Below are 57,671 nucleotides of genomic sequence, written 5' to 3' on the forward strand. Positions count from 1 at the left end.
GAACACGGAAGTTAAGCTCTTTAGCGCCGATGGTAGTTGGGGGCTTCCCCCTGTGAGAGTAGGACGTCGCTAGGCACAAAGTAGCCACTGAGAAATCAGTGGTTTTTTTATTTTTAAAAAATCAGTAATAACACCCAATAAATGTTAGAATTTAATTGATTTAAATAAATAAACATAGGGGTGTATTTAAATGGCAACAGGGGTATATAGAGAAAATATTCAAATTGAAAAAGCTAAGCTACAGGAGTTTATTCAAAATAAAGCAGAATGGGCTATACTAATACCTGGTTATTTACATCATGAATTCCCAAGTGAACGAAGTATGATTTGGGTATTTCAAGGGGATTTTGGAATTATCCAAAAAGCTGTAAAGGTTGAACTTAAGTGTAAGGAGTCAAATCCTAATCAGGTTATATTTGATTTGGTAGGCTTATCAGATCCTTTAAATGGTGATGGATACTTTGAAGTTACACAAAACCAAGATGGTACATGTCAGTTAGAAGGTAATTTAACATTAAAGGCAAGTGGTTTCCTTGCAGGAATGATGAATCCAATTTTAGAAAAGTTTGTACCACCATTAGTAGAACAGCTAGTACAAGAGATGGCAATAAAGGCTAGTATCTAGTATTTCCGATACAATTAGCCTCGGCATAATTGTTACTAATAAAAGAAGAGTGTCATGTCATAGAAAAAGATCATTGCTTTTAGAGTTGCAATGATCTTTTTCTGACTTATCACCAAAAATTTGAAATGGCATTTTATTAAAACGTTAATGAGTAGAAACCAAATAACTTGGAATAACTTGACAGAAATCTTTTTTAACCTTTATATTTGAGTAAACACTCAAATATAAAATCGGTGGTGAAAAGGTTTGGTGTCAAAGAAGGATAAAATTTTGGAAGCGTCATTAGAGCTTTTTACTAAAAAGGGCTTTAACGCAACGACTACTAAAGAAATAGCAGTAAAGAGCGGAGTGGCAGAGGGGCTTATATTTTATTATTTTAAAGATAAAAATGAACTTCTAAACTATCTTATTCGTGAGTTTTCATTTATTGGCTCTCTACAAAATGAGATAAAAGAGCTTTCGAAGGTGGAGCCATATACGGCTTTAATTAAATTTGGCCAATTATATGCCAATTTTTTATCATGTAATAAAAGCTTTTTAACTTTTATTTGGTCCCCAGAAATAGTGCAGAACACAAATGTTAGTAAGGATATTGTGGATTTTATAAATACAATGGGTGAACAGGCTCGTTCATTTTTAATAAGAGCTTCTTCATGTACTGTAGAAAAAAAGACAGTAGAAACGGCAGCTTCTATGTTTCTTTCAACAATATTAACGCATGTTTTAGTTGAAGAAAGAAAAGCAGAAAAAAAACCAATTAGAAATGACGATTACATTGAGGAGATAGCGACGTTTATTTTAAAAGGAATGCAAATCTCCCATTAAGTATTTCAGAAGTCGTGGATGGGATGTGTAAAACTTGTGCAATTTGTATAGTCGATTTAAGTGAAGGTCGAACGCACTAGGAAAGCCATGTTATTGAGAGAGGAGCTATTTTTTTGAGAAACATTTGAGTGATTACTCAATATAATTTAAAAAGGAGGAATCATTATGGAGCAATGGATAGGTATTCAAACACTTATTTGGCTATTTCCTATTATGTTTATTTTTCATGATTTTGAAGAAATCATTATGGTTGAAAAGTGGTTGAATAAGAATTCTACGATTTTGTATGAAAGATTACCGAAAAATATTGCTAATCGAGTTATTAAACAGTTCTCGATGTCGACAGCACAGTTTGCCGTAGCAGTAGTCGTAGTATTTATGTTTGTAAGTAGTTCCACTATTGTAGCAAATCAATATGTGAATCAAGGGCCGTTCGGAGATATTTACTTCTTCACTGTTGTTACGTTAACCTACTTTCTACATGCGTTCACTCACCTTGCACAGTCTATTTTTCTTCGTTCCATTACACCAGGTGTACTCACATCTTTGATAATCGTCATTCCATATAGTTTAATGTTGTATCGTTCGTTATTAATTAATAACGTCATAACATGGAACATTATTTTTGTTTGCTTGCCATTTTGTCTTTTATTGATTCCTATTGCATTACTAGCACATTGGATCGGGAAAAAGGTTATATGAATTTCACCTTATTTATATCCATTCAATAAATTTTTTTCTAACGTAAGTGTTATAATTAAATAAGAATATAACGGAAATGGGTGTTTTGTTTTGCAAAAGAAAAAGCCGATTGTAGAAGGATTAGAGCGCTTTCAACAACAACAAAATATTTCCTTTCATGTACCAGGACATAAGCACGGAGAACTATCCCATCTTCCTCAGCCCTTTAAAGATGTAATGCGATATGATGTGACTGAATTATCAGGTCTTGATGACTTACATCATCCAGAGGAAATGATATTAGAAGCAGAAAACTTATTGGCAGATACATATGGGGCGATGAAAAGTTTCTTTTTAGTAGGTGGATCTACAGTTGGGAATTTAGCAATGATTTATGCCACATGTAAAAAAGGTGATACGATTATTGTTCAACGTAATGCACATAAGTCTATATTTCACGCGATTGAGCTTGTTGGGGCGAAGCCTGTATTTGTATCTCCGCTATGGGATGAACGAACATTAACGGCAACCCATGTTTCTTATAAAGATTTAAAAGAAGCAGTTGATTATTATCCAGAGGCACGTGCAGTAGTATTAACGTATCCTACTTACTATGGTATGACATCGAAAGAAATACAGCAGCAGATTGCGTATTGTCATGAGAAAGGTATTCCTGTTTTAGTGGATGAAGCACATGGAGCTCATTTTAGTGCATGTACTTTATTTCAGCCATCTGCATTGACATTTGGTGCAGATATAGTAGTACAGTCTGCGCATAAAACATTACCAGCGATGACAATGGCATCCTTTATGCATGTTAATTCTAACTTAGTCGAAGTCGACAAAATAAATCACTATTTACGTATGCTACAATCTAGCAGCCCATCCTACCTTTTATTGGCTTCTTTAGATGATGCACGCTATTATGTACAGACATATATGGAGAGTGACGGTGCATATATAATAGAAAAAAGGAATCAATGGATAGAGGCATTACGAGCTATTGGTTCTTTGGAAGTTATTGAGGTAGACGACCCTATCAAATTATTGTTACGTGTTAAGGGCTATACGGGTTTTCAATTACAGGAAGTATTAGAAGCAAAGCATGTATATGCAGAACTGGCAGATGCAAATCAAGTATTGCTTGTGCTGCCTTTGTTGAAACAGGGGCATAACTATCCATTTGCAGAAATACGTGTCCGTATTAAAGAGGCTATAACATTGTTATTAAGTACACCAAAGGCGGAAATCGTAATTGCTTCACAAACGGCCTATAATTTTGTGGCCATTACGGAACCGGCCTATACATTTGATGAAATGAATAAGGCGGAAACAGAATGGTTACCGTATATGCGAACGATGGGACGGATTTCTTCAAGTATGATTATTCCGTATCCACCCGGTATTCCACTGCTTGTTCCAGGAGAAAAAATAACCGTGGCAAAGTTGAGTCAGTTAGAGGAGTTACTAGCTACTGGTGCAACGTTCCAAGGAAATCACCGTTTAGAAGAAAAGATGATTGAGATCATTAAATAGTTGGAGGCTATAACAGCATGAATTGCAATTTATTTATTACATTTGAAGGTCCAGAAGGTGCTGGAAAAACAACAGTCATTCAAAAAATAGCCGAGCGACTTGCAGAGGAAAAGATTGATGTATTAGCAACGAGAGAACCTGGTGGTATTGAGATTGCTGAGAAAATTAGGAGCGTAATTTTAAACCCCGAACATACAGCCATGGATGAGCGTACAGAAGCGTTATTATACGCGGCGGCGAGAAGTCAGCATTATTTTGAAAAAGTTCGACCTGCGTTGAATGCTGGAAAAATGGTTATTTGCGATCGCTTTATCGATTCCTCATTAGCATACCAAGGATATGCACGTGGTATCGGCGTGGATGAAGTATTATCTATTAATGAGTTTGCAATCGGTAAGAAGTTACCTGATATGACAATCTTATTTGACCTTGCACCTGAGGTTGGCTTAGCACGGATTCATGCTCATGGAGAGCGAGAGGTCAATCGTTTAGATGTTGAAAGCTTAGCTTTTCATAACAAGGTTCGGGAAGGATATTTACAGCTAGTGGAGCGTTATCCAGAGCGTATATATGTCGTCAATGCGGACCAAAATATTGATCGTGTTGTTGAAGATGTATGGTCATTAATATATGAAGCAATACAGTAAATGCATGAAGTTGTCTACCACAATGTGATATAATGGTAACAACTATAATCTTATTTTCATTCAGAAAATGTTTTCTGCGCGACAGTAGCGAATGTTTTGAGATGAATGAAGAAGTAGTTTTGTTTTAGTAGTTGTTCCGAACACCTACTGAAACAGAGGAACTCTAACGTAAGTCACGGAAAAGGTAACTAAAATCTATTCAGATGAATTTTATCGAAGGGGTGAGTGCGAATGAAGTTAGTCGTAGCTGTAGTGCAAGATCAGGATAGCAGCCGCTTATCGAATGCTTTAACGAAAAATCAGTTTCGCGCAACTAAATTAGCGAGCACTGGAGGATTTTTACGCTCTGGAAATACGACGTTTCTTATTGGAACGGAAGACTCTCTCATACCCAAAGTTTTAGATATTATTCGTGATAATTGTCGTGCACGAGAACAAATGGTTGCACCTGTTTCGCCATTAGGCGGGAATACAGATTCCTATATACCTTATCCTGTGGAGGTAGAGGTAGGTGGAGCGACAGTTTTTGTATTACCAATTGAACAGTTCCATCATTTTTAAATCATTGCCAACGTTAAATGAGAAAAAACACATTATAATTTAGCTTTTGTGTATTTGGTAAAGAAAGCAAGTGGGGGCGAAACAGCTTGAAGATCAATCAAGATATACGTGTCGGGTTAAATACTAATCGTAAAGAACCACTGCATAACAATAATCAAAATAACCGATTTGGAGATATGGTCGTCAAGCAAGGCACCAAATTGCAAACTGAACAGCTTACGCGATTGCTAGGGGATATTTCTACAGCAGGTGATCGTGTTGCAAGATCGCGTAATTTACGAGAGCTTGCTCGTTTTAAAATGCTTGTTAAACGATTCCTACAAGAAACAGTAGAACATGGTATGGATTTAAAACAATCGCATTCATGGAATCGTTTTGGTGAAGGAAGACGCTTAAAAATTATTGAAACTATTGATACGCGTCTTGTGGAGCTTGCTCAAGATATTTTAGATGAAGAAAAGGAAGCAATTGATCTTCTCGATAAAATCGGTGAGATAAAAGGCTTATTAATTAATTTGTATATGTAAAACCCGTGTCTCGTTCTCTTGTAGGCGCGGGCTTTTTTCGAACTGAATGGTATGAACTCAATTCACGATGAAACTAATCTATCTGCTCTAAAACTGTAGATATTTCTGTACTGAAAAAGGCAATAGGAAACAATTATGCTATGAGTGTAATTGATATAGGAAGGAATTTAAATATATGGCCAAGAATGTTGAAGAGCTATTCGCACTGCAACCAGTCGTAATGAAGCAGCTTCAAACGATTTTTGACAAACATAGATTAGCACATGCATACATTTTTGACGGTGAAAAAGGGACAGGCAAAGTAGATATTATGCAGTTTTTTGTCAAATTAATGCTTTGTGAGCAACCAATGCAAAATGTTCCATGTGAAACATGTCGAAATTGCAGACGTGTTGATTCGGGTAATCATCCGAATATTCATCAAATTTATCCAGAGGGTCAATTTATAAAAATTGATCAAATACGTGAATTAATTGCAGAAATGAAGATGATGGGTGTTGAAGAGGGACGGAAGATTTATGTACTTCATCATGCAGACCGTCTCAATATTGCATCTGCAAACATGATTCTTAAATTTTTAGAGGAACCTGATGGTGAGGTAACTGCAATTTTATTAACGGAGCAAATGCAGTCAATTTTACCAACGATTCGCTCTCGCTGTCAGCATATTAAATTCCAAAAAATGCCTCGACATTTATTGTTAAAGCATTTACAAGATAATAATATTTCTTACTCGATGGCTTCTACAGTGAGCATGATGACGAACGAGCTCGAAACAGCTATGATTTTAGCAAATGATGAGCAGTTTGCACATGCTCGAAAAACAGTGTTAAAATTAGTAGAGGCAATTCGCCAGAACGTACATGAAGCAATGCTTGTTGTACATGAAGAATGGTTGCCACTATTTAAAGAAAAAGGCGAGATGGAGCAGGCATTAGATTTACTACTATTTGCTTACCGTGATATAGTGTCAATAAAAGCTAATCCCGAATCAGCTTGTACTTACCCAGACATGTTACAGACATTTAAAGAAGTGGCGTTACATTCGACATATGAACGTCTATCTAGTCAAATGGAGTCTATTTTACAGGCACGTTCATCTTTACAGCGTAACATGAATAGGACGTTAATGATGGAGCAGTTAATGCTAAATCTGCAGGAGGGGTATACATTTGTATAATGTAGTTGGAGTCCGCTTTAAAAAAGCGGGTAAAATATATTATTTTGATCCAGCATCATATCTACTAGAGGAAAGTCAATATGTTATTGTAGAGACAGCTCGCGGTGTAGAATATGGTAAAGTAGTTGTCCCTCAAAAGGTTGTTGAGGATAATGATGTTGTTTTACCACTTAAACAAGTTCTACGACCAGCGGATGAACGTGATCGTATTCAAGTAGAGGAAAATGCTGCCGAATCAAAGCGCGCATTTGAACTAGCAAGTACAAAAATCATTGAGCATAATTTAGAAATGAAGCTCGTTGATGTTGAATATACATTTGATCGTAATAAGATCATCTTTTATTTTACGGCTGAAGGACGCGTTGATTTTCGAGATCTTGTAAAAGATCTAGCTTCCGTTTTTAGAACACGTATCGAACTTCGTCAAATTGGTGTACGTGATGAGGCGAAGTTGTTAGGTGGTATTGGTCCATGTGGCCGGATGCTTTGCTGCTCAACATTTTTAGGAGATTTTGAGCCGGTTTCTATTAAAATGGCTAAAGATCAAAACCTATCTTTAAATCCATCTAAAATTTCAGGTCTTTGCGGTCGTTTAATGTGCTGCTTGAAATATGAAAATGATGAATATGAGGAAGCGAAAGAGGGCATGCCAGACATCGGTGAATTGACGATGACACCAGATGGACGAGGTAAAGTTATAGGTTTAAATGTACTGGAAAGACTCATTCAAGTATATTTACATGAGCAGGAGCGTACAGTCGAGTATACATTAGAAGAACTGCTAGCATGCGAAAAAAATCTTATATAAGATAGAGAACTGAACGAGGTGGCTTGGGTGAAGGACCGTAATTTCTTAGATACCGTTATGGAGTTCGAACAACAGCTCGAAGCAATGCAGGAGCAATTTGGTGCATTGAAACAATTTGTAGCGTTAATGATGGAGGAGCATAAGACACTCGAAACAGAAAATCATCACCTTCGTACACGTCTAGAAGAATTACTTTCTAATGAAAACTCTGAACAGACTATTGATGAGAAGAAAGAGAATCCGTTAGATATAGGCGAGGGTTATGATAACCTAGCACGTTTGTACCATGAAGGCTTCCATGTTTGTCATGTTCATTTCGGAAGTTCACGTAAAGGTGAAGACTGTCTGTTTTGTCTATCATTTTTAAATAAACAAAATGTGTAATAGAAGGCTGATTCCCACTATGGTGGTGTCAGTCTTTTGTTTTGTATAGTAGGAGGAAGAAACATGGAAGAATGGTTGAAAGATGATGAACGGTTAGATTATTTATTAGCTGAGGATTTACGTATTATTCAAAGCCCCTCTGTATTTTCGTTTTCATTGGACGCAGTGCTACTTTCGAAATTTGTCAATGTCCCACACCATAAAGGAAAAATTGTTGATTTATGCTCAGGTAATGGTGTAATCCCACTTTTTCTAAGTGCTAGAACAAAGGGACATATTACAGGAGTAGAAATTCAACCACGCTTATTTGATATGGCTGATCGAAGTATCCGTTATAATAAGTTAGAAGAGCAAATTCAAATGGTCCTTGGTGATGTGAAGGAAATTCCTAAGGAGCTTGGTATTGAAAAGTATGACGTTGTAACATGTAATCCACCATATTTTTTAGCACATGAAGCTAGTGATAAAAATTTAAGTGAGCATTACGCTATTGCCCGTCATGAACTATATTTAACGTTAGAGGAATCAATACAATCAGCAAGTAAATTATTAAAACAGGGCGGAAAGGCCGCTTTTGTTCATCGTCCTGGTCGGTTATTAGATATTGTTACGGCAATGCGAGCGAATCGTATAGAGCCTAAACGTATGCAACTTATTTACCCGAAAGAGGGTAAGGAGGCCAACACACTATTAATAGAAGGAATTAAGGACGGTAAACCGGATCTGAAAATATTACCACCCCTGTATGTGTATAATGCGGATAATGAATATACAGCAGAAGTGAGAGAAATTCTTTATGGAAAAGAACAGTAACCATTATTTTTATGTGTTAGAATGTGCCGACCAATCCTTTTACGCTGGTTACACGAATAATGTAGATAGACGTGTCGCTGTACATAATGCTGGTAAGGGAGCAAAATATACGAGAGCACGAGGACCAGTGGAATGTATTTATGTAGAGGAATTCGGTACGAAACAAGAGGCGATGCGTGCAGAATATGCTTTTAAACAGCTAACACGAGTGCAAAAAATGAAATATATAGGGAGGGATGCGTTATGAAATCTCAAAAAAGTACAATGCACGATCACACAGGTTGTTTATATTTAGTTGGAACACCTATTGGTAATCTAGAGGATATGAGTGTGCGTGCGCTACGTATTTTAAAGGAAGCAGATATTATTGCTGCTGAGGATACACGTAATACCAAAAAGCTTTGCAACTACTTTGATATAGCAACACCCCTGATCAGCTATCATGAACATAATATAGAGGTGGGGGGAGAGAAGCTATTAGCATTCTTACGTGAAGGAAAAACAGTTGCATTAGTTAGTGATGCTGGTCTACCGTGTATTTCCGATCCTGGTGCAGATATAGTCGAAAAAGCAATTGAGCAAGACTTTCCAGTTGTGCCAGTGCCAGGTCCCAATGCTGCAATATCAGCATTAATCGCCTCTGGATTAACACCGCAGCCATTTTTCTTTTATGGATTTTTAAATCGAGGAAAAAAGGAACGTCGACAGCAATTAGAGCAACTAAAAAAACGTCAAGAAACCATTTTGTTTTACGAGGCTCCTCACCGTTTAAAGGAAACCTTGAAAGATATGGAATTTATTCTTGGTAATCGTCGAATTGTATTAGCTCGCGAGTTAACTAAGAAATTCGAAGAGTTTTTACGTGGTACGTTGGCTGAAGCAGTGGAATGGTCACAAACAGAGGAGATTCGAGGAGAATTTTGTATTGTCCTTGAAGGAAACGAAAATACTGAGGAAGAAAATGATGAACAAGCCTATTGGATGACAATGTCTATTGTTGAACATGTTGATTATATTATTGATCAATCTGGTGTTACATCAAAAGAAGCTATAAAAGAAGTAGCCAAACTACGTCAAGTAGCTAAGCGAGAAATCTATAATGAATACCATAGTTAATGTAAAGAAAGAGGTCGCCTTAATATAGGCACCTCTTTTTTGTATATCTATTCAAATAGGTGCTTAATCACCAACAGTTCGGGATGACATTTGTTAAGGCCATGCCATGTATTTAAGCTGATTGGAGTGGAGGCTGGGCGACTCCTTGGGGATCAGCGTCACAGATGAGACCCTGGAGCGAGTATTGGGAGTGAAGCGGCTCATCGGACGCCCCCAGGAAAGCGCCCAGCCAAAACGGAAATCAACCATACGTTTTGAAGACTAGCATATAAACTATTTAATTGATAATAATTGTAAAAAATAGTACCCTTAACTATGAAAGGTCTGACATGGACATTATAAGGGACTTAAAAGTTGGTTATATTATAGTTATCTTCTTTGAATAATAACGCCTCTGGACGATAATTACGCTAAGGAGAAATTGATAAAAAATAAAACACCCAAATCACTGTGCTTGATTTAGGTGTGTATCAAATTATTTTTTTAAGTTAGATTGGATTTCATTCACTAACATTTCTGCGCCTTCTGGGCTTAAAATTAATTTGCCGCCAACTAGACGGAAGTTATCATCAGAAACTTCACCAGTTACTGCACATGTCATGTTAGGCATATATTTTTTTAAGATGATTTTGTCGTCATCCACATAGATTTCTAAAGCGTCTTTTTCTGCAATACCTAATGTACGGCGTAATTCGATTGGAATTACTACACGACCTAATTCATCGACTTTACGAACGATTCCTGTTGATTTCATAATTATATTTCCTCCTAATGTTAAAAGTTATATTGGTATTTCGTCAAATTTCGACATAATTCCTTGTCTGATAGTTATCATACCAAGTAATGCCATAAACGTCAATTAATTAATACACTAATATTATTGTTTCGAAAAAATTTTTTGAGAAGAAAACAGATATTTTGGTTTTTTTAAAAGGTTTTTATTATATATTTTTATTTATAGTAAAAAAGCTTCTCATTTAAGACATTAAATGGATTAATTATATTATTCGACATTTTTCGCGCATAAGTAACTTTCAACCAATTATGCCTCGGCATAATTGCGTCCGGAATTGGCTAATATCCTATATTTTGCTCCTTTCTGATTACGTGACACTCGCTGAAAGAAGTTGAAACGAATTTAGTACTTAGTTAGAATAGATAGTATACTGTGAAACAATGGAGGCAGTTCTAGTGAGCGAACAAAATAAAACATTCTATATAACAACCCCTATTTATTACCCAAGTGGGAAATTCCATATTGGTACAGCGTATACAACTGTAGCATCAGATACAATTGCACGTTATAAACGTTTACTCGGATATGATGTACGTTTTTTAACTGGAATGGATGAGCATGGGCAAAAAATTCAAGAAAAAGCTGCTGAAGCGGGCAAGCATCCTCAAGAATACGTAAATGAAATTGCAGATGCTGCGAAAAAGCTTTGGGCATTAATGGACATTTCATATGATGACTTTATTCAAACAACGCAAGAGCGTCATACGAAAACTGTCGAAAAGATTTTCCAAAAGTTTTTAGATAATGGTGATATTTATAAAGGTGAGTATGAAGGTTGGTACTGTACACCATGTGAATCATTTTTTACTGAGACACAATTAGTAGACGGTAACTGTCCAGACTGTGGTCGTTCGGTACACAAAGTTAAAGAGGAATCTTACTTCTTTAATATGAAGAAATACGCTGATCGTCTTTTAGCTTATTATGAAGAAAACCTTGATTTCATTGAGCCTGAATCTCGAAAAAATGAAATGATTAATAACTTTATTAAACCAGGGCTAGAAGATTTATCGGTTTCAAGAACATCATTTGATTGGGGCATTAAAGTTCCAGGAGATCCTAAACATGTAATTTATGTATGGGTAGATGCTTTAACTAACTATATAACATCATTAGGTTATCTATCAGAGGATGAAACATTATTCAATAAATATTGGCCGGCAGATGTACATGTAGTTGGTAAAGATATCGTTCGATTCCATACTATTTATTGGCCAATTTTCTTAATGGCACTAGATTTACCACTTCCTAAAAAAGTGTTTGCTCATGGATTTATCATGATGAAAGACGGTAAAATGTCTAAATCAAAAGGCAATGTTATTTATCCTGAAATGTTAATAGAGCGTTATGGTTTAGATGCAACACGATATTTCCTATTACGTGAGTTACCATTCGGCTCTGATGGTGTATTTTCGCCAGAATCTTTTGTTGAACGTACAAACTTCGACTTAGCAAACGATTTAGGTAATTTATTGAATCGTACTATTTCAATGATTAATAAATATTTCGATGGCATTATTCCAACTGAAAATCTTCAATCGACAGAGTTTGACGCAGCTTTAAAAGAACAGGCTGAATCAGTTCGTATTAAATATGAAGAAAGTATGGAAAAAATGCAATTTAGTGTCGTATTAGCCGACTTATGGACGCTAGTTTCAAGAACAAATAAATATATAGATGAAACTCAACCATGGGTGCTAGCTAAAGAGGAAACTGATAAGCCAAAATTAGGAGCTGTTATGCGAAATTTGGCGGAAAGTTTACACCAAATTGCTGTCATGTTACAACCATTTATGACATCTACTCCTAAGCGAATTATTGAACAATTAGGGTTAGATGACAAATTCTTAGCATGGGAAACAATTGAAACATTCGGCAATACTATTCCAGCAAACATTAAAGTGGTAGAAAAAGGGATTCCGATTTTCCCTCGTCTAGAAAATGAAGTTGAAATTACGTATATTCGTGAGGAAATGCGTGGTTCAGTGAAAACTCCACAAGAAGAAGAATCAAAAGGTGAGCAAAAAGCTACGGATATTCCAGAAATTCCTGAAATTACAATTGATGATTTTATGAAAGTGGATTTACGTGTAGCCACTGTAACAGCGTGTGAAACGATTCCGAAAGCAGACAAATTATTAAAGCTTCAAGTGGATCTTGGATATGAGCAACGACAAGTAGTTTCAGGTATTGCAAAGTTCTATTCTCCAGATGAATTAATTGGTCAAAAAGTGATTGTAGTCGCTAACTTAAAGCCAGTTAAATTACGAGGTGAATTATCGCAAGGAATGATTCTAGCTGGTGAAAAAGATGGAATTTTAAAATTAGCATCGGTGGATTCAAAACTAGAGAATGGCGCAAAAGTAAAGTAAACAATTTTAGGAAAGCCTGCTGAATAAAAAAAGTTCAGCAGGCTTTTAAAATCCATTTGAAAATGAGTGATTTATTATCTTGAAATAATTTATTTGCGGTAAAAATTAGATGTTTTTAGGTAAATAGTAACAAATGAAGGGTCTTTGGTTATGCGTATTGTTATAATACAAAATTGTTTGTAATAAATTTGTAACAGTTATGTAAAATACGAAATAATAATTTTTAATAAAATCTATGTTAGGAGAATGACGATGTTTATTGATACACATGTACACTTAAACGCAGATCAGTATGAAGAGGACTTACAAGAGGTTATAGATAGAGCTCTTGAGGCCAAGGTAGAAACGATGGTTGTTGTTGGTTTCGATCGCAAAACCATTGAAAAAACAATGCAACTAGTTGAGCAATATGATTTTGTTTATGGTGTTATAGGCTGGCACCCGGTTGACGCCATCGATTGTAGACAAGAGGATTTAGATTGGATTGAGGAATTAGCAGCACATCCAAAGATAGTGGGTATTGGTGAAACTGGGTTGGACTACTATTGGGATAAATCACCAAAAGATGTTCAACAAGCACTTTTCCGCAAGCAGATTCATTTAGCACAAAAGTTGAATTTACCAATCATTATTCATAACAGAGATGCAACTAGGGATGTTGTTCAAATTTTACGAGAAGAAAATGCAGCTTCCGTGGGAGGCGTTATGCATTGCTTTAGTGGCAGCGTGGAAACCGCACATGAATGTATTGCTATGAATTTTATGATTAGTCTTGGTGGACCGGTGACATTTAAAAACGCGCGAATGCCGAAAGAAGTGGCAACAGAAATACCAGTAGAGCATTTGATGATCGAAACAGATGCACCGTATTTAGCGCCCCATCCATATCGAGGAAAACGTAATGAACCAGCTTTCGTACCGTTAGTTGCAGAAGAAATTGCACGTTTAAAAGGTTTAACGATTGAGGAAATTGCACAGGTAACGACAACCAATGCGAAAAAATTTTTTAAGATTGACAATTAACTAGCTGAGACGCCTCCAATACTAGGTTTGTGGTTGGCTAAAAAGGCGATGTTAATTTTCTTAGAAATACATTCGGGTTGACAGTGCCAAATCTAGTACGTATAATCCAACCTTGTATATTAAGGAGGCGTTTTTTCATGTCAAATAATTCCATGAAAAACTTGTTCTTAGGATCATTGAGGAGTAAGCAAACAGTAATAAGCGTTATTTCACTTATTCTGTTTGTATCTGTAATTTCATTCGTACTTTATCAAGGTACTAAAAAAACCGTAACGCTTGATGCGAACGGTGAAGCAATCGAAGTAACAACACATGCCAAAACTGTAGAACAATTATTACAAGGTCAAAATATAGACGTAGCAGAGCATGACAAAATATCACCCTCTCTGAACACCAAAATTGTTAATGGTTTAGCAATTTCATGGGAACAGGCAAAAGAAGTAACTATTTCAGTTGATGGAAATCAGTCAAAAGTTTGGACAACTGAAACACAAGTGAAAGACATTTTGAAAGAAGCGAATATTGAAGTATCAGAGCATGATTCTTTAAAACAAGGCATAGATACAGAAATAGGAGCAGACAACAAGATCGATATTCAAAAAGCGTTTCAAGTATCGCTTGTCGATGGAGTAAACAAAAGACAAGTATGGTCCACTTCGACTACGGTCGCTAACTTTTTAAAACAACAAGGAATTCAGCTAAATGAATTCGATCGTGTCGAGAATAACCTGAAGGACGTAATCACTCCACAGAGTAAAATCACAGTAGTTCGCGTAGAAAAGGTTATCGATGTAGTGGAAGACTCTTTAGATTTCGCAATTGAAAAGAAGCAAGATGCTTCATTGCAAAAGGGAAAACAAAAAATTGTAACAGCAGGCCAAAAAGGTTTAATGACTAAAACGTATGAAATCGTAAAAGAGAACGGCCAAGTTGTAGCTAAAAATCTACAATCTAAAAATATTGTAAAAGAACCGCAGAAGCAAGTAGTTGCAGTAGGCACTAAAACTGTAGTAGCTACTGTTGCTAGTGCACCGACGGTTTCACGTGGGTCAACAGAGCCAGCTAGCGGTAGAGAATTTTATGTAACGGCGACTGCCTATACACCGTATTGTAATGGCTGCTCGGGGACATCTGCCACTGGCATTGATTTACGATCAAACTCTGGTTTGAAAGTAATTGCAGTAGACCCTTCTGTTATTAAGCTTGGCTCAAAAGTTTGGGTCGAAGGCTATGGAACAGCTATAGCAGGGGATACTGGTGGTGCAATTAAGGGTAATAAGATCGACATACTTGTACAAACGGAATCTCAAGCAAGTTCTTGGGGAGTTAGGAAAGTTCGTATAAAAGTATTAAATTAAAAAAATTGTAAAATTAATCAAAAATGTTTTTTCACTTACTGGCTTTCCCGTTTTGACTGGCGGGGGAGCTTTTTTTATCTTTTTTCAGTATTTGTACTGGAGGATAAATATAGTCCTATCTACAGAAATTAAGCTGTAACATCAACTGCCTGGTTTACTTGAAAGACAAAGTACAAGCAATAGCATAAGGTAAGTAGCCGTGTATTTCTGTACAATCATACAGTGCAGTTGTAAAATGGTCTGAAGATAAGGTAGAAAAGAGGGGCCTTTTTGCAAATAAAAGAAATCATCGTTGTTGAAGGGAAAGATGATACAACGGCTATTAAGCGAGCTGTGCAAGCAGATACAATAGAAACTAATGGGTCGGCTATTTCAGAGGAAACACTAAAGAGAATTCAGCATGCACAGGATAAAAGAGGTGTTATTGTTTTTACTGACCCAGACTATCCAGGACGTCGAATTCGTGCCATTATCGAGGAGCGTGTAAAAGGTGTAAAACACGCTTTTTTACCAAAAGCTAAAACAATTGCGAAAAACGGTAAAGGATTAGGCATAGAGCATGCAGCAGATGAAAATATACGCGAGGCACTACGGCATGTCTATACCCCTAATGATGTTGAGCCAACCAATGATGACATTACGCTCGAAGATTTAATGACTGCACGTTTAATTGGCCACCCACAGGCGAAAGCTCGTCGTGATCGCCTTGGAGAAATTTTGAATATTGGTACAACAAACGGTAAACAACTTCATAAAAGATTAAAAATGTTTCAAATCACAGAAAAGCAATTTGGTGCGGCAATCGCACAGGTAGATCAGGAGGAAAATGATGCATAAGGATATTGCAACACCAATTAGAACACAAGAAATCTTAAAAAAATATGGGTTTTCATTCAAAAAAAGCTTAGGTCAAAATTTTTTAGTAGATCCGAACATTTTACGAAATATTGTTAGTCACGCAAATTTAACTGAAAATAGTGGTGCAATCGAAGTTGGTCCTGGTATTGGAGCATTAACAGAGCATTTAGCAAGAAATGCAAAAAAGGTTGTATCTTTTGAAATTGATCAGCGGCTATTACCTGTACTAGAAGACACACTTAGTCCATATAATAATGTTGCAATTGTACATTCAGACATTTTAAAGGCGGATGTTGCTAAAGTAATTCAGGAAGAGATGCCGGGTATTGAGGATATTATGGTTGTAGCAAATTTACCTTATTATGTGACGACTCCGATTTTAATGAAATTACTTAATGATCGTTTGCCAATTCGCGGATTTGTTGTCATGATGCAAAAAGAGGTAGCAGACCGTATTACGGCTAAACCTGGAACGAAAGAGTACGGCTCTTTATCAATTGCGATTCAATATTATGTGAAGGCTGATATTGCCATGACAGTGCCGAAAACTGTTTTTATGCCCCAGCCAAATGTTGATTCTGCAGTGATTCGTCTTATTAAACATGATGAACCGCCAGTAAAAGTAATTGATGAGGACTTTTTATTTGTTGTTACTCGTGCGTCGTTTGTACAAAGACGAAAAACAATCTTCAATAATTTACAATCGGGTTTACCAAATGGTAAGGCACACAAAGAAAAAATAATGGATGCTTTACAAACGGTAAATATTGAACCAACACGTCGAGGAGAGACGTTAACTATTCAAGAGTTTGGAAAATTAGCCGATGTACTATATCCTACGTTTGCAAAGTAAAAAATTTTTGTTAACTTTTTTGAGTATATGTAAAAAAACATGATGTTTTTATGAAAAATAAGTTGACAATATTTATAATCTGCTGATAAAATATTATATTTTGTTGACATTTTTGGGCGAATCGCTTATACTAATAAATAGTGAGGTGTAAGCGAAAATGCCAAAAACTTTAGCGGACATTAAAAAGTCGTTGGATTGTCATTTGGGTAAACGTTTGCAGTTAAGAGCAAACGGAGGTCGCAAGAAAACGGTCGAGTGTGCAGGGGTATTGCGTGAGACATATCGCGCTATCTTTGTGGTTGAGCTTGATCAAGAAGACAATACGTGCAAGCGCGTATCGTATAGTTACACAGATATTTTAACTGAAGCAGTAGAGATTACATTTTTAGACGAAGCAAAGGCTGCTATCGCAAAATAGTTTCTAGTACTTATTTCTATATTTTGAAACACTCATGTATGTTAAAAACTACATGAGTGTTTTACGTTTACTGGGACATACTAAATTCGTCAGTTGTAAAAGGAGGAGTTTATTATGCCTAGAAAGGGTATCATGTCACCTCGTTTAAAAGAAGAGATCGCTAAAGAGCTTGGATTTTATGATGTTGTGCAACGAGAAGGCTGGGGCGGCATTAAAGCTCGAGACGCCGGTAATATGGTCAAACGTGCCATCGAAATGGCTGAAAGGGCAAGTAATGAGCAAGAAAATAATAAGTAGCCTGAACTAGACTGCTTATTAGAAGTCTCTCATCTCTATAGTGGTGAGAGGAGTCGTTTTTCAGCGGGTGTCCAGGCATATTTGAAAGTGCTTGAGGTCCAACACCGTGTTTGCCTAATGCCTCCGGCAGACGCAATTATGCCGAGGCTTAATTGATCTTCAGCAGGGACGAAAGCTTCCTGTAGACACAACAACACAACTGACGAGAGAGAACCGTTACACCATTTAGGGGTATACGGTTCTTTTTTTCCATTTTCGCTTTCCCATTATGGTAAAATAAAATGAATTAAAAGATGAACAACAGATTTATCTTCATTCAGAAAATCTTTAATATAGCGAAAGTGAACGCCAGCTGCTGATGTTTTGCAGAAGAATCCTACATTTAAGGTAGTGGGAGGTTCAAGTATCGACTGAATGACCTGGCGGTAATTGATAAGTGTAGCTATAAGGAGGAAGAAAGATGCTTTATGTAAAGGCGCCTGCAAAAATAAATTTAACATTAGATGTGCTTTATAAAAGACCAGATAATTATCATGAAGTAGAGATGGTCATGACGACTGTGGATTTAGCGGATCGTATTTGTTTAGAATCTCGAGAAGATGGTGTAATAGAAATAATTTCGACTGATAATTTCGTACCGAACGATCATCGGAATTTTGCTTATCAGGCAGCGCGTCTAGTTAAAGATACATACGGCATTGGACAAGGTGTATCCATTACTATAGAAAAAGAAATACCAATCGCAGCGGGATTAGCGGGTGGCAGTAGCGACGCGGCTGCTACACTGAAGGGTTTAAATGAGCTGTGGAATTTAGGGTTATCTATAGATGAGTTAGCTGAATTAGGTGCGAAAATTGGTTCAGATGTTTCGTTTTGTGTCTATGGTGGCACAGCATTAGCCACGGGGCGTGGAGAAAAAATTCAGGAATTGCCAGCACCACCAAACTGTTGGGTAGTTTTAGCTAAGCCTAAAATAGGTGTCTCTACTGCAGAAGTGTATGGAGGGCTAAAGGTTGAGGGGTTAGAACATCCAAATACGAAGCAAATGATTCGTTCTATTGAAACGGAAGATTATGATCTACTATGTGCATCATTAGGAAATGTTTTGGAAACTGTAACATTTAAACTGCATCCAGAGGTAGTAATGTTAAAGGAACAGATGAAGCGCTTTGGAGCAGATGCAACATTAATGAGTGGAAGCGGTCCGACGGTGTTCGGTTTAGTAGATAGTGAAGCTCGAGTAAGTCGCATTTATAATGGTTTACGTGGTTTTTGCGAAGAAGTATATGCAGTTCGGATTTTAGGCGAGCGAAATACGCTTGCTTAAAACCGCAAATTTGTGTTAATTTTACCTATAAATATTCGTGTTTAGGAGAGGGTCGCATGAAATGGAAGCGTAGTGAACGACTAGTTGATATGACGTACTATTTACTAGAACATCCACATCAGCTGATCCCGCTAACTTATTTTTCTGAATTATATCAATCTGCAAAGTCCTCCATTAGTGAAGATTTGACGATTGTAAAAGAAACTTTCGAAGAAAAAGGAATCGGGTTATTGATGACAGTACCGGGCGCTGCAGGAGGAGTAAAGTATATTCCTAAAATGTCCGAAGCCGAGGTCCGTTTAGTTATTCATGATTTAAAAGCGGAGCTTGAGCATTCAGATCGTTTATTACCAGGCGGTTATTTATTTATGACGGATTTACTTGGCAATCCAGATTTAATTAATCGAGTAGGTAAGGTATTTGCATCCGCATTTGCTGATCAACAAATTGATGTCATAATGACTGTCGCTACAAAGGGTATTTCTATTGCCCATGCGATAGCAAGACATTTAAATGTACCGGTTGTTGTTGTCAGAAGAGATAGTAAGGTAACTGAAGGCTCTACAGTTAGCATCAACTATGTATCTGGTTCTTCCAGAAGAATTCAGACAATGGTATTATCAAAAAGAAGCATGAAGAGTGGACAACGAGTGCTTATTACTGACGATTTTATGAAGGTCGGCGGTACAATGAATGGCATGAAAAATCTATTAGAGGAGTTTGACTGTCAATTAGCTGGTATTGCAGTGCTTGTAGAGGCTGAGCATGCAGACGAAACTTTAGTAGATGATTATTATTCACTAGTGAAGCTTCATGAGGTCAATGAAAAAGACCGTACAATTGCATTAAGTGAAGGTAACTATTTTTCTAAAAGGGGAAATGACAAATGAAAGTAGTAGCAACAACAAATGCACCAGCAGCAATTGGACCATATTCACAAGGAATTATTGTAAATGGCATGTTTTATAGCTCAGGTCAGATTCCACTAACAGCAACAGGTGAATTAGTGGAAGGTGATATCACTGTTCAAACAAATCAAGTATTTGCTAATTTGAAAGCCGTTTTAGAAGCTGCCGGAGCATCTTTAGACAGCGTTGTTAAAACGACCGTTTTTATGAAGGATATGAACGACTTTGTTGCGATGAATGAAGTATATGCTAGCCATTTTGGGGATCATAAACCGGCACGTTCAGCAGTGGAAGTTGCGCGTCTTCCAAAAGATGTAAGTGTAGAAATTGAAGTTATTGCTATCGTTAAATAAGAAATGTATTAAGCTCACTGAAAGAGAAATGAATAACTCTTTTAGTGGGCCTTTTTTATTCTCCGTTCTAAAATATTTTTGTAGACGAAAGCAAAGAAATAGCAACAAATGCTTTCTGTGCGAAAGTGGAACTTTAGGGAGACTGACAAACAATTGTCAAAAATTACGTAAATTAGTGAAAATTATACTAATAAGTATTCAAATTTTTTAGAAAATTTGATAGACTATAAAAAGGAAAATATTCGGTAATAAAGAATATTATATTTATATTTAGGCATCTAAGAAGAGAGGTGGTGAGAAAATGGAAGTTACTGATGTAAGGTTACGTCGTGTACAGACGGATGGTCGCATGCGTGCGATTGCTTCCATTACACTCGACAATGAGTTCGTAGTGCACGATATTCGTGTGATTGATGGCAATACAGGATTATTCGTTGCTATGCCAAGTAAACGGACGCCAGACGGTGAATTTAGAGATATTGCGCATCCTATTAATTCTACTACTCGTAATAAAATTCAAGAGATTATTTTAAACGAGTACCATAATTCAAGCGAGGAAGACGCGACTGAAAAGGCAGAAGAATTAGAAGGAATTGGCGTATAGTAAAAGGGGATAAGTGTAAATTAAACTACGGCAATTTATACTTATGATAAAAGTGAATAAAAAGAACTCTTCATATTTGGAGAGTTCTTTTTATTTTGAGAATAAGAGAAAACGAGCAGTTTTTAAGACATACATATTAACATTCGAGCATAAGGTGCATTTGATTTGGAAATTCATCTTTTTGTCAAGTCAACATGCCTTGAAAATAGATGGATTTTGCTATATAGTCATAAGAGAAAATGAGCGTATTGGAGGACTTACAGATGAGCAACATTTTTGCTGTCATTTTGGCTGCAGGTCAAGGTACACGTATGAAGTCCAAATTATATAAAGTGCTACATCCAGTATGTGGAAAACCTATGGTGCAACATGTGGTGGATCACATTCAAACGTTAGATGTGAAGCGCATTGTAACGGTTGTAGGACACGGTGCAGAAATGGTGAAACAACAACTTGGCGATAAAAGCGAGTATGTTTTACAAGCTGAACAGTTAGGGACAGCTCATGCTGTACAACAGGCTGAGGCAATTTTAAGTAGCGAAGAAGGGACAACATTAGTTGTTTGTGGTGATACACCACTTATCCGCCCTGAAACGATGCAAGCTTTGTTCGAGCATCATCAAGCAAAGAAAGCCAAGGCAACAATTTTAACAGCTATTGCTGAAAATCCAACAGGCTACGGTCGCATTTTACGTGGCGACAATGGACAAGTGGAGCAAATTGTTGAACAAAAGGACGCTTCGGCTGAGCAACAACTAGTGAAAGAAATTAATACGGGCACATATTGCTTCGATAATAAGGCCTTATTTGAGACATTAAAACTTGTGAAAAACGACAATGCACAGGGTGAATATTATTTACCTGATGTCATTGAAATTTTACAAAAACAAGGCGAAGTCGTTGAAGCATATGTAACGGGAGATTTCGAAGAAACACTTGGTGTTAATGATCGTGTTGCCCTGTCTCAAGCAGAGGCGCTAATGCGTACAAGAATTAATGAAAAGCATATGCGTAATGGTGTCACAATTATTAATCCAGAAGCAACATACATCAGCGCTGAGGCAATGATTGGTCGTGATACTGTCATCCAACCAGGTTCTATGATTGAAGGTACAACTGTTATTGGTGAAGATTGTATAATCGGGCCAAACACACAAATCATTAATAGCCGTATCGGTGACCGAACAACTGTACATTCTTCTGTTGTACGTGAAAGCGCTGTAGCAGAAGACACAGCTATAGGACCGTTTGCAAATATTCGACCACTTTCTGATATAGGTAGCCATGTGAAAATTGGTAACTTTGTAGAAGTGAAGAAAAGTAAACTAGGTAATGACACGAAAGTATCCCACTTAAGCTATATTGGCGATGCTGAAATAGGAAGCAATGTCAATGTTGGCTGTGGTTCCATTACAGTAAACTATGATGGAAAAAACAAGTTCCAAACAATTATTGAAGATGATGTATTTGTAGGATGTAATACTAACTTAGTAGCGCCAGTGAAAGTTGGAAAAGGTTCATTTATTGCAGCAGGATCTACAATTACAAAAGAAGTTCCTGAGGATGCACTTGCAATTGCTCGTGCAAGACAAGAAAACAAACCGAATTATGTAAGCAAATTAAATTCAAAATAATTATCAACTAAACAGGAGGCCATCATGCCGTATCATTATGCAAACTCACAATTAAAAATATTTTCACTTAACTCTAACAATCCACTTGCTCAAGAAATTGCGCAAGAAATGGGTGTTGAATTAGGTAAATCTTCTGTTAAACACTTCAGCGATGGAGAAGTTCAAATTAGCATTGAAGAAAGTATTCGTGGTTGTGATGTGTTTATCGTGCAGTCTACTTCTGCACCTGTAAACGAACATTTAATGGAGCTTTTAATTATGGTAGATGCTGTGAAACGCGCATCTGCACGTACAGTAAACGTTGTAATGCCTTACTATGGATATGCTCGTCAGGACCGTAAAGCAAAAGCACGCGAGCCAATTACAGCTAAATTAGTAGCAAACTTACTTGAAACAGCTGGTGCAACACGTGTTATCGTTTTAGATTTACACGCACCGCAAATCCAAGGTTTCTTCGATATTTTAATCGACCACTTGATGGCAGTACCTTTACTATCTGATTACTTCAAATCAAAAGGTATTCCAGAAGATGAAATCGTTGTTGTTTCACCAGACCATGGTGGTGTAACACGTGCTCGTAAAATGGCAGAACGTTTAAAAGCACCTATTGCAATTATTGACAAACGCCGTCCAAAACCAAACGTTGCAGAAGTAATGAACATTGTTGGTAATGTTGATGGTAAAGTGGCAATCTTGATTGATGATATTATTGACACTGCTGGTACAATTACAATCGGCGCAGACGCATTACGTGCTGCTGGCGCGAAAGAAGTTTATGCTTGTTGCTCTCACCCAGTACTATCAGGCCCAGCAATCGAGCGTATTGAAAACTCTTCGATTAAAGAATTAGTTGTAACAAATACAATCCAGCTTCCAGACGAGAAAAAATCTCCAAAAATTACAGAGCTTTCAGTAGCTAAATTAATGGCAGATGCAATCTCTCGTGTTTATGAAAACAAATCTGTAAGTACTCTATTTGATTAATATATAAATAAACAAGAGCCGATATGTGGCTTATTAAGGACAAATCTACGTTTGCAAGTAGATTTGTCCTTTTTTCTAGGTTTACTTTGTTTGAATTTTCTTGTAAAAGGGTATATGGTAGTTGTGACTTAATAATATTTACACTACTTTATGAAAAATAGTAAATATTATTATAGCCTTAATAAATGTCATTGAAAGTAGTGACATTTTAATAAGGTGTAAATAATTTTTCTTGGAAGGGGAAGTATAGATATGAGTACAGTATTAAGTGTTAAAAAGCGCGAAGCTGGGCACCGTTCGACATTAACCCAACTTAGAAAAGGGGGAGCCATTCCTGCAGTTATTTACGGCTATAAATTAAATTCTACCCCAATTTCTATTTCAGCGAAGGAATTCAGAAAATCCATTCAAAAGAATGGACAAAACGGTGTGTTTTCGGTGGATTTAGATGGAGAAAAAGTGAATGTTGTTGTATCAGAAATTCAACAATGCTCTATGAAAGATGAAGTAAATCATATTGACTTTTTAGCAATTAATATGTCCGAAGCGATAGAAGCTGAAGTGCCTATTAAACTTGTAGGGGAGTCAGTTGGTGTTAGTGTGGGTGGCATATTAATGCAGCCTAACTTAGATGTGAAGATTAATGTAAAACCAGCAGATATACCAGAAGCTATTGAAGTGGATATTACTGAACTTAAAATTGGTGAAACAATTACAGTAGCAGATATTCGAGATATGATTGATTTTAATATTCTTAGTGAAGATGGTCATACATTGGTATCAATTATGGCTCCAGCAGTCGTTGAAGAATCGACAGTAGATAGTGAACAGGTACAAGAGTAAAAATATTTGTTAAGGAAAGGCTACTGAGGAAGCTAAGCTTCTTCAGTAGCTTTTTTACTTTATTTGGCAAGAATGTTGGCATCTTATTCGACGTTGCTTCCTTATTAAGTTATAACCATTTCGCAATATGTATGGTTGAATTGAAGATTTTAAATAATATCAAGCCGTTATTGAACTTTTACTTTCAAAAATTGTCGAAACTGCTTTCTGAGTGCATGATATGGTAAAATAATGACTATTAGATTTGAAAGAAGAGGGGTACTTATGAAAATTATCGTTGGTTTAGGAAATCCAGGTAAACCTTATGAGCATACAAGACATAATATTGGCTTCGATGTTATAGATGCATTAGCTGAAAAATGGGGTGCACCTTTAACTAATTCAAAGTTTAATGGTATGTATGCAACAGTACATCGTCCTGAAGGAAAGGTTCTACTTGTTAAACCTTTAACATATATGAATTTATCAGGGGAATGTGTTGGTCCCCTAATGAACTATTTTGATATTGATGTGGAAGATTTGATTGTTATTTATGACGATTTAGATTTAGAGACAGGTAAATTACGCCTGCGTCAAAAAGGTAGTGCAGGTGGACATAATGGTATTAAATCATTAATTCAGCATTTAGGTACACAAGAATTTAATCGCATACGAGTTGGGGTTAATCGCCCACCAGCAGGCATGAAGGTAGCAGATTACGTGTTATCAAAATTTTCAAAAGAAGATCAAGCTGTCGTTGGCGAAGCTATTGAAAAATGTGTAAATGCTGTAGAAGCATCTCTTTCAAATCCATTTCTTGATGTGATGAATCGCTTTAACGGATAACAATTATGGATATTACAGTTGTTTAGGATGACGATTTAATTTATTTCAGCAGATGTTTTTGGTAGCGAAAGCGAAGCGTCAGCTACAGATGTTTTTTGTAGCGAAAGCAAAGCGTCAGCTACAGATGTTTTTTGTAGCGAAAGCAAAGCGTCAGCTACAGATGTTTTTCGTAGCGAAAGCGAAGCGTCAGCTACAGGCCTAAGCACAAAGCCGACTCCCGACGCATTTATGCCGAGGTATAATTGTTGTTTTTTTTTTCTGCGACAACAGCTAACTAAATATATAGTATTAATTACAGTGCAAAACTATTCTCTATTTCTAAAATGACCTCTAAGACAAAATTGGAAGTGCATAATCTTTTTTCGAAATGTCTATACTTTAAGTAGTAAGTTGCTTAAAGGAGGATGATTTGGAGATGTCAGTTCGATATCGATGTCGGCATTGTGAAGTAGAAATAGGTACGCTACCATTTGATGCAGATGATACAATTCGAAAACTACATATTTTCGAATTGGGTGAAGCGGATGATTATGTTGAGAAAGATCAACATGGACTAACGACGGTGCACTGCATTTGTGAGCAATGTGAGGATTCGCTGAAACAATATCCAGATTATCACGCACTCAATAAATGGATTCAATAATTGGAAGGACGCTTTGGCGCACATTACGTGCGTCCAAAGCTTTTTCCGTTTAACTTCGCTCAGGCTTAGGCTTAAAGCCAATTCTGGACGAAATTATGTCAAGGTATAATGGATAAAATAAACAATAAAAATACGTATTTTAGTACTAGATTACTAGTAATGGTGACGAGAATTATGCGTTGAAAGGAGCTTTTGACATTGGAAGTTTTACGACAGCTTGTGATGCAGGACAAACATATCACATCATTTTTACAAGAGATTCAGAGCGGTCATTCTGCAACACAGCTTATTACAGGATTAACTGGAAGCGCACGCCCGGTAATGGTCGATGCATTATTTGAATATGTAAAAAAACCAATTTATATTATATCTCCTAATCTATTGCAGGCTCAGAAAATGGCCGACGAGCTGGCGGGACTTTTAGGTGAGGAGCATGTTCATTATTATCCTGCCGATGAGTTTATTGCTGCTGATTTATCTGTTGCTTCCCCGGAGCTACGTGCTGAACGTATCGCAACACTTGATCGTCTTGCTAGAGGTGAAAAAGCTGTTTATGTAATACCGGTTGCGGGCTTACGTAAAATGATGCAGCCTAAAGAGCATTGGCTACAGTATTTTTTACAAATAGCAGTAGGTGAGGATATTCAGATTGATGAATGGCTTCAAACGTTAGTAGAGATGGGGTACGTGCGTAATTCGATGGTGACGACACCTGGAGAATTTGCGTTACGTGGTGGCATATTAGATATTTATCCTCCGTATTTAGAGTCACCGATTCGTATAGAATTATTTGATACGGAAGTGGACTCGATTCGAACATTTTCTGCGGACGATCAACGTTCCATTGATAAATTACAGAAGATTCGTATCCTCCCTGCGTCAGAAGTTATTTTGACAAAGGAAGAAAGAAAAGCATTGGCAGGTCGTTTAGAAGCTGCATTAGCGACAAGCTTAAAGAAAGTCAAGAAGCAGGAGACGAAGGAGTTACTGTATCAACATATTCAATATGATATTGAATTGTTACAGCAAGGGAATTTACCGGACTATGTAAATAAATATGGTTCGTTATTGTATGAGATAACAGCCTATTTAGGCGATTATTTTGTACACGACGGCATTGTGCTGTTTGATGAGCTCGGGCGCATTCAGGAGGTTATGGATGCATGGGAGCGTGAAGAAGATGAGTGGTTTTTATCTCTAATTGAAGAAGGAAAAATGGTGCATGATGTAAAGCCAGCATTCTCTTTAAAAGAGATTCTAGCAATGTTATCTCAGCAAAAACTATATTTCTCATTATTTTCGCGAACTTTTGCAGGTGTATCCTTTAATAAGACGACGAACTTTTCTTGCAAACCAATGCAACAATTTCATGGCCAAATGTCATTATTACAAAGCGAGGTTGAACGCTGGCTACTCGGTAAATTTACTGTACTAATTGTGGCGAGAGATAAAGACCGTGTTAAACGTGTACAGCAAATGCTTGAAGAATATGATATTCATACGACAATTGGTCATCCGACAGAAGCGGGTATTTATATTGTGGATGGCTCGCTATCTAGTGGCTTTGAATTACCGTTACAGCGCTTAGTGGTAGTTACAGAGGATGAGCTGTTTAAACAGCAGGCGAAGAAAAAAGCACGTCCTCAAAAAATGACGAACGCAGAGCGTATTAAAAGCTATACAGAAATTAAACCTGGCGACTATGTTGTACATGTACATCACGGTATTGGGAAATATATTGGCTTAGAAACACTGGAGGTAAATGGCACACATAAAGATTACCTACACATTCGATATCGCGCAGATGATAAGTTGTATGTTCCAGTAGAGCAAATAGATTTAATCCAAAAATATGTAGCATCTGAAGACCGTGAACCGAAGCTACATAAATTAGGTGGAGCAGAGTGGAAAAAAGCTAAAGCTAAAGTATCCTCTGCTGTGCAAGATATTGCTGATGATTTAATTAAGCTGTATGCGAAACGTGAAGCAGAAAAGGGTCATGCATTTGCGATTGACAATGACGATCAGCGCAATTTTGAGGCTTCATTCGCTTATGAGGAAACGGAGGATCAGTTACGTTCAATTATCGAAGTGAAACGTGATATGGAACGTGAACGTCCTATGGATCGCCTTGTATGTGGAGATGTGGGATACGGTAAAACCGAGGTAGCAATTCGTGCTGCATTTAAAGCAATTCAAGACGGCAAGCAGGTAGCGTTCCTTGTGCCGACAACGATTTTAGCGCAGCAACATTACGAAACGATTCGTGAGAGATTCCAAGACTTTGCTATTAATGTAGGTCTCCTGTCTCGTTTCCGCACAAAAAAAGAGCAAACGGCGACGTTAAAGGGCTTAAAAGAAGGGCAAGTTGATATTGTTATTGGAACGCATCGAATTTTATCTAAAGACTTAATATTCCAAGACCTCGGATTGCTTATTGTTGATGAGGAGCAACGTTTTGGTGTAACGCATAAGGAAAAAATTAAACAACTTAAGACGAATGTTGATGTATTAACACTAACGGCAACTCCGATTCCAAGAACACTTCATATGTCGATGGTAGGTGTTCGTGATTTATCGGTAATTGAAACGCCACCAGCGAACCGTTTCCCTGTACAAACCTATGTAATGGAGCATAGCGGTGCATTAGTGCGGGAAGCTATTGAGAGAGAAATGGCGCGTGGTGGGCAAGTATTCTACTTATACAATCGTGTAGAGGATATGGCTCGTAAAGTTGATGAAATTCAAACGCTTGTCCCCGAAGCACGTATCGGGCATGCACATGGGAAAATGACGGAGTCAGAATTAGAATCTGTCATATTAGCCTTTTTAGAAGGTGCCTATGATGTGCTTGTAACAACAACGATTATTGAGACAGGTGTAGATATACCGAACGTTAATACATTGATTGTTCACGATGCTGATCGAATGGGCTTAGCGCAGCTTTATCAATTGCGTGGGCGTGTTGGGCGTTCTAATAGGGTAGCATATGCGTACTTTATGTATCAACGTGATAAAGTTCTTACAGATGTAGCTGAGCAACGATTACAGGCGATTAAAGAATTTACAGAGTTAGGTTCAGGATTTAAAATTGCTATGCGTGACTTATCTATTCGCGGTGCTGGGAATCTGCTAGGAGCGCAGCAACATGGCTTTATTGATTCTGTCGGTTTTGACTTGTATTCACAAATGCTACAAGAGGCGATTGCTGAGCGCCAAACTGGTGTGAAAAAAGAAGAGAAGCCTGACATTGAAATTATATTGAGTATTGATGCGTATATTCCGGATGTATACATTCCTGATGGCTATCAAAAAATTCAAATGTATAAACGTATTAAAGCGATGGATCAAGTGGAGGAGTATGGCGAAATCACGGAGGAATTAGAGGATCGCTTCGGAGATCTTCCGATTGAAACTGAGCGCTTACTGCGAATTGCGCGTATGAAGGTATGGGGCTTAGATGCAGGCGTATTGTCGGTAAAAGAAAAGCAAAAAATTATCACAATATTGTTATCAGAAGAGGGGACAGTACAAGTTGATGGCAGTAAAGTTGTTGAAGAATCCATGAAATTTGAACGAGCTGTCGGTTTTGGTATGGATGGTATGCAACTAAAATTAACGATTGATGAACGAAAATGTGGGAAATATCAACCCTTTGATATTTTAGAAGATATGATGCATATTATTGCTAACGCAAAAAAACAAAAATAATAAAAAGCTGACCTTATCTAACTAGGATAATGGTCAGCTTTTTATTATAGAAAAACAAAACGGTCTAGGAGATCTTAATGAATGTTGACGCTGTTGCTGTGCTTACGTATAGAAAACTGTTGTTGTAGACGCTACGTTGGCACTACGCTTACAGACAGAAAACCTTTGTTGCAGATGCAATGTTAGCGCTGGCTCATACGCGGGAAACCCTTATTAGTTGCGATGTTAACGCTACACTTACGCACTGAAAATATCCGATGCTGTCGCTTCGCTTTCGCGCAATAAAAAATTTCTGTAAACCTACGTTAGCACTACACTTGTGTACAGAAAATATATGTTGCAGACGCAACGTTAGCACTACACGTACGCGCAAAAAATATTTGATATGCTCCCTCGCTTTCGTACAGATCCATTGCAGAAGTTTCGTTTTACCATTATTAACTTTGGGTGATATGCCAAAAGGTGCATGCAAATTGAAATTTTGACTGGACTGTAGATGGAGCGACTTCTTAAGTATCGTTTTTACAAATAGAACTGTAGATCTAGCTGATAGGAGCGAGGAGGTGAAAAGGATTAGATTGCGTGAAAATGCCTTTATAATAAAAATCCTTTTGGCTCATTGACGCAATAATATAGGTTGGATTATTATTATTTCTTGTTAAAAATTTTTTATAAAATATTTATAAAAATTTGTTTTTGTGGTTAATCTAAGATAAGTTGATTGAAGTTAAAAATTCTACATGCTAAATGTATTTGAAGTACAATAATTTAGGTTTTAAGGCCTTTTTGAAAAATATTGTTGGGTGTGAAATCCTTTTTCTTCAGTTTTTGCATAGATTGCTTCATAAAAAACCATACTAGAGTTGAAAAAAATTTTTATTGTAGCGAAAGCGAGGATTATGAATGAAGGCAACAGGAATTGTTCGTCGTATTGATGATTTAGGGCGTGTGGTTATTCCAAAAGAAATTCGTAGGACGCTACGTATTCGCGAGGGTGACCCGTTAGAAATTTATACAGACCGTGAAGGCGAAGTTATTTTAAAGAAATATTCTCCAATTAACGATTTAGGGGAATTTGCAAGGGAATATGTAGAAACATTATATGAAACATTAGGTACTCCAGCGTTTGTAACCGACCGTGATGAAGTAATTGCTGTCGCAGGAATCGGTAAGAAAGAGTATATTAATCGTCGTATTACATCTTTTGCGGAAAGTTTTATGGAAGAGCGTTCAACAAAAATAGAAAAAATGGAAACAACTATCGAGATTGTTCCTGGACAATATGAGCAAGTGAAGTCTTATTGTGCAACACCTATTATGGTGAATGGTGATCCAATCGGTTGTATTATCGTTTTATCTAAGGTACATTTTGTTGGTGAAGTTGAAGTGAAAGTTGCAGAAACAGCTGCTAACTTCTTAGCTAAACAAATGAATAGTTGATGAGAATTGAAAGTTATTGCGCTGACCTTTTTTAGGCTGAACAATAACTTTTTTTCGTACATAGTTTTATGGTAATCGTATCCGCGCGTCAAACTTTTGAGATATGCTATACTATTGGCATTGTTAAAGAAGGAAAGAGGGCAATTTATGTCGGAACGTTTTGGCATGAAAAGCTACATGAAGGGAGCGGCCTTACTTACAATTGCTGCCCTTATTGTGAAGGTTCTTAGTGCAATTTATCGTGTGCCTTTTCAAAACCTTGTTGGTGATGAAGGATTTTATATTTATCAGCAAGTGTATCCAGTTATATCTATTTTTGTCGTATGGACATCTAGTGGATTTGCAGTAGCTATTTCTAAGATGCTTGCAGATAATGATTTTATTTTAGACCCGCTAGAGCGAAATCAAAAACGAAGCGGTATTATGCGTATTGTTTTTCGTTATTTAACAGTACTATCGTTGTTGTTTTTTGTTGTTCTATTTAGTGGAGCTGAAATAATTGCACGGCTCATGGGCGATACGCAGCTTGCTCCTTTAATACGGACGGGTTCATTTATAGTACTTGTCATGCCGGCTCTTGCTATTTTAAAGGGCGGCTTCCAATCAAGAGGTATTATGGAGCCGGTTGCTTATGCACAAGTCCTTGAACAAGCTGTGAGGGTATCCGTCATTATAGCGGGCACATTTATCATTATGAAGACGACAGAATCACTATATAGTGCTGGACAAATGGCTATAATAGGTACAGTTATTGGTGAAATTGTAGGTTTTATATTACTTGCGTTTATCTTTAAAAAACGTTTCGGTTTATTGAACGATAAGAAACAGCGACGACGTATCGAAAGTTTTCCTATTATTAAAGAAGTCACATTGCTAAGTTTAAGTGTAAGCATGAGTGGCCTATTGTTACTTGGCTATCAGCTAGTTGATTCCTTTACAATTTATTCATTATTAGTAGAGGGTGGAATGGATCAGAAGGTAGCTAAGATAACAAAAGGAGTTTATGATCGTGGGCAGCCGCTAGTGCAGCTCGGAGTTGTCATTGCTTCTTCTCTTTCGCTAGCTATTGTACCGCTTGTCGCACATATGTCCAAAAAACAGGAAGGCCGTAGTGCAATTCCGTTTATACAATTAACGTATAGAGCGTCTGTATTATTTGGGTGGGCAGCATCTTTAGGTTTAATACTCGTTATGCCTTATATTAACGCAATGCTCTTTAAAACAGATGCGCTGTCGGAAGTGCTTATGGTGTATGTGTTACAAATCGTGCCTTTGTCGATTATTTTGACATTTACAGCTATTCTGCAAGGTTATGGTAAATTAAAAAAGCCAGCTTTATTTTTAATTGTAGGTTTTATATTTAAAATAATATTGAATGTGCTGACAATTAATTTATTTGGTGTATTAGGTGCTGCTATTGCTAATAATGTGGGTCTATTATTTACTGCCCTCATCCTTGTTTTTTATTTAAAGAAAATAATTGCAATTCAATTAGCACCAGCTAGTTTTTATAAAAAAGTTGGAATTGCATCACTAAGCATGGCAGCTGTAGTGCTAGTTTGGTTACAGTTTATACCATCGTTGTTAAGCCAATTTTTATCACCTCGATTTGTTGCGGTGGTAGCAGGTTTTACAGCTGTTAGTTTAGGGGCATTTGTAATGGTCACAATAATTGCTAAGTTACGAGTGCTTGGCGAAAAAGAGTGGTACTTACTACCGTTTGGGCGCAAGATGGCAGTTTATCAATTATGGTTAAATCGGAAGAAGTAGGTGGATTTGTTGAATACTTTAACAGTTATTGGTCTAGGTGCGGGTGATTTTAATCAGCTGCAAATGGGTGTCTATAAAAAATTAAAAGCGGCTAGAAAATTATATGTTCGTACAGTGGATCATCCGGTATTAGGAGAATTATCAGCTGAGGGCTTACAATTTGAAAGCTTTGACACGGTCTATGAAAAACATGGCTCGTTTCAGCCTGTGTATGAAGAAATTGCAGAAACGCTTGTGGCTGCTGCGGCGATTGAAGATGTAATGTACGCTGTACCAGGACATCCACTTGTTGCGGAGCAGACTGTGCAATTGCTGATTGCTGCTGCGGATGCGGGAAAAGTAAAATTAGTCATTGAAGGTGGACAAAGCTTCTTAGACCCAATATTCGGTGCGTTAAAGATCGACCCGATTGAGGGCTTTCAGCTGCTGGATGGCACTAGCTTTTCTATGCATGACATTAACATGCGTCAGCATATTTTAATTGCCCAAGTGTATGATACATTCAGTGCGTCAGAAGTAAAGCTTACGTTAATGGAGAAATATGATGACGAATACCCTGTTACAGTAGTTACTGCAGCAGGATCGGCACAGGAAAAATTAGTGACGGTACCACTTTATGAGCTCGACCAAAGCGTTGAGGTGAACAATTTAACAACGGTATATGTACCACCTGTGAAATCGCAAGAGGAGGCTTTACGAGATTGGGCAACCTTCCGCCAAATTATTGCTGTTTTACGAGGACCAAATGGTTGTCCGTGGGATCAAAAGCAAACGCATGAATCACTGAAAAAATATTTACTAGAAGAAGCGCACGAATATTTGGCAGCGGTAGATGCAGAGGATGACTTTGCGATGATCGAGGAGCTCGGAGATGTACTGTTACAAGTATTCCTTCATGCACAAATCGGAGAAGATCAAGGTTACTTTACATTGGAAGATGTATTAGCTTCAATAAGCGAAAAAATGATTCGTCGACACCCGCACGTATTTGGAGATTTATCGGTAGAAGATGCAGAGGGTGTTGTAGCGAATTGGGAAGTTATAAAAGCAGAAGAAAAGGGTATAAGTGATAAGCCATTATTGGAAGAGGAATATCGGGCGTCCTCTGCTCTACAAACTGCCTATAATTATCAAAAAAGAGCTGCAAAGGTTGGATTTGATTGGCCTGATGTAGATGGAGCATGGGACAAGTTTGCGGAGGAATGGCAGGAATTTCGTAATGAGGTGACGAAAGGTACAAGTGCGTCACGTCTAGATGAATTTGGAGATGTCTTGTTCACGCTTGTGAATTTAGCACGTTTCTACAAGTTAAATCCAGAAGAGGCTATGTTACATGCCAATGAGAAGTTTGCGAGACGCTTTGGTTATGTGGAGGCAAAGGTAAAGGAAAGTGGAAAGCCATTTTCTGATTATACATTAGAACAATTAGATGCTTTTTGGAATGAAGCGAAGCAACTGGAAAAGGAGTAAAAGTATGCGATTAGATAAATTTTTAAAGGTATCACGTTTAATTAAACGTCGTACATTAGCGAAAGAAGTAGCAGATCAAGGCCGTATTACGATCAATGATAAGATCGCAAAGGCTAGTAGTGCTGTTAAAGCTGGAGACGAGCTAGCCATTCGTTTTGGACAAAAAATTGTGACAGCGCGTGTAGAAGAATTACGTGATACTGTGAAAAAAGAAGATGCCGCAAAAATGTTTACGATTTTGAAGGAAGAGCGTCTTGAAAAAATTGAGCCTGAATTTATTGATGACGAAGATTAAATCAAATATTCCTCTGATAAAAGTGTAGCAACTTTAATAAAGTTGTCATGCTTTTAAGGTTGTCCGCATAAAGTGAACAGAAGCTAGGACGACTAAAGGAGGAAGAAAATGACGCTACATCAAGAAAGTAACCGTTACACAATTCCATCTGGAGAACATATTTTAACGATTCGTAATCGTAAAAGAATGGACATGACTTCTGTAAAATCAATTGAACGCTTTGATCAGGAAGAGTTTTTCATTAAGACGTCCCAAGGGCATTTGTTAATCCGTGGAGAAGAACTGCATATCGTTCATTTAGATGTTGACAAAGGGTTATTAACGCTTGAAGGAACTGTAAAAACCTTACAGTATGACGAGGAGGAAAGTGGCTTCTCGAAAGGTTTCCTTCATAAATTATTTGGATGATTGTTAGTGAACAATTTGTTCAACTATTAGTCATGGTTTTGAGCGGTATAGCAGTTGGATTCATTATTGATAGTGTAAGGCTCATTGTTTTTTCAACTCCAAAAAGGTCAAGCCTTCGAAGATGGATGATGGTATTTGAACTACTTACCTGGATTCTACTTGGGGGCATGACATACTATTTATTATTTTGGCTAAAAGATGGCGCTTGGCGGGCTTATGACCCGCTAGCGCAAATAGCCGGAATTTTTTTGTATCAAACATTTTTTCAGACTTTTTTACGTTTCATCGCGAGGGTTTTGGTGAATATAACATGGAGACCTTTGTGGTTCATCATACGATTAATATTTGCTACCATTCGACAAATTTTTAATATATTAATAAATATTGGAGCATTTGTTTTAAGACCTTTTGTCAAAATTTATTCGTATTTGTCCAACACTTTTTTTAAAAAATTTCGATTTATCAAGTATAATAAAAGACAACAATAACTTTCGGAGGTGCGGGCATGACTAAGCGTCGTTCATCAAATGATCGCCAACAAAACTATACTAAGCTTGATAATGACTATGTCCGTAACACGGATAAAGCTATAAATCGTAAAATTGAAGGGCGGAAACGGAAAATGCGCCGCATTGCCTTTTTTGCGATTGTACCAGTCGTTATTATTGCCGTTCTCGGAAATATACTTTTGAATCAAAATGAAACGCTAGCTGCAAAAGAGCAGGAAAAGGTTGAAGCGAAGGAGCATCTTTCTGATTTGAAAGAAGAGCGAGATTCGCTAAACCTTAAAATTAAACAGTTAGAGGATCCTGAGTATATCGCAAAGTTACTACGCAAAGAGTATTTCCTATCCAAAGAAGGTGAAATAAATTTCATTTTACCGGATGAAAAAGAAAAAAAGGCTGATATACCAGATAAAAAAGACGCCGTATCAGAAAAGAAAGGTAAAAAAGACGACTGAAAAGCTATGTATTGTTGACACTCTTTTTTTGTTATATATAATGAAGAGAGAAACTTATTGTAGTAAAAAGTTTGATAAATTGATTACATGACTCAAAAGAGTCGCTTAATTTTTAAGGAGGAGCATTTTTTTTATGTCAATTGAAGTAGGCAGCAAGGTACAAGGTAAAGTAACAGGAATCACAAATTTTGGAGCATTCGTTGAGCTGCCAGATGGCAAAACAGGCTTAGTACACATCAGTGAAGTTGCTGACAATTATGTAAAAGATATCAATGAGCATCTAAAAGTTGGAGATGAAGTTGAAGTAAAAGTGATGAATGTTGAAGCGGACGGAAAGATCGGTCTTTCGATCCGTAAAGCAAAGCCTCAAGCAGAGAGACCAGAGAGACCAGAGCGTCCGGAGCGTCCAGCACGTCCACGTCGCGATAATCGTTCTAATGATCGTAACGAGCGCCATCAACCAAAAGAGAATTTTGAACAAAAAATGGCCCGTTTCTTAAAAGATAGTGATGAACGTCTAGCAACACTAAAACGTGCTACAGAGTCAAAACGCGGTGGTCGCGGAGCTAGAAGAGGGTAGTTTGCTGACTGTTTTAATCGTAGAAAAAGTGTATAAATAGAGTTGGGATTAGCTTATATTAAGCTAATCCTCTTTTTTTAATAATTTCTGTATACATTTCGTCTAGCCATAAGTCGTGGATTACTTTTTAAATTCTTTCAGCAAGTATTTTCGTAGCGAAAGAAAGAGATTTGTTGGCTAAAGCCTCCGGCGGATGTAAGGATAAACCATTCTTACAACGTTGATGTCGGTCTCTTTTTCTTTTTAGGAGCGGGTGCGGGTGCTTGTTCAGTAGGTGTTTCTGAAGACTTTTCGGTTGGACGAACAACCATTTTAACAAGTAAAAACACACCGTATACACTAACGGCTAGTCCAGTAAGAAGTAAAAGTATTTGTACAGCGAATGGTAAATTAATAAGAATGGATACGAGAATGATCATAGAGCCGCTTCCACAAATTAAAGCAGCTTTCGTTAATGAATTCAAAGGAAATAAACCTCCTAGATAACACGCTCTTTTCATTATTAGTATGCCATATTTTAGAGCGCATCACCATAACGTGGGGCTGATTCTATTCCTACTAGGCGCTTTCCTATGAGCGACAGCAACAACAAAGGTTTTGTCTGTGCGAAAGCGAAGCGACAACAACAACAAAGGTTTTGTCTGTGCGAAAGCGAAGCGACAACAACAGCAACAGAAATGTGATATTGCTAATATGTTACTTTATAGTTTCAAAGGCTATTGTACTGTTAACCGACAAAAAAACAGGCGTCTCAGAAATAATTCTGAGACGCCTGTTTGAGATGACCCCTACGGGATTCGAACCCGTGTTACCGCCGTGAAAGGGCGGTGTCTTAACCACTTGACCAAGGGGCCTACTATGGTGGCGGCCGAGGGGATCGAACCCCCGACCTTACGGGTATGAACCGTACGCTCTAGCCAGCTGAGCTAGGCCGCCAATAAGATTATGGAGCGGAAGACGAGGTTCGAACTCGCGACCCCCACCTTGGCAAGGTGGTGTTCTACCACTGAACTACTTCCGCGTTTTAAACAATTTGTTTTAGCAACAAGTTATATAATACAAGCCTTTGTTACTAACGTCAAGTAGTTTTTTTGAAAAAAATAATAAAAATATATGGTTTTTATTCATTAATTAAAGATTTGCTAATAAAAGGGGGGAGTACGATGGCTCATCACCATGATATGTGGTTGATTTCCGTTCCCCTGTGCACTGCAAGGGCTCATCTGTGACGCTAATCCCCAAAGAGTTACCTAGTCCCTACTTCAATCAACTTTAAAATGAATGCCGCCCCTAACTTTTGGTGGTTGGCCCTTTTTATGGGAAATTTATCAAACTTTTTGTTCTTGAGTAGAAAAGTATCATCGACACTGCTGACTATAGTAATTATGACGAATAATGGAACGTCAATCGGTGAAAAAGAAAGGGTGAGAGGGCATTAGCCCGCTTGTGGCATAGATTTTGTAAAGTATCGTATACAACGACAACGAGAAAAAATCACCTAAATTTTCTGTTATTTAAACCAACCTCATAGTAAGCGATGTTTCTAATCTTGTACAGCTTCTATTTTATGTAGAAATTGTTGCCATTTCTCGTATTTATGCATATGTATTCGTCGAAATGTTTATATTTTTTTCTGCCACCGTCAGACAATCTTTCCATACATAATTTTTTATAATAGCTCCAAAAGTGCAGAAAGGGGATAGTGAAATGACAAGTATCGAATGGTATAACACGGCAAATGTAGACGAACAAAAATTAGGAGTGAAAAAAAGGCAATTGTTAATAGGCTCTTTATTTTTTTTAACATCCTTCTTTTTAGCTCAGTCCGTTGTATTTGAAGCGGCCGTGCCTTTCTCGGTTCCTTTTTGGGCAATTATTCGAACGAAGTATAAGGAATACGCCAAGTATGTTTTGTTTGGTGGTCTGATAGGATGTTTTTTTCTTGGATTTGGACAAGTCTTTATTTTAGCATTGCAAATCGTTATGTATGAATGTATCATGCGCTTCCGTTATTGGCAGTTACCACAAAGTATAGCGGTCTCTTTGGCGGTACTGCTTGTGCAAATAATGTGGCAGGGAGTTATGCATCAAGGTTTACCACCGGTGCTTGTGCAATTTTATGTAGGTTGTGAAGCGGCTTTGGCTCTTATTATGACGTTGTTTATGCAAGTGTTGTTTGTGAATTCTTATGAATGGTTTACGAGCCATTGGACTTATGAGAAGTTGGGTTCTGGATTAGTTGTATTTGCTGCTATGCTTACAGGGATGCAAGCAGTTGTCATTAGCTATTTTTCACTCCCCATTTTTTTATTACAACTATTAATTTGCTTCGGTGCATTAGTGGGAAGTGTGCCATTAGCGACAGTTATCGGAGCAGTGCTCGGAACGCTTATTGGCATTGCAAAGCTTTCGTTTACGGGTATGCTTTCTGTGGCCACGTTAACTGGATTGTGTGCAGGGATGGGGGCCCGCGTTGGAAGATTTGGCGTAGCAATTGGCAGTATTTTGCCGAGTGTGTTTTTTTTATTTTACGATGCAACATTGCCGTTAGATAGCGTTTATTTTACATCGATTGCAATTGGGAGTATTGCTTTTCTATCCATTCCGAAAAAATATTCTGATAAGGTGCGGGACAAGCTGTTTCCGCAGCGTGAGGAGGTCTTACTCGCCCGTCAAAGTTGGTTAACGGAGCATGTTACGTTTAAATTAGAGCATTTTCAGCACTTTGTACAATTTATGAAGGAGCTTGTATTTGAACGCTTTATGACGGCCCCGATAGAAGAAGCGAAGGAAGTGTCGCCGATGAATACATGCCTAAGCTGTTTCCGCTATGATCACTGTTGGGGAGCGCAAAATAACGGAATGGACAAGCTAATGACAGACTGGTTTCATATGAAAGGCGTTGGAAAGGATTCTGGTATGCATCGTGTCGAAGAACAAATACGTTATAAATGTGTGAAATCAACAAAAATTTTCGAAGAATTGGAAACAGAGCTGTACAGAGAACGTATTAATGGTCAATATTTTCATGGTAAGAAAATGATTGCCCTTCAGTTACGTGATATGAGCAATCATCTTAATCAGTTAATAGCGGAGATGAAAGAAGAGACTATTTCATTCGCTAGTGTGGAAAAGGACATTACTCAACGGTTAAAGGATGCGCACATTGAATGTTTTCAACTAGATGTGTTAAGTAATAAGCCGGGAGCACGAAAAATTGTCTGCGCTTTAGCACCAGCACGCGTCGATTGGGAGGAAGATACAACGTTAGCTGAACGGATGATATTGCCGATTTTATATGATATTTTTGAAGAACCATTTGAAATTGAAAAGGTAGTAGCAAGTGATATACCATTTCGCCATATTCAAGTAAGCTTTAGATCAGCTATTAGCTTTGAAGTAGAGTATGATATATATAGCATGTCTAAAGATGCGACGTTATATTCCGGTGATTCCCATGCATTATTTCAATTACATCCAGGACTATTTGCAATTTTATTGTCAGATGGTATGGGGCAGAGTAAAGAAGCACAGCATGAGAGTAGAAAGTTAATACATTTAATGCGAGAATGTTTAAATTACAACATGAACCCAGAGACTGCGATGCACACGTTGCATTATGTCATGTCCTTAAAGCAGCAAAATGATATGTATGCAACGCTTGATTTTGCACTTGTCGATTTACAACACGGTGATTTATGGTCGTGGAAGGCTGGGGGAATGTCTACGTATATTTTACGTGGGAAAGAGGTGCTGAAGGTTGAAAGCAATGCAGCTCCTGTAGGGTTTTTATCCATTTCAGCAGTAGAGGCGGAAAAAAGAAAGCTTAAGGCGGGCGATGTTATTTTGATGCACTCTGATGGATTGTTTTCAAGTGTTGATGATTGGGACGAGCAGGAAGAGACATTTTTAGCGTATGCTCAGCAGGTAGCAAGCACTACTAAAACTATACAGGAAAAATTAACGACGATTATGGAATCTTTCCAGTCTTACTATGACATTGAAGACGATTGTACTGTATTGATGCTAGAGGTTACACATGTTGTCCCTACGTGGGCCGTGTTTAGACCAGTTCAGCATTCTATGAGCAATTCATGATAATAGAGAACGAAAAGGGGAGGAGAAGCGTTTGTCACTCGAATTAAAGGTCAAAAAAACTATTGAAAAAGAGCAATTATTACAGCAAGACGACCATCTTCTCATCGCCGTTTCAGGTGGAGTGGATTCAATGGCTTTACTCCATTATTTTGTAAAAACAAAAGATCAATGGGGGATTACGGTAGAAGCCGTACATGTTGATCATATGCTAAGAGGTGAAGCATCGGCTGAGGACAGAGCTTTTGTCCAAAAATATTGTGATGAGTATGGTATATACTTATATGCAAAGGCTATTCCAATACCAGAGATTATGGCTTTAGAAAATGGCAATACACAGCTTATTTGCCGTAGAGAACGTTATCAATATTTTAAAGAGATCATGGAAAAAACGAATGCTAGCAAGCTTGTAACTGCACATCATGCGGACGACCAACTGGAGTCAGTATTAATGGCCCTGACAAAAAATGCAACGATCAATGGTATGCAAGGTATACGTTCACAACGTATTTTTGAAGGAAAAACATTAATTCGTCCGTTTTTAACGGTTACAAAGTCCGAAATAAGGGAATATTTACTTAAGCAGGGGTTAGATCATCGTGAAGACGCTAGCAATTATAAGGACACCTATGTACGAAATCGTTTTAGACATCATGTGGTGCCATTGTTGGAGGCAGAAAATCCTCGAGTAACAGAGCAGGTAACCCATTTTACTAAACAATTGCAAGAAGACGATGCCTATTTAATGAATTTAGCGGAGGATGTATTTTCTAGAATAGTAAAAAGAATTGACGAAAATACATATAGCATGGAAATTAAGGCTCATCAATTGGAACCACTTGCTTTACAAAGGAGGCTCATTTTAATACTATTAAACTATCTTTACAAAGATTCAAATACGATACAAAGTTATGCTTTATTGACTTCTATTACAAAGCTTTTTGATACGACAGCGGGGTATGCTGAAGTTCACTTGCCAGAAAATTTTATAGCAGTTCGCCGTTATGGAAAATTTACGATTCAGAAGAAAGAGACAATAGAAGGTCAAGCTTCTCCTGAGAAAAAGATTATTTCGACTGCTAATGGGTGGACAACACTGACGAATGGTGAACGTTTATGCGTAGTCGAGTTGCCTGATTTATCGTCTATAATGCTGACGGATACTGCACAACTTTTTTATTTTAACGCTAGCAAACTCAAACTTCCACTCTATGTTAGAGCGCGTAAGGAAGGGGATAGAATGCTGTTAAAAGGAATGGATCGGCCAAAACGCTTATCTCGCCTTTTTATAGATGAAAAGATTCCTTTGAATGAGCGGAATAGCTGGCCGTTACTGATTTCTCAATCTGAAGAGGTCGTAGCGGTAATTGGTGTGCGAATGGGAATGTTGTTTTCAACCTCTCCGCAACCAAACGATGATACAGTGCTCATCGTAGACTAAGGTCTTTGTAAAATTTCACCGCACATGGTTGAACATTTTTTATACACACGAGGAGGAATCAAAATGTTACAAAATGACATCGAAAAAGTTATGATTACAGAAGAACAATTGCAAGAAAGAATCGCTGAATTAGGAGCACAATTGACAGAGGAATATAAAGATTCATTCCCGTTAGCTGTTGGTGTTTTAAAAGGGGCTATGCCTTTTATGACAGACTTAATGAAACGTTTCGATTCTTTCATTGAGCTAGATTTTATGGATGTTTCTAGCTATGGTAATGCAACTGTTTCATCTGGGGAAGTAAAGATTCTAAAGGATTTAAATACAAGCGTCGAGGGACGTGACGTAGTAATTATCGAGGATATCATTGATAGCGGCTTAACGTTGAGCTATTTAGTCGACTTATTTAAATACCGCAAAGCAAAATCCATCAAAATCGTTACATTGTTAGATAAACCATCAGGTCGTAAAGTAAACTTAGCTGCTGATTATGTTGGTTTTGAAGTGCCAGACGGCTTTGTTGTAGGGTATGGTTTAGACTACGCAGAAAAATACCGTAATTTACCGTATATCGGCATTTTAAAGCCGGAAGTTTATTCTTTCTAAAATTAAAAAGTTAACAAAAGAACACCAGCTATGAAAGGTAAGAGCCTCCAGCGAAGGTCATAGATTTTTAGTTTTTTTACTTCCTTCAGCAGTGTTTACGTAGCGAAAGTGAAACGTCAGCTACAAGGTTTTATCTGTGCGACAACAGTAGACAGCACGCGACTGAGTAACCAACACCACGTTGACCTAAAGCTGATTCTGGACGCAATTATGCCGAGGCATAATTGATCGTAAATCTAAAAATCTAGGCACATTGTACTGAATGAAGTATCGGATACAAACGCTGGAACATAGTAAATAAATGCATAAATATGTTTTGATTTCGACAAAAATCGCACGAAACTTTTTTTATGTAGGGCTTTTCGTTGTATGATGAAATCATGATATGTTAAGATTTTACTTATAATTTTTCTGTTGTAATGAGGAGGCTGGAGATGAATCGAATATTTCGATATACCATATTCTATTTACTGATTTTCTTAGTGATTATCGGTATTTTTGGTACTTTCAATGGTGGAACTTCACCAACGAAAGAGTTAACTTATCATGAGTTTATAGAAGCTCTAGATAAGAAAGAAATAACAAGTGCTACAATTCAACCTGATAAATCAGTATACATCGTTGAAGGTACATTGAAGGGATATGAAAAAGGAGAAAGCTTTACTGCAAACCTCCCTACCAATAACCAATCATTAATGGACCGCATCGATGTGGCTGCTAAGGATAAGAATAGTAATATTACATTTTTAACAGCGCCAGAAACAAGTGGATGGATTCAATTCTTTACAGGAATTATTCCTTTCATCATTATCATTTTCTTATTCTTCTTCCTAATGAGTCAATCTCAAGGTGGCGGAAATAAAGTGATGAGCTTTGGTAAAAGTAAAGCCAAACTTTATGACGATCAGAAGAAAAAAGTTCGTTTTACAGATGTAGCGGGTGCTGATGAAGAGAAAGCAGAGCTTGTTGAAGTTGTTGATTTCTTAAAAGATCACCGTAAATTCACTGAGATTGGTGCTCGTATTCCAAAGGGTATCTTACTTGTAGGTCCTCCTGGTACAGGTAAAACATTACTTGCACGAGCAGTAGCAGGTGAAGCAGGCGTACCATTCTTCTCGATTTCAGGTTCTGACTTCGTAGAAATGTTCGTCGGTGTTGGTGCATCACGTGTGCGTGACTTGTTTGAAAATGCAAAGAAAAATGCACCTTGTATCATCTTTATCGATGAGATTGATGCAGTAGGTCGTCAACGTGGCGCAGGTCTAGGTGGTGGCCATGACGAGCGTGAACAAACATTGAACCAATTGTTAGTTGAAATGGATGGTTTCGGGGCAAACGAAGGTATTATTATTATCGCTGCAACAAACCGCCCAGATATTTTAGATAAAGCCTTATTACGTCCTGGTCGATTTGACCGTCAAATTACAGTAGGACACCCTGATGTAAAAGGTCGTGAAGCAATCCTAAAAGTACATGCGCGCAACAAACCTTTATCAGAGTCAGTGGACTTAGCAGCTGTTGCACAACGTACACCAGGTTTCTCGGGTGCCGACTTAGAGAACTTGTTAAATGAAGCTGCACTTGTAGCGGCTCGTAAAAGCAAACGTACAATCAATATGGCAGATATCGATGAGGCATCTGACCGAGTAATCGCAGGTCCAGCAAAAGCTAGCCGTGTATACTCAGCGAAAGAGAAGAAACTTGTAGCGTTCCATGAAGCCGGCCACGTAGTTGTTGGTTTAGAGCTAGATGAAGCAGATACAGTACACAAAGTAACGATCGTCCCTCGTGGCCAAGCTGGAGGTTACGCGATTATGTTACCGAAGGAAGAACGTTTCTTCACAACAAAACAAGAACTATTAGACCGTATTGCTGGACTTCTTGGTGGTCGTGTGGCAGAGGAAATCGTCCTTGGCGAAGTATCTACTGGGGCACATAACGACTTCCAAAAGGTAACAAGTATTGCACGTGCCATGGTCACTGAATATGGTATGAGTGAAAATCTTGGTGCAATGCAGTTTGGTTCAAGTCAGGGTGGGAATGTATTCCTTGGTCGTGACTTTAATTCAGATCAAAACTATTCTGATTCAATCGCTTATGAAATTGATAAGGAAATGCAAAAAATTATCGATTCGCAATATGAGCGTACTAAACGAATCTTAACTGAAAAACGTGGTTTACTTGATTTAATTGCTAACACGTTGATGGAAAAAGAAACATTGAACGCGCAAGAAATCGAGCATTTACGTGATCACGGTGTCTTACCGGAACCAGAGGTAGAACCGGTTGTAGAAAAAGCTCCTAAAGCTGAAGCTCAACCAGTATTAGATGTAGTTGGTGAACCAGTTGTTAAGAAAGAATTGCTTAACAATGAACCAAATCCAACAACAGCTGATTTACCTAAAGAGGACATAGGGCCGAATGATACACCAAAAGGTATCGATGAAAAGCGTGATTAATATGGGAAAGACTGTTTACGATTTTAGTAAGCAGTCTTTTTCTTTGCCTTTTTTCTGTATTAGGTATTACGATAATTTTATATAGGTTCTTAAATATTTTAGAGCCAAAATAGATAGGAGTGTTGACGCATGGGAAACGTAACATTGAATAATGGTTTAGAAATGCCGTTAATCGGCTATGGTGTTTTTCGAGTACCTGAAGGAGATGACTTGGCTGTAGCGGTAAAAACAGCTATTGCAAAAGGTTACCGCAGCATTGATACAGCCCAAGTATATCGCAATGAAGAAAGTGTAGGGCGAGGAATTCGTGCAGCGATTGATGAGGGTTTAGTAACACGTGAAGAACTATTCGTAACATCGAAGGTTTGGAACGATGGACTCTCCTATGAAGAAACACTTGCAGCTTATGATAGTAGTTTAGAAAAATTAGGATTAGATTATTTAGATTTATATTTAGTTCACTGGCCGGGAATAGATACAAATTATGTTGATGTGTATAAGGCGCTTGAAAAAGTTTATCAGGATGGACGTGTACGCTCAATTGGTGTTAGTAATTTCCATGTTCATCATTTAGAACATTTATTAAAGGAAACATCAGTTGTTCCTGTTATTAATCAAATTGAATTTCACCCGCACTTAACTCAAGAGGAAGTACGTGCATTTTGTAAGGAGAAAGGAATACAGGCAGAAGCTTGGTCACCACTAATGAATGGTTCTCTATTGGAAGAATCATTGATTCAGCAGCTAGCTTCTAAATATGGCAAAACACCTGCACAAATTGTGTTACGCTATGATGTTCAGCATGGTGTAGTCACTATTCCAAAAACAATGACTCCTGCACGAATGACAGAAAATTTAACGGTCTTTGACTTTGCATTAACGGAGGAAGAAATGGCTCAGTTAGATGCACTAAATGATGGATTACGTTGCGGACCAGACCCAGAAAAATTTAATTTTAAATAATTTGAAAGGAGCTACCTAAGATGAGGGTGGCTCCTTTTGGGAGTAAGAATGAATGCTATTTCGTAGGAATAAAAGTGTGGTATCATTTTCTAAAGTGTTTTAACTTCTTTCCGATTCCGGACGCAATTATACCGAGGCATAACTGATTTTGATTTTTTTGTGCATGAATATGCATTGTTTTAGTTGTATCAATTGCATAGTGACAGGTACAATTACGATGAGGGGCAATAAATAGGAGGCATCAACGATGATTTTAGTTTTAGATGCAGGAAATTCGAATATCGTATTAGGTGTCTATGGTGACAACGATCAATTGGCCTTCCATTGGCGTATGGTGACAGACCTACATAAAACAGAAGATGAATACGCAATGCAAGTATTATCTTTCTTTAATCATGCAGGCATTTCATTTGAACAAGTTAAAGGCATTATTATATCCTCTGTTGTACCACCAATCATGTTTTCGTTAGAAGCGATGTGTCAAAAGTATTTTCGAAAAAAACCGCTCGTCGTAGGACCAGGTGTGAAAACAGGATTGAATATTAAATATGAAAACCCTCGTGAAGTTGGCTCGGACCGTATAGTGAACGCTATTGCGGCTCTTGATGATTATAAAGCACCATTGGTTGTTGTTGATTTTGGTACTGCCACGACGTATTGTTACTTAAACGAAAAGGGCGATTATATGGGCGGTGCTATCGCTCCAGGTATTTCGATTTCAACGGAGGCGCTTTATACACAGGCAGCTAGATTGCCACGTATTGAAATATTGCGCTCTGCACATATTGTTGGAAAGACAACTGTATCTGCTATGCAGGCCGGAATTTTTTACGGCTTTGTTGGGCAAGTTGAGGGAATTGTTAATCGCATGAAAGCACAAAGTAAGGAAGAACCTTTAGTAATTGCTACTGGAGGATTAGCAAATTTAATTGCTGGGGAGACGCAAGCTATTGATGTAGTCGACCCGTTTTTAACATTAAAAGGCTTATATAAGCTATATAAACGCAATCAATAAGAAATGAGGGACATTTCATTTATGAAAGACTATTTAGTACGCGGTTTAGGATTCAACGGGCAGGTTCGTGTTTTTGCGGCTTGTACAACAGCAACAGTAGGAGAAGCGCAACGACGTCATAATACATGGCCTATTGTTTCAGCAGCCCTTGGTCGTTCTATGACTGCTGCGGTGATGATGGGTGCCATGTTAAAAGGCGAGGAAAAAATCACTGTTAAAATTGAGGGGAACGGTCCAATCGGTCCAATGGTAATAGACAGTAACGCGCACGGTGAAGTACGCGGCTTTGTGACAAATCCTCATGTTCATTTTGATTTAAATGAGCACGGTAAGCTTGATGTTCGAGCAGGTGTAGGAACAGAGGGTGCATTAACGGTCGTAAAAGATCTGGGCTTGAGAGATATGTTCTCTGGACAAACGCCAATTGTATCAGGTGAAATTGCTGAGGACTTTACTTATTATTTTGCTACATCAGAGCAGGTGCCTTCATCAGTTGGTTTAGGGGTTTTAGTAAATCCTGATAACACAATTCTTGCAGCTGGTGGTTTTATCCTTCAATTAATGCCGGGCTGTGAAGAAGAGACAATCAATGAAATTGAGCAGCATCTAGCTACTATAGAGCCGGTTTCAAAAATGATTGAAAAAGGTTTTACACCTGAGCAAATTTTAGAGGCTGTATTAGGAGAAGGCCATCTACAAATTTTAGACTCCATGCCTGTAGAATTTAAATGTCAATGTTCAAAAGAGCGATTTGGTGCAGCGATTTTAGGGTTAGGGACACAGGAAATTCGAGAAATGATTGAAGAGGATGGCGCAGCTGAAGCACAATGTCACTTCTGTTTAGAAACATACCGTTTCTCAAAAGAAGAGTTAGAAGGATTTATTGATGAGCTCAACGCGTAATCGAAGACCTTTATCCGCTGGAACACCTAACCAAACGCCCTTACTGCAACGCCGCCTTAAGACAAAACCGGCTTTAACAGTTATTTCAATCTTGCTATTAGGAAATATTATATGGTTTATTACTTGGTTAATCCCTAATAAAGACCAGGAAATTGGTAGCGACGAGCAAGTCGCTGCCGTTGACGGGGAAGTTATTACACGTCAAGAGTGGATGATTGCCATGGAAGAACGCTATGGTAAAGAGACGCTCCAAAATTTAGTAAACGAATCTGTGATGGAAAAGGCAGCTAAAAAATTTAAAATTCAAGTGACTGATAAGGAGATTGATTTAGAGTTAGCTTTAATGCGATCTGCTCAAGATAAATTTGACACTGCCATGCAAAACCTTTCATCAGAGCAACTACGACAAAAAATTCGTTCACAGCTTATTTTGGATAAAGTGTTGACGAAAGATGTGGTTATAAAAAAAGGTAGTATTGAGAAATATTACGAGGAAAATCAGGCGCTATATAATACAAAAACAAACTATCGTACGAATTTTATAGAGGTGGATTCAAAAAAAGCTGCTGAGGAAGCATTAAGTGAAATAAAAAATGCCTCTGATTTTTCAGTGCTGGCACGTGAAATATCCCTAGACAGTGCATCGGCTAGCTTAGGTGGAGATGTCGGTTTCCTTACAGAAAACCAAGAAAATATCGATCCGGCTATTTTAAAAGCAGTGGAAGCTTTAAAAGCAGGTGAGATTAGTAAAGCGTTTAAGCTTGCTAATGGTCATTATGGAATTGTACGAGTACAAGAGATATTAGAAGGTCAATCCTTTACATATGATGATGTGAAAGAACATATAGAACGTGAGCTTGCCTTAGAGCAGTTGTCACAATCTGTTACACCAGAAGCATTTTGGTCTGAATTTAATGCAACTTGGTATTACGGTGAAGCGAAAAAAGGTAAATAACAGATTGCTCTGAAATGAGTAGTGATTATTTCTTGGCATAATTCCATGACATACGTCGGTGGCTTTAGGCAGATGCTTTTTGCGCGAAAGCGACAGCAACAAGGTTTTAACTGTGCGAAAGCGAAGCGACAGCAACAAGGTTTTAACTGTGCGAAAGCGAAGCGACAGCAACAACAACAACAACAACAGTACCGATGTTGGTCACTCGGTTGTTGCCACAGGACGTGGCGTTCTTAGGCTGAGTTCCTCTATTTCGGCTCACCTCGCTTTCGGTACAAAAACATCTGTACCTGACGCTACGCTTTCGGTACAAAAAACATCTGCTGAAAGAAGTTAAAGAATCTGCGAGATATCTGCGGGAAAAGTGAGCCAGGGAGACCCCTGCAGACGTTTAGCGTCACAGAGTAACGCCACCCGAGGATATTGAGCAGATTTTTATTTCTCTTTATTCGCAAATGTCGGTTGGATCGGATGTAATAAATATTCTGAAAATATAAGTTATATTTATTGACAATCGAATGGAAAAATTGATAAAATCAAAAATAAGTAAAACCTATAAAATTAGTAGGGATTAGGAGTGGATTAATAAATGAGTAGATTAGCAAATTCGGTAGCTGAATTAGTTGGTAAAACGCCAATTGTTAAATTAAATCATGCAACAGGTGAAAATGAAGGTACTGTTTATGTAAAATTAGAATACTTTAACCCGGGCAGCTCAGTAAAAGACCGTTTAGCTTTAGCGATGATTGAGGCGGCTGAGAAAGATGGTACATTAAAGCCAGGTGGTACAATTATTGAGCCTACTTCTGGAAATACAGGTATTGGTCTTGCAATGATTGCTGCAGCTAAAGGCTATAAAGCGATTTTAGTAATGCCAGAAACAATGAGCTTAGAGCGTCGTAACTTATTGCGTGCTTATGGTGCAGAACTAGTATTAACACCTGGACCAGCAGGTATGAAAGGTGCAATTTCTAAGGCAGAGGAGTTGTCTGCTGAGCATGGCTACTTCTTACCACAACAATTCACGAATCCAGCTAATGCTGTTGTTCACCGTTTAACAACAGGTCCAGAAATTGTAGAAGCGTTTGAAGGTTTAACATTAGATGCATTTGTTGCTGGTGTTGGTACAGGAGGTACAATTACTGGTGCTGGTGCTGTGCTAAAAGAGAAATACCCAAATATTGAAATTATTGCTGTTGAACCAAAAGATTCACCGGTACTTTCTGGCGGTCAACCGGGGCCTCATAAAATTCAAGGTATCGGAGCTGGTTTCGTACCTGAAGTATTAGATACAGATGTATACTCTACTGTATTCCCAGTTGAAAATGAGATTGCTTTTGATGTAGCCCGTAAAGTAGCGCGTGAAGAAGGCATTTTATGTGGTATTTCATCAGGAGCAGCTATTCATGTTGCGATTGAAGCAGCGAAACGTTTAGGTAAGGGTTCAAATGTTCTTGCGATCGTACCTTCAAATGGGGAACGTTATTTATCAACACCTTTATATCAATTTGAAGACTAATCCAATTATTTGTACGTAAGGGCTCCTTTAACGAGGAGCCTTTTTTTATTATCAATAATGCCTCGGCGTAATTGATAATAAAAAAACTGCCCGTAAATGTTAGAAGTATAACTAACATCTATGGAGCAGTTCAAAAAATATGATTAGAATAGACTTCACTAAACAACTGTATTACTTAAGATTTTTACGAAGCCATTGTTAGTGGCCGTATTTATTAATTGATCAATAGATTCACGTGCTTTATCAGTGAATAAATACCATTTATCCGCAGTGACATCATGAATTAATACTTTAGGGTATCCTTTCAATTCTTCTTCCGGGAAGGGTCCATTTAAAGAATAAAGGTCAAACTGTTGAACACTTTTATTTTCATGACTCATAAAATTATATTGTCCATCCTTATAATAGGAACCTGGAACGTCTAGATTAATTTGCCATGAATAGTCAGCAGGGGCATCGACAACTTTTCCTTTATTTTCATTGAAAACTTTATATAAGGCTTTATTATAGGTGTTCCCTTGGATCTGCTGTACGACCCCACCCATTGTCATATGGTATTCATATTGAGTAGCTTTTACTTTTACATTGTTTATAACCAATGGCTCGGTATTCACTGTTACTGTGGAATTTTGATAATTGACTTGACAACCAAAGGTCTCTGCAATAAATCGAATAGGAACAAATAGTCTATTGTTCTTTAAATATGGTTTGACATCAAGTAACTCTGTTTTACCGTTTTTTATAACAGTATTGCTATTCGGCTGTAACGTTATCTGCATTTTGTTATTCGTTAGTGTTACTTTTGAGTCTTTCCAATTTACTGTTGCTCCCAAATTTTCGCTGATAACACGCAAAGGTACCATTGTTCGATTATTCTTAGTCTCTGGTGCCGCATCTGTAGTAACGACAACACCATCAATCTTAATAATACTATGTGCTGCATATGCAGGTAGAGAAATCAGCATGAGTATCATCGCGAGGAAAACCCCTGAAAATATCTTTTTCATGATAAAACAGCTCCTTTTTATAAGATAAATATACACAATTTGTAAAATTTTCTGTTTGCTATTAGTGTAGCAAATGCTCTTCGTTTAACCAAATTATAAAGTAGAAATATATATTCAAAAGCCATTTGTTGCTTTCGCTACAAGAAGACATGTGAAAGAAGGTAATTTTTACGTGACACTTGAAAAATATTCGCTTCAAAGCAATATTCAAGTTAAGATGGAATCACATCATATGACTTAAAGGGGAATAGCAACTTGAAGACAATACTTACGAAAACAATATCGATGGATGCAGACTCGTTTTTTTATAGTTATAAGAAGCAAACAGAAGCACAACAAGCGCATATTTTTTTAGAAAGTGGACGCGGAGGAAATTTTACGATAGCTGCTTGGAATCCGTTAGCTACAGCACAATCGGTTGAGAATGGTTTACTTATAAAGTGGAGAAATGGTGAGACTGAAAATTTAAACGGTGAGCCTCTTGATTTATTAGAGAAATTAGTGGAGAAATATCACGTTTCTTATAATGCTGAGCTTCCTGTTTTTCAAGGTGGAGCTATTGGGTTTGTAGCATACGATTACGCTCGTAAAATTGAAGTGTTTCCTAATACTGCTATAGATGATTTACATGTACCAGATATCTATTTTTATATGTTTGATTGCTGGGCGGTACACGATGTGAAGACAAATAAAGTAACGCTTATGAAGCTAGCAGACTGTAATGTAAATTTGGAGGAATGGGCTAATGCGTGGCAAGGGGCAGCGCAAGAAGGATTGCTTACTCGTAAATTTGAAAAAGCAAGTGCTGTAGAAATCGTAAATGATGAAAGTGAACTGTTAGTATCATTTGCTGGAACGGATTTTGAGGAAGCGGTGCGTAAGATCCAAACATACATAGCGCAAGGCGATGTATTTCAAGTGAATTTATCAGTACGTCAATCTAAAAAGTTAAACGCAACTGCAATGGATGTATATGAAGCGTTACGTGCATTTAATCCTTCGCCGTACATGGCGTATATAGAAGCACCGGATTTTGCTGTCGTTTCTGGTTCACCTGAGCTTTTGGTGAAGCGTCACGGTAACGAATTGTCTACTCGACCGATTGCTGGTACACGACCAAGAGGGAAATCCGAGGCGGAGGATTTAGCATTAGCGCAGGAATTAATTGATAACGACAAAGAACGTGCTGAACATGTAATGCTTGTTGATTTAGAGCGCAATGATTTAGGAAGAGTATCTACGTATGGGACGGTTGAAGTGGATGAGTTCATGGTGATTGAACGCTATTCACACGTGATGCACATTGTTTCTAATGTACGAGGAGAAATAGCTGAAGGGAAAACCAATGCAGACGTTATCCGTGCCATGTTCCCAGGAGGAACGATAACAGGCGCACCGAAAATTCGTACGATGGAGATTATTGAGGAATTAGAACCTGTAAGAAGAGGATTATACACGGGTTCGATTGGCTGGCTAGGCTACACAGGTGATATGGAATTTAATATTGTCATTCGTACAGCGTTTGTTAAAGATGGGGTAGCACATATTCAAGCGGGAGCGGGCATTGTTATTGATTCTGTTCCGGAAAGAGAATACCAAGAATCTTTAAATAAAGCGAGGGCGATGTGGCAGGCTAAGGCAATGGCAGAGGAGCGAGCAAAATGATTTTAATGATTGATAACTACGATTCTTTTACGTATAACCTTGTACAGTATTTTGGGGAGTTTGGTCATGAACTAGTAGTAAAAAGAAATGATGTATTGACGGTGAAAGATATTGAGCAGCTTGCACCAGATATGATTGTCATTTCTCCTGGGCCATGCAGTCCGAATGAAGCGGGTGAAAGCCTGAACATTATTAAGTATTTCGCGGGAAATATTCCGCTTTTAGGCGTTTGTCTTGGCCATCAAGCCATTGCTCAAGTGTTTGGAGGAAATGTTATACGGGCTGAGCGTTTGATGCATGGTAAAACATCACCTGTGCACCATGCTGAAATAGGTTTGCACAAGGGGATGCCAAATCCATTTGAAGCTACTCGTTACCATTCTTTAATTGTAGAGAAGGAAACATTACCTGAATGTTTTGAAGTAACGGCATGGACAGAAGAAGGCGAAATTATGGGCATTCGTCATAAGGATTATCCAATTGAGGGAGTGCAATACCATCCTGAATCGATTATGACAGAACAAGGTAAAAAGCTTCTACGCCAGTTTATAGATTTATATGTTGAGGGAGCGAAGTAAATGCTGTGCTGGATGAATGGAGACTACGTAGAGGCGCAGGATTTGCGCATTTCACCATTTGATCATGGATTCTTATACGGGTTAGGCTTTTTTGAAACGTTTCGAACGTATAAAGGAAAGGTGTTTTGCTGGGAAGCACATATGGAAAGGTTGCAAACGGCGCTTTCTCAATATCGTATTCATATGTCCTATACAGAAGCGGATTTACTTAAGGTTGTTCAGCAATTAAATGAGCAGGCCAAAGGACAGGATGGTTATTTCCGAATAAACGTCTCAGCTGGAGAGCATAGTATCGGTTTACAGCCTACTGAATATAGACAACCGAATGTCATTGTTTTTCGCAAAGAATTACATGCTACACCTCGAGGCATGGAAAAAAACGCACAATGGCTTGTAACACCTCGTAACACTCCTGAAAAAGGGCTTCGAGTGAAGTCGCACCATTATGGTAATAACGTTCTTGGGCGTTTTGAGATGCCATCTCTAGCGCAACAAGAGGGCTTCTTTTTAACGGAAGAAGGCTTTGTTGCTGAAGGTGTAACATCAAATATTTTTTGGGTGAAAGATGATATACTATATACGCCTTCCTTAGAGACTGGTATTTTACCTGGAATTATCCGAGCGTGGGTAATTGAGCGAGCACAATCTTTGGGCATTAAGGTGGAAGAAGGTTTCTTTACTAGTGAGGATGTAGAGAAAAGCTCGGAGTGCTTTATTACTAACTCTATACAAGAACTTGTTCCAATTCTTAAATTAGAGAGTAAGCTATTATTAGGCAATAAAGGGCCTGTTTATTCGCGTTTACATGAAGCATTTGCCAATGAAGTGGAACAAGAATAGAAGGAGAGTTTACATGCTAGAAAACTATACAACAACATTAACTATTAACGGTATCACGTTAGACTATACAGCAGAAACTTTTGTGATGGGTATTTTAAATGTCACACCGGATTCATTTTCAGACGGAGGAAAGTTTAATAATGTTGAAGCAGCTGTTGGACAAGCAAAAAAAATGGTAGCTGATGGTGCTAAAATTATTGATGTTGGCGGAGAATCAACACGACCAGGTTATGAACGTATCTCCGATGAAGATGAAATTGCACGCATTGTGCCAGTTATTCAAGCGTTAGTAGCTGAGGTGCCGGCGATTATCTCGGTGGATACGTATAAAGCGAACGTAGCTCGAGCAGCTATTGAAGCTGGTGCGCATATTATTAACGATATTTGGGGAGCGAAAGCTGAACCTGAGATCGCTCAAGTGGCTGCAGATTTAAATGTACCAATTATTTTAATGCATAATCGAGAAAATACTGATTATGGTACTGATTTCTGGATGACGGCTAAGAGCGACTTAGAAAAGAGTATTGCTATTGCCCGAAATGCAGGTGTACCAGATAATCATATTATTTTAGATCCAGGTATAGGTTTTGCGAAAACTACTGCTCAGAATATTGAAATGATGCAGCATTTAGATGAATTGGTAGCAATGGGTTATCCTGTTTTGCTAGCGACTTCACGTAAATCAATGATTGGTAATGTCTTAAAGCTGCCTGTTGAGGAGCGTATAGAAGGTACAGGTGCAACGGTTGTTTACGGGATTGAAAAGGGCTGTCATATGATTCGTGTGCATGATGTAAAGGAAATGGCACGAGCGACACATATGGCTGATATTTTAGTAGGTAAGCGTATCTACAAGGAGGAAGCGTAATGGACTATATTCATTTAAAGGATATGCAGTTTTACGGTTATCACGGTGTTTTAGCGGCGGAAACAACACTTGGCCAGCGCTTCCGTGCCAATGTTTCACTTGCTGTAGATATGACAAAGGCTGGAGAGACTGATGACTTGGACTATACGGTAAACTATGCAGAGGTTTATGCATTATGCCGTGATATCGTAGAAGGAGAGCCTTTCAAGCTTATTGAAGCACTTGTTTCAAAAATAGCAAACAGTATTTTAGAGACTTACTCAGAAAAGGTTAAGGGTGTACGCGTGGAGCTTATTAAACCGGACCCACCGATACATGGTTATTATAAAGAGGTGTCAGTAGAGGTAACGAGAGGTGATTACTAATGAATGATGTGTATTTATCGATCGGTACAAATATGGGCGAGCGATATGAAAACCTGCAACACGCTGTAAAACTTTTAGAGGGTAAAGATGAAATTGAAGTTGTACAAACTTCTTCAGTTTATGAAACAGCAGCGGTAGGCTACACTGACCAAGCAGACTTTTTAAATATTGCTGTTCATATTAAAACGAGTCATTCATCTTCCGAAATGCTGAAAATTTGCCAATGGGTTGAAGGTGAACTAGGGCGGGTTCGTGAATTTCGATGGGGCCCACGAATCATTGACCTTGACATTTTGCTCTACAATCACGAAAATATTGAAACTGAAAGCTTAATTGTGCCACATCCAAGAATGTATGAGCGAGCTTTCGTACTAGTACCACTCATAGAAATTACGCCTGCGCCAGTTGGAGAACAGCTGAGAAGGGCACACGATATAATGCAACAGATGGATAGTGAAGAGGAAGGCGTAACTTTATGGCAAGCATCAGCGAAATTAAAAATGATGCAGTCCGTTAATTAGGTTTCTAATCTTTAAATTAAAGCCTCCTGCGGTTGCTTTTATATAGAAATAGGTGAAAACCTATAGAAGGGGGAAAACAACATTGAGTCAGACAACTGAGAAGCCGTTTCAAATTGGAAATATTGTCATGGACAACCGTGTCGTATTAGCACCAATGGCTGGAATTTGTAACTCTGCATTCCGTTTAACTGTTAAGGAGTTCGGGGCAGGGCTAGTTTATGCAGAAATGATTAGTGATAAAGGGATTGTCCAGAAGAACGAAAAAACACTTGGCATGCTTTATATCGATGAGCGTGAAAATCCACTTTCATTGCAAATTTTCGGTGGTGATAAAGCAACACTAGTGGAAGCAGCTAAGTATGTAGATGAAAACACAACTGCCGATATTATCGATATTAATATGGGCTGCCCGGTTAATAAAATTATTAAATGTGAAGCGGGCGCTCGTTTACTTTTAGATCCGAATAAATTATATGAAATGGTAGCGGCTGTTGTCGATGCAGTAAAAAAACCTGTCAGCGTAAAAATGCGTATTGGTTGGGATGACGAGCATATTTTTGCTGTTGAGAACGCACAAGCTGCTGAACGTGCTGGTGCTTCAGCAATAGCTGTTCACGGACGTACACGTGTACAAATGTACGAAGGAAAAGCAAACTGGGATATCATTCGACAAGTGAAGGAAAATGTTAAAGTTCCTGTGCTTGGTAATGGTGATGTAGAAACTCCTCAAGATGCAAAACGTATGCTTGACACTACTGGGGTAGATGCAGTAATGATTGGACGCGCTGCTTTAGGTAATCCGTGGATGATTTATCGTACAGTTCAATACCTTGAAACTGGTGAGCTAAAGGAAGAGCCAAGTGTACGTGAAAAAATTGATGTGTGTTTGCTACACTTTGAACGCCTTATGCAATTAAAAGGAGAAAGTGTGGCAGTACGTGAGATGCGTAAACATGCTTCATGGTATTTAAAAGGTATTCGCGGTAATGGTATAGCTCGTAAAGCGATTAACCAAACAGAAACTGCGGTAGAGCTTCGTGCATTATTAAATGGACTTGTACAAGACTATGAAGAGCTTGAATCTACATTAATAGTTCCAGAAGCAAAAGAATTAATTCTATAACTTCTTTCAGCGGGTGTCCAAACACCTGGATGAAATAGAGGAACTCAGCGAAAGCGAAGCGGGCAATTATGCTGAGGCATAATTGATTTCATTAAAAAGGCGTCTCATTGTTTTTGAGACGTCTGTTTTTCTGCCAATATCAATTTTTAGAATTATTAATCATTTTTTCTCTTATGGAAATTAAAGCGAAACAGATGATTACAGCAATAAAATTGTGTACAATAGAAATATTATGGATATAAACGCAACGCGGACAATTTAATAAGGAGTGAATCAAGTGTCAAACATAGAAGAATTAAATGATCAGCTTTTGG

General features: G+C 37.9%; 60 protein-coding genes, 3 tRNA genes and 1 rRNA gene (1 of these 64 running past the window's edge). 58 read left to right on the plus strand and 6 right to left on the minus strand.

What is annotated here, in order from left to right; genetic code table 11:
* The 14 genes from rrf to rsmI form a co-directional block, all read left to right on the plus strand.
* Positions 1-75: ribosomal RNA gene (rrf, locus tag ABNX05_RS26460) — 5S ribosomal RNA — on the plus strand; the annotation flags it as partial.
* A 115-nt stretch (positions 76-190) separates the two neighbouring features.
* Entirely contained in the window at positions 191-625 is a 435-nt protein-coding gene (locus tag ABNX05_RS22545; RefSeq protein WP_349661749.1) for an SRPBCC domain-containing protein, read from the plus strand.
* Between the two features lie 249 nt (positions 626-874).
* Positions 875-1,450 carry a TetR/AcrR family transcriptional regulator gene (locus ABNX05_RS22550; RefSeq protein WP_349661750.1) on the plus strand — a complete coding sequence of 192 codons (576 nt, stop codon included), beginning with the start codon at positions 875-877 and terminating at the stop codon, positions 1,448-1,450.
* Positions 1,451-1,615: 165 nt separating this feature from the next.
* Positions 1,616-2,152, plus strand: coding sequence for an HXXEE domain-containing protein (locus ABNX05_RS22555; protein WP_349661751.1), 537 nt, complete (start codon positions 1,616-1,618; stop codon positions 2,150-2,152).
* Between the two features lie 90 nt (positions 2,153-2,242).
* Complete coding sequence (locus tag ABNX05_RS22560; RefSeq protein WP_349661752.1) at positions 2,243-3,667, plus strand: aminotransferase class I/II-fold pyridoxal phosphate-dependent enzyme; 1,425 nt, start codon at positions 2,243-2,245, stop codon at positions 3,665-3,667.
* Positions 3,668-3,684: 17 nt separating this feature from the next.
* Positions 3,685-4,314, plus strand: coding sequence for a dTMP kinase (gene tmk / locus ABNX05_RS22565; RefSeq protein ID WP_349661753.1), 630 nt, complete (start codon positions 3,685-3,687; stop codon positions 4,312-4,314).
* Between the two features lie 231 nt (positions 4,315-4,545).
* Positions 4,546-4,875 (plus strand): cyclic di-AMP receptor DarA, encoded by a 330-nt coding sequence (gene darA, locus ABNX05_RS22570; protein ID WP_049667342.1) that lies wholly within the window; start codon positions 4,546-4,548, stop codon positions 4,873-4,875.
* A gap of 86 nt (positions 4,876-4,961) precedes the next feature.
* Entirely contained in the window at positions 4,962-5,402 is a 441-nt protein-coding gene (locus ABNX05_RS22575) for a YaaR family protein (protein ID WP_079563665.1), read from the plus strand.
* 175 nt (positions 5,403-5,577) lie between these two features.
* On the plus strand, positions 5,578-6,582 hold the full coding sequence (holB, locus tag ABNX05_RS22580; protein WP_349661754.1) for a DNA polymerase III subunit delta': 1,005 nt from the start codon (positions 5,578-5,580) through the stop codon (positions 6,580-6,582).
* On the plus strand, positions 6,575-7,390 hold the full coding sequence (locus tag ABNX05_RS22585) for a PSP1 domain-containing protein (RefSeq protein WP_349661755.1): 816 nt from the start codon (positions 6,575-6,577) through the stop codon (positions 7,388-7,390). The genes holB and ABNX05_RS22585 overlap by 8 nt, the downstream gene beginning before the upstream one ends.
* 27 nt (positions 7,391-7,417) lie before the next feature.
* Positions 7,418-7,774 carry a DNA replication initiation control protein YabA gene (gene yabA, locus ABNX05_RS22590; protein ID WP_349661756.1) on the plus strand — a complete coding sequence of 119 codons (357 nt, stop codon included), beginning with the start codon at positions 7,418-7,420 and terminating at the stop codon, positions 7,772-7,774.
* Positions 7,775-7,837: 63 nt separating this feature from the next.
* On the plus strand, positions 7,838-8,587 hold the full coding sequence (locus tag ABNX05_RS22595) for a tRNA1(Val) (adenine(37)-N6)-methyltransferase (protein ID WP_349661757.1): 750 nt from the start codon (positions 7,838-7,840) through the stop codon (positions 8,585-8,587).
* The gene (locus ABNX05_RS22600) at positions 8,571-8,834 is read left to right on the plus strand and encodes a GIY-YIG nuclease family protein (RefSeq protein ID WP_349661758.1); all 264 of its coding nucleotides are present in this window, start codon (positions 8,571-8,573) and stop codon (positions 8,832-8,834) included. The genes ABNX05_RS22595 and ABNX05_RS22600 overlap by 17 nt, the downstream gene beginning before the upstream one ends.
* Positions 8,831-9,703, plus strand: coding sequence for a 16S rRNA (cytidine(1402)-2'-O)-methyltransferase (rsmI, locus tag ABNX05_RS22605; protein ID WP_349661759.1), 873 nt, complete (start codon positions 8,831-8,833; stop codon positions 9,701-9,703). The genes ABNX05_RS22600 and rsmI overlap by 4 nt, the downstream gene beginning before the upstream one ends.
* 475 nt (positions 9,704-10,178) lie before the next feature.
* Here the strand turns inward: rsmI and abrB are convergent, their stop codons facing one another.
* Positions 10,179-10,457, minus strand: a complete 279-nt coding sequence (abrB, locus tag ABNX05_RS22610; protein ID WP_079563673.1) for a transition state genes transcriptional regulator AbrB — start codon at positions 10,455-10,457, stop codon at positions 10,179-10,181.
* Positions 10,458-10,894: 437 nt separating this feature from the next.
* On the opposite strand from abrB, the gene metG reads away from it, so the two are divergent.
* From metG to ABNX05_RS22740, 26 genes are all read left to right on the plus strand, one after another.
* The gene (gene metG, locus ABNX05_RS22615; RefSeq protein ID WP_349661760.1) at positions 10,895-12,871 is read left to right on the plus strand and encodes a methionine--tRNA ligase; all 1,977 of its coding nucleotides are present in this window, start codon (positions 10,895-10,897) and stop codon (positions 12,869-12,871) included.
* A 252-nt stretch (positions 12,872-13,123) separates the two neighbouring features.
* A complete protein-coding gene (locus ABNX05_RS22620) occupies positions 13,124-13,894 on the plus strand; it encodes a TatD family hydrolase (RefSeq protein WP_349661761.1) in 771 nt (256 codons plus the stop codon).
* A 137-nt stretch (positions 13,895-14,031) separates the two neighbouring features.
* A complete protein-coding gene (locus tag ABNX05_RS22625) occupies positions 14,032-15,252 on the plus strand; it encodes a resuscitation-promoting factor (RefSeq protein ID WP_349661762.1) in 1,221 nt (406 codons plus the stop codon).
* A 270-nt stretch (positions 15,253-15,522) separates the two neighbouring features.
* Positions 15,523-16,089, plus strand: a complete 567-nt coding sequence (rnmV, locus tag ABNX05_RS22630; protein ID WP_349661763.1) for a ribonuclease M5 — start codon at positions 15,523-15,525, stop codon at positions 16,087-16,089.
* Positions 16,082-16,963 (plus strand): 16S rRNA (adenine(1518)-N(6)/adenine(1519)-N(6))-dimethyltransferase RsmA, encoded by an 882-nt coding sequence (rsmA, locus tag ABNX05_RS22635; protein ID WP_349661793.1) that lies wholly within the window; start codon positions 16,082-16,084, stop codon positions 16,961-16,963. The genes rnmV and rsmA overlap by 8 nt, the downstream gene beginning before the upstream one ends.
* 157 nt (positions 16,964-17,120) lie before the next feature.
* Complete coding sequence (gene veg, locus ABNX05_RS22640) at positions 17,121-17,381, plus strand: biofilm formation stimulator Veg (RefSeq protein WP_049667356.1); 261 nt, start codon at positions 17,121-17,123, stop codon at positions 17,379-17,381.
* A gap of 114 nt (positions 17,382-17,495) precedes the next feature.
* Positions 17,496-17,678 (plus strand): small, acid-soluble spore protein, alpha/beta type, encoded by a 183-nt coding sequence (locus ABNX05_RS22645; protein WP_206700644.1) that lies wholly within the window; start codon positions 17,496-17,498, stop codon positions 17,676-17,678.
* Between the two features lie 460 nt (positions 17,679-18,138).
* A complete protein-coding gene (ispE, locus tag ABNX05_RS22650) occupies positions 18,139-19,005 on the plus strand; it encodes a 4-(cytidine 5'-diphospho)-2-C-methyl-D-erythritol kinase (protein ID WP_349661764.1) in 867 nt (288 codons plus the stop codon).
* Between the two features lie 56 nt (positions 19,006-19,061).
* Entirely contained in the window at positions 19,062-19,895 is an 834-nt protein-coding gene (purR, locus tag ABNX05_RS22655; RefSeq protein WP_079563681.1) for a pur operon repressor, read from the plus strand.
* The gene (locus ABNX05_RS22660; RefSeq protein WP_079563682.1) at positions 19,892-20,266 is read left to right on the plus strand and encodes a RidA family protein; all 375 of its coding nucleotides are present in this window, start codon (positions 19,892-19,894) and stop codon (positions 20,264-20,266) included. The genes purR and ABNX05_RS22660 overlap by 4 nt, the downstream gene beginning before the upstream one ends.
* Before the next feature lie 301 nt (positions 20,267-20,567).
* Complete coding sequence (spoVG, locus tag ABNX05_RS22665; RefSeq protein ID WP_349661765.1) at positions 20,568-20,870, plus strand: septation regulator SpoVG; 303 nt, start codon at positions 20,568-20,570, stop codon at positions 20,868-20,870.
* 263 nt (positions 20,871-21,133) lie between these two features.
* The gene (glmU, locus tag ABNX05_RS22670) at positions 21,134-22,504 is read left to right on the plus strand and encodes a bifunctional UDP-N-acetylglucosamine diphosphorylase/glucosamine-1-phosphate N-acetyltransferase GlmU (RefSeq protein ID WP_349661766.1); all 1,371 of its coding nucleotides are present in this window, start codon (positions 21,134-21,136) and stop codon (positions 22,502-22,504) included.
* A 24-nt stretch (positions 22,505-22,528) separates the two neighbouring features.
* Entirely contained in the window at positions 22,529-23,488 is a 960-nt protein-coding gene (locus ABNX05_RS22675; protein ID WP_349661767.1) for a ribose-phosphate diphosphokinase, read from the plus strand.
* Positions 23,489-23,740: 252 nt separating this feature from the next.
* On the plus strand, positions 23,741-24,331 hold the full coding sequence (locus ABNX05_RS22680) for a 50S ribosomal protein L25/general stress protein Ctc (protein WP_349661768.1): 591 nt from the start codon (positions 23,741-23,743) through the stop codon (positions 24,329-24,331).
* Positions 24,332-24,595: 264 nt separating this feature from the next.
* On the plus strand, positions 24,596-25,156 hold the full coding sequence (gene pth / locus ABNX05_RS22685; protein ID WP_349661794.1) for an aminoacyl-tRNA hydrolase: 561 nt from the start codon (positions 24,596-24,598) through the stop codon (positions 25,154-25,156).
* Positions 25,157-25,208: 52 nt separating this feature from the next.
* A complete protein-coding gene (locus tag ABNX05_RS22690; protein WP_349661769.1) occupies positions 25,209-25,358 on the plus strand; it encodes a hypothetical protein in 150 nt (49 codons plus the stop codon).
* Positions 25,359-25,571: 213 nt separating this feature from the next.
* Positions 25,572-25,799 carry an anti-sigma-F factor Fin gene (locus ABNX05_RS22695; protein ID WP_349661770.1) on the plus strand — a complete coding sequence of 76 codons (228 nt, stop codon included), beginning with the start codon at positions 25,572-25,574 and terminating at the stop codon, positions 25,797-25,799.
* 198 nt (positions 25,800-25,997) lie between these two features.
* Positions 25,998-29,510: a transcription-repair coupling factor gene (gene mfd / locus ABNX05_RS22700; protein ID WP_349661771.1), complete on the plus strand. Its 3,513-nt coding sequence runs from the start codon at positions 25,998-26,000 to the stop codon at positions 29,508-29,510.
* A 903-nt stretch (positions 29,511-30,413) separates the two neighbouring features.
* Complete coding sequence (gene spoVT, locus ABNX05_RS22705) at positions 30,414-30,950, plus strand: stage V sporulation protein T (RefSeq protein ID WP_197142735.1); 537 nt, start codon at positions 30,414-30,416, stop codon at positions 30,948-30,950.
* A gap of 147 nt (positions 30,951-31,097) precedes the next feature.
* Positions 31,098-32,720, plus strand: coding sequence for a putative polysaccharide biosynthesis protein (locus ABNX05_RS22710; protein ID WP_349661772.1), 1,623 nt, complete (start codon positions 31,098-31,100; stop codon positions 32,718-32,720).
* A gap of 9 nt (positions 32,721-32,729) precedes the next feature.
* Positions 32,730-34,190 carry a bifunctional methyltransferase/pyrophosphohydrolase YabN gene (gene yabN, locus ABNX05_RS22715; RefSeq protein WP_349661773.1) on the plus strand — a complete coding sequence of 487 codons (1,461 nt, stop codon included), beginning with the start codon at positions 32,730-32,732 and terminating at the stop codon, positions 34,188-34,190.
* A 4-nt stretch (positions 34,191-34,194) separates the two neighbouring features.
* Positions 34,195-34,485 (plus strand): RNA-binding S4 domain-containing protein, encoded by a 291-nt coding sequence (locus ABNX05_RS22720; RefSeq protein WP_197142729.1) that lies wholly within the window; start codon positions 34,195-34,197, stop codon positions 34,483-34,485.
* 108 nt (positions 34,486-34,593) lie between these two features.
* Entirely contained in the window at positions 34,594-34,893 is a 300-nt protein-coding gene (yabP, locus tag ABNX05_RS22725) for a sporulation protein YabP (RefSeq protein WP_004229167.1), read from the plus strand.
* Positions 34,890-35,381 (plus strand): spore cortex biosynthesis protein YabQ, encoded by a 492-nt coding sequence (yabQ, locus tag ABNX05_RS22730; protein WP_349661774.1) that lies wholly within the window; start codon positions 34,890-34,892, stop codon positions 35,379-35,381. The genes yabP and yabQ overlap by 4 nt, the downstream gene beginning before the upstream one ends.
* A gap of 17 nt (positions 35,382-35,398) precedes the next feature.
* The gene (locus tag ABNX05_RS22735) at positions 35,399-35,854 is read left to right on the plus strand and encodes an FtsB family cell division protein (RefSeq protein ID WP_349661775.1); all 456 of its coding nucleotides are present in this window, start codon (positions 35,399-35,401) and stop codon (positions 35,852-35,854) included.
* Between the two features lie 133 nt (positions 35,855-35,987).
* Positions 35,988-36,434 carry a S1 domain-containing RNA-binding protein gene (locus ABNX05_RS22740; RefSeq protein WP_079563696.1) on the plus strand — a complete coding sequence of 149 codons (447 nt, stop codon included), beginning with the start codon at positions 35,988-35,990 and terminating at the stop codon, positions 36,432-36,434.
* A gap of 212 nt (positions 36,435-36,646) precedes the next feature.
* Here ABNX05_RS22740 and ABNX05_RS22745 read toward each other — a convergent pair whose 3' ends face one another.
* The 4 genes from ABNX05_RS22745 to ABNX05_RS22760 all read right to left on the minus strand — a co-directional run bounded on the left by ABNX05_RS22745 (position 36,647) and on the right by ABNX05_RS22760 (position 37,455).
* Entirely contained in the window at positions 36,647-36,898 is a 252-nt protein-coding gene (locus tag ABNX05_RS22745; protein ID WP_349661776.1) for a hypothetical protein, read from the minus strand.
* A 318-nt stretch (positions 36,899-37,216) separates the two neighbouring features.
* A tRNA-Glu gene (locus ABNX05_RS22750) sits at positions 37,217-37,288 on the minus strand.
* 5 nt (positions 37,289-37,293) lie between these two features.
* Positions 37,294-37,370 (minus strand) — tRNA-Met (locus ABNX05_RS22755).
* Positions 37,371-37,380: 10 nt separating this feature from the next.
* Positions 37,381-37,455, minus strand: a tRNA-Gly gene (locus tag ABNX05_RS22760).
* 686 nt (positions 37,456-38,141) lie between these two features.
* Between ABNX05_RS22760 and ABNX05_RS22765 the strand changes: the two genes are divergently transcribed.
* The 10 genes from ABNX05_RS22765 to cysK all read left to right on the plus strand — a co-directional run bounded on the left by ABNX05_RS22765 (position 38,142) and on the right by cysK (position 50,390).
* The gene (locus tag ABNX05_RS22765) at positions 38,142-40,532 is read left to right on the plus strand and encodes a SpoIIE family protein phosphatase (protein ID WP_349661777.1); all 2,391 of its coding nucleotides are present in this window, start codon (positions 38,142-38,144) and stop codon (positions 40,530-40,532) included.
* A gap of 31 nt (positions 40,533-40,563) precedes the next feature.
* Entirely contained in the window at positions 40,564-41,970 is a 1,407-nt protein-coding gene (tilS, locus tag ABNX05_RS22770) for a tRNA lysidine(34) synthetase TilS (RefSeq protein WP_349661778.1), read from the plus strand.
* 63 nt (positions 41,971-42,033) lie between these two features.
* On the plus strand, positions 42,034-42,576 hold the full coding sequence (hpt, locus tag ABNX05_RS22775; protein WP_079563700.1) for a hypoxanthine phosphoribosyltransferase: 543 nt from the start codon (positions 42,034-42,036) through the stop codon (positions 42,574-42,576).
* A gap of 434 nt (positions 42,577-43,010) precedes the next feature.
* Complete coding sequence (gene ftsH / locus ABNX05_RS22780) at positions 43,011-45,035, plus strand: ATP-dependent zinc metalloprotease FtsH (RefSeq protein WP_349661779.1); 2,025 nt, start codon at positions 43,011-43,013, stop codon at positions 45,033-45,035.
* Between the two features lie 129 nt (positions 45,036-45,164).
* Complete coding sequence (locus ABNX05_RS22785; RefSeq protein ID WP_349661780.1) at positions 45,165-45,998, plus strand: aldo/keto reductase; 834 nt, start codon at positions 45,165-45,167, stop codon at positions 45,996-45,998.
* Positions 45,999-46,245: 247 nt separating this feature from the next.
* On the plus strand, positions 46,246-47,013 hold the full coding sequence (locus ABNX05_RS22790) for a type III pantothenate kinase (protein ID WP_349661781.1): 768 nt from the start codon (positions 46,246-46,248) through the stop codon (positions 47,011-47,013).
* A 21-nt stretch (positions 47,014-47,034) separates the two neighbouring features.
* Positions 47,035-47,916: an Hsp33 family molecular chaperone HslO gene (gene hslO, locus ABNX05_RS22795; RefSeq protein WP_349661782.1), complete on the plus strand. Its 882-nt coding sequence runs from the start codon at positions 47,035-47,037 to the stop codon at positions 47,914-47,916.
* Positions 47,900-48,871, plus strand: a complete 972-nt coding sequence (locus ABNX05_RS22800; RefSeq protein ID WP_349661783.1) for a peptidyl-prolyl cis-trans isomerase — start codon at positions 47,900-47,902, stop codon at positions 48,869-48,871. The genes hslO and ABNX05_RS22800 overlap by 17 nt, the downstream gene beginning before the upstream one ends.
* A gap of 45 nt (positions 48,872-48,916) precedes the next feature.
* On the plus strand, positions 48,917-49,108 hold the full coding sequence (locus ABNX05_RS22805; protein ID WP_349661784.1) for a hypothetical protein: 192 nt from the start codon (positions 48,917-48,919) through the stop codon (positions 49,106-49,108).
* Positions 49,109-49,460: 352 nt separating this feature from the next.
* Positions 49,461-50,390 (plus strand): cysteine synthase A, encoded by a 930-nt coding sequence (gene cysK / locus ABNX05_RS22810; protein ID WP_079563706.1) that lies wholly within the window; start codon positions 49,461-49,463, stop codon positions 50,388-50,390.
* A 158-nt stretch (positions 50,391-50,548) separates the two neighbouring features.
* Here the strand turns inward: cysK and ABNX05_RS22815 are convergent, their stop codons facing one another.
* Complete coding sequence (locus tag ABNX05_RS22815) at positions 50,549-51,397, minus strand: copper amine oxidase N-terminal domain-containing protein (RefSeq protein ID WP_349661785.1); 849 nt, start codon at positions 51,395-51,397, stop codon at positions 50,549-50,551.
* Between the two features lie 255 nt (positions 51,398-51,652).
* Between ABNX05_RS22815 and pabB the strand changes: the two genes are divergently transcribed.
* The 8 genes from pabB to lysS all read left to right on the plus strand — a co-directional run.
* Entirely contained in the window at positions 51,653-53,062 is a 1,410-nt protein-coding gene (gene pabB / locus ABNX05_RS22820) for an aminodeoxychorismate synthase, component I (RefSeq protein ID WP_432760168.1), read from the plus strand.
* Positions 53,059-53,640: an aminodeoxychorismate/anthranilate synthase component II gene (gene pabA / locus ABNX05_RS22825; RefSeq protein ID WP_349661786.1), complete on the plus strand. Its 582-nt coding sequence runs from the start codon at positions 53,059-53,061 to the stop codon at positions 53,638-53,640. The genes pabB and pabA overlap by 4 nt, the downstream gene beginning before the upstream one ends.
* Complete coding sequence (pabC, locus tag ABNX05_RS22830; protein ID WP_349661787.1) at positions 53,641-54,480, plus strand: aminodeoxychorismate lyase; 840 nt, start codon at positions 53,641-53,643, stop codon at positions 54,478-54,480.
* A gap of 13 nt (positions 54,481-54,493) precedes the next feature.
* The gene (gene folP, locus ABNX05_RS22835; protein WP_349661788.1) at positions 54,494-55,348 is read left to right on the plus strand and encodes a dihydropteroate synthase; all 855 of its coding nucleotides are present in this window, start codon (positions 54,494-54,496) and stop codon (positions 55,346-55,348) included.
* A complete protein-coding gene (gene folB / locus ABNX05_RS22840) occupies positions 55,348-55,713 on the plus strand; it encodes a dihydroneopterin aldolase (RefSeq protein ID WP_079563711.1) in 366 nt (121 codons plus the stop codon). Before folP ends, folB begins: the two co-directional genes overlap by 1 nt.
* Entirely contained in the window at positions 55,713-56,234 is a 522-nt protein-coding gene (gene folK, locus ABNX05_RS22845; protein ID WP_349661789.1) for a 2-amino-4-hydroxy-6-hydroxymethyldihydropteridine diphosphokinase, read from the plus strand. Before folB ends, folK begins: the two co-directional genes overlap by 1 nt.
* Before the next feature lie 82 nt (positions 56,235-56,316).
* Complete coding sequence (dusB, locus tag ABNX05_RS22850; RefSeq protein WP_349661790.1) at positions 56,317-57,357, plus strand: tRNA dihydrouridine synthase DusB; 1,041 nt, start codon at positions 56,317-56,319, stop codon at positions 57,355-57,357.
* 268 nt (positions 57,358-57,625) lie between these two features.
* A protein-coding gene (gene lysS, locus ABNX05_RS22855) for a lysine--tRNA ligase (protein WP_349661791.1) crosses the window boundary here: on the plus strand, positions 57,626-57,671 show its 5' end (the start). 1,457 nt of this gene lie beyond the right edge of the window; only the first 46 of its 1,503 coding nucleotides appear in the window; it begins with the start codon at positions 57,626-57,628; its stop codon lies beyond the right edge, outside the window.

This window comes from Lysinibacillus zambalensis (assembly GCF_040183165.1).
GTDB classification, from domain to species: domain Bacteria; phylum Bacillota; class Bacilli; order Bacillales_A; family Planococcaceae; genus Lysinibacillus; species Lysinibacillus zambalensis.

Coding starts and splice junctions, on each gene's coding strand:
- ABNX05_RS22545 (WP_349661749.1), top strand. CDS start 191: ATGGCAACAGGGGTATATAGAGAAAATATTCAAATTGAAAAAGCTAAG.
- ABNX05_RS22555 (WP_349661751.1), top strand. CDS start 1,616: ATGGAGCAATGGATAGGTATTCAAACACTTATTTGGCTATTTCCTATT.
- tmk (WP_349661753.1), top strand. CDS start 3,685: ATGAATTGCAATTTATTTATTACATTTGAAGGTCCAGAAGGTGCTGGA.
- darA (WP_049667342.1), top strand. CDS start 4,546: ATGAAGTTAGTCGTAGCTGTAGTGCAAGATCAGGATAGCAGCCGCTTA.
- holB (WP_349661754.1), top strand. CDS start 5,578: ATGGCCAAGAATGTTGAAGAGCTATTCGCACTGCAACCAGTCGTAATG.
- ABNX05_RS22595 (WP_349661757.1), top strand. CDS start 7,838: ATGGAAGAATGGTTGAAAGATGATGAACGGTTAGATTATTTATTAGCT.
- ABNX05_RS22600 (WP_349661758.1), top strand. CDS start 8,571: ATGGAAAAGAACAGTAACCATTATTTTTATGTGTTAGAATGTGCCGAC.
- rsmI (WP_349661759.1), top strand. CDS start 8,831: ATGAAATCTCAAAAAAGTACAATGCACGATCACACAGGTTGTTTATAT.
- abrB (WP_079563673.1), bottom strand. CDS start 10,457: ATGAAATCAACAGGAATCGTTCGTAAAGTCGATGAATTAGGTCGTGTA.
- ABNX05_RS22620 (WP_349661761.1), top strand. CDS start 13,124: ATGTTTATTGATACACATGTACACTTAAACGCAGATCAGTATGAAGAG.
- ABNX05_RS22625 (WP_349661762.1), top strand. CDS start 14,032: ATGTCAAATAATTCCATGAAAAACTTGTTCTTAGGATCATTGAGGAGT.
- rsmA (WP_349661793.1), top strand. CDS start 16,082: ATGCATAAGGATATTGCAACACCAATTAGAACACAAGAAATCTTAAAA.
- veg (WP_049667356.1), top strand. CDS start 17,121: ATGCCAAAAACTTTAGCGGACATTAAAAAGTCGTTGGATTGTCATTTG.
- ABNX05_RS22645 (WP_206700644.1), top strand. CDS start 17,496: ATGCCTAGAAAGGGTATCATGTCACCTCGTTTAAAAGAAGAGATCGCT.
- ispE (WP_349661764.1), top strand. CDS start 18,139: ATGCTTTATGTAAAGGCGCCTGCAAAAATAAATTTAACATTAGATGTG.
- purR (WP_079563681.1), top strand. CDS start 19,062: ATGAAATGGAAGCGTAGTGAACGACTAGTTGATATGACGTACTATTTA.
- ABNX05_RS22660 (WP_079563682.1), top strand. CDS start 19,892: ATGAAAGTAGTAGCAACAACAAATGCACCAGCAGCAATTGGACCATAT.
- spoVG (WP_349661765.1), top strand. CDS start 20,568: ATGGAAGTTACTGATGTAAGGTTACGTCGTGTACAGACGGATGGTCGC.
- glmU (WP_349661766.1), top strand. CDS start 21,134: ATGAGCAACATTTTTGCTGTCATTTTGGCTGCAGGTCAAGGTACACGT.
- ABNX05_RS22675 (WP_349661767.1), top strand. CDS start 22,529: ATGCCGTATCATTATGCAAACTCACAATTAAAAATATTTTCACTTAAC.
- ABNX05_RS22680 (WP_349661768.1), top strand. CDS start 23,741: ATGAGTACAGTATTAAGTGTTAAAAAGCGCGAAGCTGGGCACCGTTCG.
- pth (WP_349661794.1), top strand. CDS start 24,596: ATGAAAATTATCGTTGGTTTAGGAAATCCAGGTAAACCTTATGAGCAT.
- ABNX05_RS22690 (WP_349661769.1), top strand. CDS start 25,209: ATGTTTTTGGTAGCGAAAGCGAAGCGTCAGCTACAGATGTTTTTTGTA.
- ABNX05_RS22695 (WP_349661770.1), top strand. CDS start 25,572: ATGTCAGTTCGATATCGATGTCGGCATTGTGAAGTAGAAATAGGTACG.
- spoVT (WP_197142735.1), top strand. CDS start 30,414: ATGAAGGCAACAGGAATTGTTCGTCGTATTGATGATTTAGGGCGTGTG.
- ABNX05_RS22710 (WP_349661772.1), top strand. CDS start 31,098: ATGTCGGAACGTTTTGGCATGAAAAGCTACATGAAGGGAGCGGCCTTA.
- ABNX05_RS22720 (WP_197142729.1), top strand. CDS start 34,195: ATGCGATTAGATAAATTTTTAAAGGTATCACGTTTAATTAAACGTCGT.
- yabP (WP_004229167.1), top strand. CDS start 34,594: ATGACGCTACATCAAGAAAGTAACCGTTACACAATTCCATCTGGAGAA.
- yabQ (WP_349661774.1), top strand. CDS start 34,890: ATGATTGTTAGTGAACAATTTGTTCAACTATTAGTCATGGTTTTGAGC.
- ABNX05_RS22735 (WP_349661775.1), top strand. CDS start 35,399: ATGACTAAGCGTCGTTCATCAAATGATCGCCAACAAAACTATACTAAG.
- ABNX05_RS22740 (WP_079563696.1), top strand. CDS start 35,988: ATGTCAATTGAAGTAGGCAGCAAGGTACAAGGTAAAGTAACAGGAATC.
- ABNX05_RS22765 (WP_349661777.1), top strand. CDS start 38,142: ATGACAAGTATCGAATGGTATAACACGGCAAATGTAGACGAACAAAAA.
- hpt (WP_079563700.1), top strand. CDS start 42,034: ATGTTACAAAATGACATCGAAAAAGTTATGATTACAGAAGAACAATTG.
- ftsH (WP_349661779.1), top strand. CDS start 43,011: ATGAATCGAATATTTCGATATACCATATTCTATTTACTGATTTTCTTA.
- ABNX05_RS22785 (WP_349661780.1), top strand. CDS start 45,165: ATGGGAAACGTAACATTGAATAATGGTTTAGAAATGCCGTTAATCGGC.
- ABNX05_RS22790 (WP_349661781.1), top strand. CDS start 46,246: ATGATTTTAGTTTTAGATGCAGGAAATTCGAATATCGTATTAGGTGTC.
- hslO (WP_349661782.1), top strand. CDS start 47,035: ATGAAAGACTATTTAGTACGCGGTTTAGGATTCAACGGGCAGGTTCGT.
- ABNX05_RS22800 (WP_349661783.1), top strand. CDS start 47,900: ATGAGCTCAACGCGTAATCGAAGACCTTTATCCGCTGGAACACCTAAC.
- ABNX05_RS22805 (WP_349661784.1), top strand. CDS start 48,917: ATGACATACGTCGGTGGCTTTAGGCAGATGCTTTTTGCGCGAAAGCGA.
- cysK (WP_079563706.1), top strand. CDS start 49,461: ATGAGTAGATTAGCAAATTCGGTAGCTGAATTAGTTGGTAAAACGCCA.
- ABNX05_RS22815 (WP_349661785.1), bottom strand. CDS start 51,397: ATGAAAAAGATATTTTCAGGGGTTTTCCTCGCGATGATACTCATGCTG.
- pabA (WP_349661786.1), top strand. CDS start 53,059: ATGATTTTAATGATTGATAACTACGATTCTTTTACGTATAACCTTGTA.
- pabC (WP_349661787.1), top strand. CDS start 53,641: ATGCTGTGCTGGATGAATGGAGACTACGTAGAGGCGCAGGATTTGCGC.
- folP (WP_349661788.1), top strand. CDS start 54,494: ATGCTAGAAAACTATACAACAACATTAACTATTAACGGTATCACGTTA.
- folB (WP_079563711.1), top strand. CDS start 55,348: ATGGACTATATTCATTTAAAGGATATGCAGTTTTACGGTTATCACGGT.
- folK (WP_349661789.1), top strand. CDS start 55,713: ATGAATGATGTGTATTTATCGATCGGTACAAATATGGGCGAGCGATAT.